We start from the raw sequence: 54,952 nt of genomic DNA, 5'->3' as shown, positions 1-54,952 counted from the left end.
CATGTCCTCGTAGAGCACGGTCGCCAGGCCCTGGAGCAGGCCGCCGGTGACCTGCCCGCGGATGAGTTCCGGGTTCAGGGCCTTGCCCACGTCGGCGGCGATGACCGCCTTGCGCACGTGGACCTTGCCGGTCCGCTTGTCGACCTCGAGGATGACGCCTCCGGCGCCCACGGTGTAGTGGACGTTGGGGTGCCCGCCCTGGCTGGTCTCCGGGTCGCTGATGGCCGAGGCGAACTCCGGCATGAAGACCCCGCGGCCCATGATGGGGCCGCCCTTGAAGGTGTGGTCTTCGGCCTGGATGCCGCCGATGACGAAGTCCTTGAGGGGCAGCGCGAAGTCCGGCTTCATGCGGCAGCGCACCCGCTCGCCTTCGAGGTAGAGCGCGTCCTTCGGCAGGTTGTGGACGCGGCTCACGAGCTCGAGGATCTGCTCGCGCGCGTCGAGCGCCGCCTTCTTCACCGCGTTGCCGCAGCTCCAGGTGACGTGCGAGGCCACGGTCTGCCACTCGTAGGGGTTGCGGTCGGTGTCGGGGGTCTCGACGCGGATCTTCGAGGTCGGGACGGTGAGGACCTCGCTGGCGATCTGCGCCATGACCGTCAGCAGGCCCTGGCCGATCTCCATGCCCGAGACGAGGATGTTCAGCGAGCCGTCCTCGTTGAACTTGAGGAAGGCCGAGGAGGAGGCGTTGGGCGGCATCGCGGGCGCCTTCCAGAAGAGGACCACGCTCTTGCCGACTTCCTTGTCCGGGCCGCTGGGCGCTTCCTTCTCTCCCCAGCGGACGGCCTCGGCGGTCTTCGCGATGGCCAGGCGCAGGCCGTTGGGGTTCATGTGCGCGCCGTAGGAGAGGGTGTCGCCCTCCGAGATGGCGTTCTTCGTGCGGAACTCGACCGGGTCCATCCCGATCTTCCGGGCCAGGCGCGTGACGTGGGACTCGATGCCGAAGCCGAACTCCGAGTAGCCGAAGCCGCGGTAGGGGCCGCCCGGGGGAAGGTTCGTGTAGACGCAGACCGAGTCGATCTTGACGTTGTCGAGCTTGTAGGGGCCCGTGGCCGAGAGTCCGGCCGCGTTGACGACGTTGGCCCCGTACTCGACGTACGCGCCGGCGTCCCAGTAGATGGTGTGCTCGAGCGCGGTGAGCGTGCCGTCCTTCTTGACGCCCATCTTCACCTTGGCGACGACGCCCTGGCGCTGGTAGGTGTTGTAGAACTCCTGGGCGCGCGACCAGATGACCTTCACCGGGTGGCCCTTCACCGTCGTGGCCAGCGCGGCGCCCAGGATCTCCATGGAGATGCCGGCCTTGCCGCCGAAGCCGCCGCCGACGTAGGGGGTGATGACGCGCACGTCCTTGTGCTGCAGCCCCAGCGCGGAGAGCGCCTCGGCGAAGCCGTGGCGCTGGGTGAAGGGGGACTGGGAGGCGGACCAGACCGTCAGTCGTCCGGATTGATCGAAGAGCCCGACGGAGGCGTGGAGCTCGATGGCGCAGTGGGCATAGCGGGGCACCGTGTAGGTGTCCTCGAGGACGACGTCGGCCTCGCGCATGCCCTTCTCCGTGTCGCCCTTGCGGATCTTGCGCCAGTGGGCGACGTTGGTTCCGGGCTTCGGGAAGAACCACGGCACGTGGCCGTAGTCCCCCAGATCGGGGTGCAGGAGGGTCGCGCCCTTCGCCAGCGCGGAGACGGGGTCGAGGATGGGCGGCAGCTCCTCGTAGTCCACCTTCACGAGCGCGGCGGCGCGCTTGGCGGTCTTGGGGTCCCAGGCGATGACGGCGGCGACCTGCTCCCCGACGAAGCGGACGCGGTCCTGCGCGAAGATGTAGCGGTCCTTCATGTAGAGGCCGAACTTGTAGGGGAAGTCCTTGCCGCTGACGACCTTCACGACGCCGGGGACCTTCTCCGCCGCGCGCGCGTCGATGCGCTTGATCTTCGCGTGGGCGTGGGGGCTCTCGACGACGAAGGCGTAGAGCAGGTTGGGGCCGAACTCGATGTCCTCGGCGAACTTGGCGGCGCCGGAGACCTTCTCCCAGCCGTCGATGCGCACGGCCGAATGCCCGACGGAGGTGTACTCCTGCGCGGGCGCGGCGGGGGCGGGGAGCGACTTCTCCCGGGCCGGGGCCTTCGCGGGGGCCTTGAGGGTGGAGCTCATCTCTTCCTCCCGGCGACGGCCTCGATGGCCTCGAGGATCGGGGTGTAGCCGGTGCAGCGGCAGAGGTTGCCGCCGATGGCCTCCTGGATCTCGGGGCGGCTGGGCTTCTGGTTCCTGCGCAGCAGCTCGGTAGCCGAGAGGATCATTCCCGGCGCGCAGAAGCCGCACTGGAAGGAGTTGCGCTGGACGAACTCCTTCTGGAGCTCCGTCGCGCCGTCCTTGGAGAGGCCCTCGAGGGTCTCGATGGAGCACCCGTCGGCCTCGGCGGCGAGCACGAGGCAGGCGCGCACGCTGCGGCCGTCGAGGAGCACGGTGCAGGTGCCGCAGTCGCCGCGGTCGCAGCCCATCTTCGGGCTCTTGATGCCGAAGCGCTCGCGCAGGACCTCGAGCAGCACGTCGTTGGGCTCGACCTCCGCGCGGCGGACGACGCCGTTGACCTTGACCGTGATCGGGATTCGGGAGCTCATTCCAAAACCTCCTTTCGGACTGCAACCGCGGCTTTTGGCCGGTCTCTTCGTTGCTCCTCGCGTACATACTGCGAGCAGTATGCTTGCTCCTCGCGCCTCGAGTCGGCTGCAAAATCCGCGGTTTCGTTTCCGAGGGCGGTTTTGGAATGAGCTCCATTCACAGGAGGCTCTCCCCGGCCGCCGGGCCTCGCCCGGCCTGCCGTTCGGCGGCGGCCTTCAGGCCGCGCTCGAGCATGACGCCCGCCATGTGGAGGCGGTACTCCTTGCTGGAGCGGATGTCCGTGATGGGCGCGATCTCATTGGCGACGAGCCGTCCCGCCTCGCGCAGGAGCTCGGGGGAGAGCTTCTTGCCGGCGAGCAGGGACTCGATGAGGTGCGAGCGCGTCGGCACGGGGCCGACCGCTCCCCAGGCCAGGCGCCACTCTCCCGGGAGCGCCAGCACCGCGAGGCCGACCTGCGCGAGGTCCTCGCCGCGGTAGCGGCCGAGCTTGAGGTAGGCGCCGCCGGCCTTGCCCACCGGAAGGGGAAGGCGAACGGCGACGAGGAGCTCGTCGGGGGCCAAGGCCGTCTTCTTGGGCCCTTTGAAGAACTTCTCGAGCGGAAGCTCCCGGGTCTTCTTCGGCCCCTGGAGCTCCACGACCGCGTCGTAGACGAGCAGGGGCGGGGCGCTGTCCATGCAGGGCACCGCCGAGCAGAGGTTCCCGGCCAGCGTCGCGCGGTTGCGCACCCCGGTGGAGGCCACGGAGCGCGCGGCCTCCCAGAGCACGGGGAACTTCTCCCGGATGAGCGGAGACTCGATGAGCTCGGCGAAGGTCGTCAGGGCGCCGATGCGCACGGCGTCTCCCTTCTTCTGGATCCCGCCCAAGGGGAGGGCCTTGAGGTCCATGACGTGCTCGGGGGAGCGGACGCCTTCCTTGAGCCAGACGATGAGGTCGGTGCCGCCGGCCAGAGGCTGGAGCTTCCCCTTATGCCGGGCGAGCAGGGCGAGCGCCTCCTTGAGCGTCTTCGGCTTGTGGTATTCGAATTCGCAGGCGATCGGCATAGAGTGCTCCCTCCCCCTGGCCCCCTCCCGAAGGAGGGGGAGTTAGGGAACGGTATTCCGACGTGCTCCGAGACGACGACTCTCCCTCCCCCTGCCCCCTCCCGAAGGAGGGGCAATGGGGAAGGGTATTCTGAACGGTCTTAAGGGGCCCAAGCCACCATGCGGCACATGGCGCTCTCCAGCTCGATGCCCTTGAGCGGGAAGCAGCCGATGTAGCAGCGCTTGTTGTTGAGCTTGTCGATCTCGCCGCCCATGTTCTCGGCGTGGACGATCTTCTTCGGGAAGAGCTTCAGGTGCATGACCTGGTAGTAGGTCTCCGGGGGGAAGTACTCGTCCCAGGAGGCGCCGTAGCGGTCCTTGAGCTTCGCCTCGGCCTCGAGGAAGAGCTTGGGATGCCAGTTGCGGATGATGGTGTTCATCGGGTGGTCGGCGCTGCCGCAGTCGACGCCGATCCACTTGAACTTCATGTCGAGGCACCACTCGTGGAACCTCGGGCCGGGGCCGGGGTGCTTGACGAAGTAGCGGACCTCGTCGGACTTCGGCTGGTCCCAGGCGTAGCGGTGGTAGCCGGTGTTGATGACGAGCACGTCGCCCTTCTTGATCTCGACCTTGCTCATCAGCATCTCCGGGGAGTAGAGGTCGTAGTCGTCGACCTCCTTCGAGATGTCCACGACGACGCCGGGCCCTACCCATTCCTTCATGGGGACCTGCCCGATGGAGCGGCCGCTGGCGTGGAAATGGATCTCGCCGTCCATGTGGGTGCCCACGTGGTTGCTCGTGGTCATGACCTGGCCGTTGGCGCCCTGGCCCATGTGCGCGCCGGCGATGCGCTTGAAGTACTGCAGCGAGAGGGGGATGTAGCTCGGCCACGGGGGCGTGTGGATGCTCAGGCGCTGGGTGAGGTCGTACATCTTGAGTCCGTTCATGTACTTGAGGAAGTCGGCGGTCTTCTTGTCGGTCTTCATTTGTCCTCCGAGCGGGTCTTCACGGCCCTCGCTTTCTTCGGCGTCAGCCGACGGGCGAGCCCGGCGGCGGCCTTCTGAAAGGGTTCGGCGGGGGCGCTCAGGATGCCGGCGCCCACCTGCCCGACGCCCGGCTTCTTGTGCGCGACGCCGGTGTCGATGACGGGGAACACGCCCTTCTCCACGACCTTGCGCACGTCGATGCCGGTCGGGGTGCCCCGGAAGTCCAGCGCGGGTATCCCGTAGGCGTTGTTCTCCGCGGCGCAGATCTCGTACATGCGCCGCGTGTGGCGCAGCGCGTCGGAGGCGCTGCCGCCGATGAACTTCACGATGGCCGGAGAGGCGGCGATGGCGAAGCCGCCGAGGCCGTTGGTCTCGGTGATGGCGCTGTCGCCGATGTCGGGGTTCGCGTCGTCCTTCGAGTAGCCGGGGAAGTAGAGCGCGTCGGGGACCGGCGCGGGGCCGGTGAACCACTCCCCGCCCGTGCCGGCGAGTTGGACGCCGAAGTCGGTGCCGTTGCGGGCCATGGCCACGACGACGCTCGAGGCGTCGATGCCGCGCGCGGCGTCGAGCGTGGCCTTCGAGGCCGCCATCGAGAGGTTGAGGAAGAAGTGGTCGTTGCCGTTGATGAACTCCAGCGCCTTGGCGCCGTCCTCCGGCGCGGCCGTGCGGATGACCGCGGGGGCGAGGTGGCGGAAGAGCAGCGAGGTCGCGGCGCGGTTGCGGTTGTGCACCTCGTCGCCCATGTGAAGGGCCTGGGCGATGAGCGACTTGAGGTCCACCGGGCCGAGCTTGGCGAGGGCCTTTTTGAGCACGGGGTAGAGCGTGTTCTCCATCCACTTCAGGCGCTCGGTGATCTCGGGACCGAAGGCGCCGTAGCGCAGGACCTTCCCGAGGCCCTCGTTCATCGTGGAGAAGGCGAGGTTCCCGTGCTCCTCGTTCTTGACGACGAAGACCGGCATCGAGGGGGAGACGATGCCCGCCATCGGCCCCACGGCCTGATGCTCGTGGCAGGGCTCGAAGCGGATCGCTCCGGACGCCGCCAGCTTCTCGGCCTCCTCGGGCGTCCCCGCCCAGCCCTCGTAGAGCGCGGCGCCGATGACGCCGCCGCGCATGGGGCCGCACATGCGCTCCCAGGTCACGGGAGGGCCGGCGTGGAGCAGCATCATCTTCTTGAGGCCGGGCACGGCCTCGGAGGCCTTCTCGAGCCCGACGAGGAAGGGGCGTCCGGAGAGGATGAGCTTCATCGCCTTCGCGTTCGCCTTCTCGACCTCGGCGGCGCCGCCGGCGAGCGCCGCGCGGACGCCGGGCTCGAGGGCGACCGGCGGGCGCCAGTCCACCTGGACCGCCTTCGCGCCGGCGGCCTCGACCGCGTCGGTGAACGAGGAGAGACCGATGTTGACGACCTTGAGCTCCTTGCCGAAGAGGTCGCGCACGCTCATGGCTTCCTCCGGTCGGCGCGCGGGTCGTTCTCCTTTCGCGCCGCACTTGCGCCGCTATGGCCCGGTGCGAGCGGAGCGCTCGGCGCGGGCGTCGGCGCCAGGGCCGCCGCGACGCCGGCGGCGAGCCGGCAGGCCGCGGCGTTCGTCGGCAGGACGAGGGCGCCCGCCTCCTTGAGCCGCTTCTCGACCTTGCTGCGGATCTGCGGGTCGCCCTCGGTGCCGGTCACGGAGCAGACGACGAGCAGGCGGCGCCGGGCGTCCTCCGCGGTCTTCCGGGCCTCGCGCAGGACGGGGACGAGCTCTCCGGCGGGGTCGAGGTTCGAGCCCCAGCCGAGCACGACGTCGAGGAGGATCACGGCCGTCTCGGGGTCGCGGGCTTCCTGGAGGATGCGCTTGCAGCGCAGGCCGAAGTCGATCATGGGGTGCGGGCGGCCCACGGTGAAGGCGTCGTCGCCGAGGTCGAGGAGGCAGTGCTCGCGGCTCTTCCAAAGGTCCTGGACCGCCGGGTTGGGCGCGAGGGGGACGTTGGAGAAGACGCTGAGGCCGTGCGTGCGGAAGACGACCTGCGCTTCGGTGCAGAAGGTCCCGCCGCTGAAGAGGCCGCGCACGAAGCGGGGGGCGCGGCGCTCCGCGCTCGGAGCTCGGGCGCTCTTGGAGGCGTTGAGGATGCGCGCGGCCTCGGCGGAGGCCGTGACGGCGACGTCCTTGTCCCGCTCGGCGAGCGTTCCGCGCACGCTCTCCGGCCGGCTCCCGCGCGCGAGGGCGGCGGCCATGAAGGCGGCCTCCTCGAGGGTCGCCGCATGGACCATCCCCGCGCCCTCGACGAGCTTCGCCTCGGCGCCGAGGAAGACGGCGACGACCGGCTTCTTGACGCCGCGCACCGCGGCGGCGAGGCGGCGCAGGACGTCCTCGTGCGGGGGCTTGGAGACGAGCACGATGACGCGGGTGGACTCGTCGGCGGCGAGGGCCTTGAAGCCCTCGAGGAGCATGAGGCCCCCGACCTCCTTCTTCACGTCGCGGCCGCCGGTGCCGAGGGCCTGCGAGACGCCCGCGCCCAGATTCGAGAGCGTCGAGCTGACCTCCTGGAGGCCGGTGCCGGCCGCGGCCACGAGGCCGATGTCTCCTCGGCGCACGACGTTGGCGAAAGCGAGGGGTACGCCGTTGATGATCGCCGTCCCGCAGTCGGGGCCCATAACGAGGAGGCCCTTCCCGCGCGCGTACTCCTTGAGGGCGACCTCGGTCTCGAGCGGGACGTTGTCGGAGAAGAGCATGACGTGCAGGCCCGCGCGCAGGGCCTTCATCGCTTCGTCCCCGGCGTAGCGGCCAGCGACGGAGATCAGCGCGAGGTTCGCCCCGGGGAGGACCTTCAGCGCGTCCTCGAGCCCGGAGGGGCGCTCGGCGTCCTCGCCGCCGCCCTTCCCTCCGCGCGAACCCTTGAGGCGCTGCTCGGCCTCTTGGAGGGCGAGGTCCGCCGCGTCGGCGTTCTCGGCCTTCACGGCGACGAGGAGGTCCGCCTCGGAGGCCTTCTCGAACTCGCCGAGCATGAGCCCGGAGGAGCGCAGGAGCGCGAGGTTCTCCTTGGTCCCCATGACGACGGCGGCGTCCGCTACGCCGGGGGCCTTCGAGAGCTCGCGGCCGACGATCATGAGCGCGATGGAATCGTAGTACTCGCCCTTCTTCAGTCTTCCCTTAACGAGCATGGATGGAGTCCTTCCCCATGCGGGCGCGCATGCAGATGAGCAGGCCGGTCGCGAGGTCCGCGCCGGAGCTTGCGCCGTGCTCGAGAAGGGTCCCCGTCGCGTGGCGCGTCCCCGCGGGGGTGCCCGCGAGGAGGGTGCGCACCAGCGTCCGGGCGGGCTCGAAGAAGCGGCCGCGCGCGGCGCAGCCGAGGAGAGCGCCCGAGAGCAGGCCGCGGCCGCGCGCGGCCGTGCGCAGCGCGCGCAGCTCGCGCGTCGGGCGCAGCCGGAGGTTCTTGAGCAGGTGCAGGCCGAGCATCCAGCCGGCGAGGAAGTCGTCGCCCGAGGGGGTCAGCCCGACCCCGAGCCCGCGCAGGGTGCGGGCGCCCGCGGCCCAGTCCCCGGAGGCGAGGAGCACGGCACCCATGCGGCCGCGCTCGATGAGGGCGCGCTCGAAGGGGCGCAGGGGTTCCGCGCTCGGGTCCTCGGAGAGGAGCCCCGCGAGGCCGATCTCCGGCGCGTTGCGCCGCACGTGGAGCTCGCAGGCACGGAGGTTGCGGCGCAGGACGGCCGGGTCCGGACGGTGCTTCGGAAGGGTGGAGTCGTAGCGCGCCGATGCGCCCAGTGCGCGGCCGTCGACGCTCACGGAGTGCGCGTCGACCTCGAGGCGGTGCGCGGCCTCGGGGAGGCGGGCGAGCACGATGTTGAGCGGTCCCGGCCCCACCGCCGGGGTGACGAGTGAGACGAGGCGTCCGTGGGAGGAGAAGTTGACCGCGCGGGCGAAGCGCGAGTGCAGGGCATAACGCCCGGGGTGTACGCAGTCACCGACGAGGATAGGCGTCGACATGTCTCGGCGAGGCGGAGGGGCCGCCCGGACGACTCGCGTAGTATATCTAAGGGGCCGTCTTAAAACCATAGGACCTTCTATCTCTTAATGGGGGGGCCGGAAGAATCGTCCGGAGGGGGTCTAAAGGCGGATGGGCGGAGAGCCGTTCGGGAGTAGAATCATGGCATGAAACGCCTCTCGCTCTTCTCCGTGCTGCTCCTCCCTTCATGCGCCGCCGCCCAGGCGACCCTCGGCGAGGGGGCCGCGGGCGCCGCGACGCTCCTGCGGGACGCGCGCCGCGCGACGCCGGTCGTCTCCTCGGTCGGAGAGCTCCCCTTCCATGACAGCTGGCTCAAGGTGGACGCCTGCTGGGAGCGCTCCGCGGACGCGGACGCGGACGCGCTCGGCCTGCCGAAGCGCTTCTGCCTCCGCCGTCTCGGGCACCGCACGGCGGCCGACTCTCACCCGCTCGGCTGGCGGAGCTCCGCGCTCGTCGAGAGCGACTTCGCCGAAGGGAGCCTCCACGTCAGCGGTGCCCTGCGCGAGAACGACGGCTGGGCGCCGGTCGCGAACCTGTGGGACGACGGCCGGACCGGGGCCGGGACCTGCGGGGCGCTGAGCCGGGCCTTCGCCGCGGTCTACTACCGCATCGACCTCGGAGGGAACATGAAGCCCGGGCCGCTCGAGGTCCGCGGCTTCCTCATGGGTTCCGGAGCGCTCTGCGCGAAGCCCGCGAAGACGCGCGAGTTCCTCTACCAGAAGATCTCAGCGCCGGTCCCCGCAGGGAGTCCTATCGCGCGCTGAGATCTCCCGTCAGATCACGTCCTCGGAAAACCCGCCCTCCGGCGGGTTTTCTGCTGCTTACCGGGTCTTCGCCAGGAACGTGCAGAGGATGCGGTAGGTGATGCCCCAGACGATATGGGGCCCGAGCATGAACGCGTCCACGTGGATCTTGCGGTCGGGGACGCGGACGCGGCAGCGCGAGCCCTCCAGGCGCGCGAGCGGGGCCCAGAGGATGCCCGCCACCTCGCAGCTCGCGCGCACCGGCGGCTTGCGTTCGAGCAGGAAGACATGGGGCCGGATGAGCACCTTCGGGATGCTGCGCGCGCGGGGCCGGAGGTCGTCGAGCGCCTCGACGCAGTCGGAGCGCCGCAGGCGCACGCCCGTCTCCTCGAAGGTCTCGCGCACGGCGGTGTCGAGCAGGTCTCGGTCCCCGTCCTCGCGGTGCCCGCCCGGGAGGGCCATGTGGCCGGACCAGGGGTCGCGGGGGTCCTCGGCGCGGTGGATGAGCAGCACCTCCCGGCCGCGGGGGCCGGGCGCCAGGACGAGCGCGACCGCGCTCTTGAACCCGCTCATCCGCGGTTCCAGTAGCGGTTGGGGATGAGCTTCGCGCGCGGGTTCACCGCCTTTCCCTTCACGCGGAACTCGAAGTGGACGTGCGGGCCGGTCGAATGGCCCGTCGAGCCCAGCTCGGCGATCGGCTCGCCGGCGGCCACCTGCTGTCCTTTGGCCACGAGCAGGCGGCGGTTGTGGGCGTAGAGCGTCGTCGTCCGCTGGTCGTGGCGCAGGATGACGACGTTGCCGTAGCCGCGCAGGCCGTCGCCGGCGTAGAGCACCGTCCCGCCCGCGGCCGCGCAGACCGGGACTCCTTCGTCGGCCGCGAGGTCGATGCCCTCGTGGCGCTTCTTCCAGCGCCGGCCGTACTCGGAGCTCACGATGCCCGCGTGCAGGGGCCAGCGGAAGAGCCCGTTGTAGACGCGGACCTTGAAGGGGCGGAATCCCCGGGCGCCCAGCGAGGTCTCGAAGAGCCCGTCGGCCTTGAGGAGCTCCATGACCGGCTTCTCGTCGAGCGGCTCCTTCTCGTGCCAGGCGCTGAGCTCCTTGGCGCGCTTTTTGTATCGGGCGAATTCGGCGCGCGAGTCGTTCTCCTTTCGCGCCGTCCCTGCGGCGCTAGGGCCCGCGGCAGGGACCGCGCGCGAGTCGTTCTCCTTTCGCGCCGTCCCTGCGGACTCTTTTCCGTGAGCGCCGCCCGCGCCGAAGAAGGGGAGGAGGCAAAGCAGGAGGAGCGCTGCGCGCAGGGAGCGGGGCACGGGGAGATTATAGGAAAAGGGGACGGGCGGCTATTGCCCTGACCCGGATAAACAATATAATCGTAAAATAGCGGTTCGCGCCGTACGGCGTCGGTCGGAGGGATTCGAGATGACCATGTCCAGAAGCGTCCCGGGCGATTCTCCTCTCGAACACCGTTATGAAGACCTTTTCAACGGGATCGGCGACGCCGTCCTGGTCGCGGACATGCAGGGACGCTTCATGGACGTCAATGAGACCGCGTGCAGTTCGCTTGGGTACTCGCGCGAGGAACTCCTTCGGCTGTCCATCGCGGACATCGATGCCCCCGAAGCCGCGCGACTCGTCGAGGAGCGCATGCGCGAGCTTCGTGAGACGGGCAAAGGGTTCTTCGAGAGCGTGCATCGCCGAAAGGACGGCGTCTGTTTCCCCGTCGAGATCCACTGCCGCCTGACCGAGTTCGAGGGACGGCCCGCGGTGCTCGCCATCGCGCGCGATATTTCCAAGCGAAAGAAGGTCGAGGACGCTCTTTCCGAGAGCGAGACGCGTTTGGTGCTCGCTGCGGAGGGGACGGGGATGGGGATATGGCAGTGGGACATCCCCCGGGACCGGCGGGCCTTCGACGAACAGGTCTGCCGTCTGCTGGGAATCGACCATTCATCGTTCGCGGGCACCGCCGAGGAGTTCTTCCGGGCGCTGCATCCGGAGGACCGCCCGAAGGTCCAGGCGGCGCTCAAGCGGACGGTCGAGAGCGGAGCGCCCTACGAAGTCCAGTACCGCGCGGTCTGGTCGGACGGGACGACCCATCACGTCATGGCCCGCGGCACGCTGACGCACGACGAGAAGGGGCAGCCCCTGCGTCTCCTCGGCCTCGCCTGGGACGTCACCGAGCGGGTGCTCGCGAGCGAGGCCCTGCGCCGCGCGAAGGAGTACGCCGAACAGCTCGTGGAGACGGCCAACGCGATGGTCGTCGGTCTCGACGTCGAAGGGAACATCATGATGTTCAACGAGGCCGCCGAGCGCATCACCGGCTATAAGCGGGAGGAGCTGTCCGGGCGGAACTGGTTCGAGGTCCTCGTGCCGCGCGAGCGCTACCCCGAGGTCTGGACGGTGTTCGAGAAGCTGCCGACCGGGAAGCTTCCCGAGAACTTCGAGAACCCCATCCTGACCAAGGCTGGACGGGAACGCATCATCTCCTGGCGCAACGGCATCCTGCGCGAGGGGGACAGGATCCTCGGGAGCGTCTCCTACGGCATCGACATCACCGAACAGCGCGCGGCGATGCTCGCGCTGAGCCGGAGCGAGCGGGTGCTCAGCGCCACGCAGCGGGTGGCGCACATCGGCTCGTGGGAATACGATGTCGTCGGGAAGAGCAGCATCTTGTCGAAGGAGATGTACCGCCTGCTCGGACTCGACCCCTCCGCTCCCGCCCCCAGCCGGGAGGAGCAGCTCGGCTTCGTCCACCCCGAGGACCGGCCGCGCCTGGCCGAGGCGCGGCGACGGGCGGCGGAGGAGGGCCGCGACTACGAGGAACAGGTCCGGCTCCTTCGGCCGAGCGGCGAGACCGGCTGGCTCCGCACCACCGGACACGCGGAAAAAGGGCCGGACGGCCGCGTCGTGCGCGTCTACGGGACCGCGCAGGACGTCACCGCCCAGGTCCTCGTCCAGGAATCGCTGCGCTCGAGCGAGGCGCGCTATCGGAAGCTCGCCGAGGCCCTGTCCGACTACGCGTACTCCTGCCTGAGCCGGGAGAACGGACCGTACCGCATCGACTGGGTGGGCGGCTCCTTCCAGAGGGTGGCGGAACGCCCGGAGTCCGAGCTCCTGAGGCAGGGCTGCTGGCTGCCGTGGGTGCATCCCGACGACCGCGCGCGCGTGGCCGCCGTGCTGGCGAGGCTGCGCGTGGGCGAGACCGCCGACTGCGAATACCGGCTCCTGCGCGCCGACGGCGCCGAGCGCCTGCTGCACGACCGCATGCTCTGCGTCGCCGAATCGGGGGACGAGACGGCGCTGCGCCTCTACGGGGCCGTCCGGGACGTCACCGAGACCCGCAAGCTGGAGAAGGAAGTGCTCGGACTCCAGAAGATCGAGTCCCTCGGCACCCTCGCCGGCGGCATCGCGCACGATTTCAACAACATGCTCACCGGGATCATGGGCAACATCGCCTTCGCGATGGCCGAGCTCCCGAAGGGCGAGATCCGCGAGATGCTCGCGGAGGCGGAATCCTCCGCGCGCAGCGCGCAGTCGCTGACCCAGCAGCTCCTCACCTTCGCCAGGGGCGGCAAGCCCGTGCGCAAGCCCTTCGCGCTGAAGCCGATGCTCATCGAGGCCGCGAACTTCGCCGTGCGAGGATCGAACTGCGTCTGCTCTTACGAGCTCGCCCCCGAAGTATGGGCGGTCGACGGCGATCAGGGCCAGCTCCGGCAGGCCGTGCACAACCTCATCCTCAACGCCGTGCAGGCCAGCCCGCGGGGCGGGGAGATCGTCGTGAGCGCGGGGAACGCGGAGATCGGCGGGAGTTCCGGCCTCCCGCTGGAGGCCGGACGCTACGTGCGCGTCAAGGTCCGCGACGCCGGCACGGGCATCCCGCCTGAGCACCTGGAGCGGATCTTCGACCCCTACTTCTCGACGAAGGAGCAGGGGCGCGGGCTGGGCCTGAGCATGGTCATCTCGGTCGTGCGCAACCACGGGGGGCACGTGAGCGTCGCCTCGCAGCTCGGCTCGGGGACCGAGTTCACGCTCCATCTGCCCGCCGCAGCCGCCCCGCTCGATGAGGAAGGGAGCGCCGCCGAGCTGCCCAGGGGCTACGGCCGCGTCCTCGTGATGGAGGACGACCTCGCGGTGGGGCGGGTGGCTTCGCGGATGCTCATCCGCCTGGGCTACGAGCCGGCCCTCTCTCTTCACGGGGAGGAGGCCCTGGCCGCGCTGGAGACGGCGCGGGCGACGAACCGGCCGTTCCGGGCGGTCGTCATGGACCTCGTCATCCCCGGGAAGATGGGGGGGAAGGAAGCCATCGCGCGCCTGCGCGCGGTGGACAGGGACATCAAGGTCGTCGTGGCGAGCGGCTACTCCGGCGACGCCGTCCTCGCGGACTACAAGGACTACGGCTTCGACGCGGCGTTGTCCAAGCCCTTCAAGATCGAGACCCTGGCGGCCATCCTTCAGAAACTCCTGGGCCCATTAGGATGATGTCTTTCCTTACCGCCTCCTCCCAGCGGGAGGGGGCAGGGGGAGGGGGAATCTTCCTTTCCCATACGGACTCTGCCTGTGGGGAGGGTGAACAGACGTGTTCCCCCTACCCCTGCACCCCCTCGCCGGCACCCCGACCTATAGTGCCGGGATCGCACGCGGTGAGGAAGCTGATAGTGCGAACTCGCAGGAAGGGGAGTGAAGGAAGAGAATCCCTCAATCAGGACGGTTCGGTAAGAAGTTCTCTCAGAGCCTGCTCGAGGTCGCGCTTCTGGGGGACGGTGGCGGCTTCGAGCTCGGCGTTCGCGGCGACGCCGGGGACGGCCTTGGCGGCGAGCAGGCGCGGGCGCACCTGGAGACGGTAGAAGAACTCGTCGACGACCCGGCGCAGGAGGTGCTCGGCGAAGTTCACGAGCTCGGTCTCCTCGTTGACGAAGAGGACCCGGCCGGTCTTCCGCACCGAGGCGCTCAGGAGCGTCCAGTCGTAGGGGACGAGCGTGCGCAGGTCGAGGACCTCCGCCTCCCCGAGGCCGGCCGCCGCCAGGGCGTCGGCGGCCTCGACGGCCATGGGGACGTAGCGGCCCCAGGTCACGACGGTGGCGTCACGGCCGGGCCGCGCCACCCGGCCTTTCCCGAGCGGCACGAGGTACTCCTTCACTTTCGGCCAGCGCGGCTTCCAGCTCGAGCGGTCCCCGATGGGGGCGTCGATGAGGGCGGCGAGCTCCTCCTTCTCGGCGGGCTCCCCGGGGATGAGCTCCGTCCCGCGCACGCGCAGCAGAGCCTTCGTCACGAGGAAGAGGACCGGCGCGTCGTCCTGGATGGAGGAGAGCATGAGCCCGTAGGCGTCGAGCGGAGTGGACGGGCAGACGACCTTGAGTCCGTGGATCTTGGCCGCCATGGCGTCGAAGGAGTGGGAGTGGTAGAGCGCGCCGTGGATGCCGGCGCCGCAGGGGGCCATGACCACCATCGGGCAGGCGAAGCGTCCGGCCGAGGTCCAGTGGCAGTTGGCGGCGAGCTTCAGATGGTCGATGGCGTTGAAGATGTAGTCGACGAACTGGATCTCGCAGACGGGGCGCGCGCCGGCCCAGGCCAGGCCGATGGCGGCGCCGACGATGCCGCGCTCGTCGAGGGGGGAGTTCCAGGCGTTCTTGAGGCCCTGCGTGACGGTGAAGACTCCTCCCAGCGGGGCGCCGACGTCCTCTCCGAAGATCTCCCGGACTCCCAGGTTCTCCTCGCCGTAATGCAGCGCGAGCCGAAGCGCCTGGGCCATCGTGGCCATCAGCTCCCTCCCTTGCGCGGGTAGGAGTCGGGCAGGCCGCCGGGGAAGACGTCCTCCCAGATGCTCTCGGGCTTCGGAGAGGGCTCCAGGCGCGCCTTCCGATGGGCCTCGTCGACGGCCGCGGCCTCCTCGTCGCGGACCTTCTTCAGAGCGTCCTTCTTCGCGAGGCCGGCGGCGGCAAGGCGCTCCTCGAAGTCGGAGATGGGGTCCGGTTCGTCGACGAGGTTCGCGCCGGAGGCGGAGGAGTGTCCGAAGAGGCGGCTCGTGACGGCCTCGAGGAGGTAGGGCTTGCGCTCCCGGCGGCAGTACTCCATCGCCTCCCGGATGGCCAGCCAGCTCTCCACCGGGTCGTTCCCGTTGATCGTCCGGCTCGGCATGTTGAAAGGATGCGCGAAGTCCGCGATCCGCTCCTCTCCGTGCTGCTCGTGGGAGGCCGTGGAGATGCCGAACTCGTTGTTGATGACGAGGCAGAGCACCGGCAGGGGGCGGACCGGTCGGGCCGCCCAGACGAGGCAGGTGTGGAAGTCCCCTTCCGCCGTGCCGGCGTCTCCGCCCGTGACGAGGGTGATGCCCGTCCCTCCGTGCCGCTGCTGGGCGAGGGCCGTGCCGACGGCCTGCGAGTACTGGGTCTCGATGGTCGGGGAGACGGGGGCCACGTTCCATTCGGGGATGGCGAAATGGTTGATGAAGTGTCGTCCCTTCGAGTAGGGGTCGGACGCGGAGGCGCGCATCTGGCGCAGAAGGTCGATGGGTTCGGCGCCCATCGCGAGCACGACGCCGCCGGAGCGGTAGTGCAGGTGGAGCCAGTCGTGCTCGAGACCGCGTCCCTTCTTCACGAGCAGCCCGAGCGGGATGTTGAAGCCCTCCTCGCCGGGGCCGCCGATCCAGAAGAAGCCCTCGCCGCTCTTGCTCATCTTGATGAGCCGTTCCTCGAGGACGCGGTTGCGCGTCATGAGGCGGTGCATCCGGAGGAGGAGCGCCTTGTCCATCCCGAGGATGGGGTCCCCGGGGCCGGTGAAGACGCCGCGCTTCTTGCGGGAGGCCATCGCGGGGAGTCTAAATCACTTGGGGGCGGAGGGGCAAGGACGCGCGCTCACGCCAGGGGCCGGCCTCGTCCGAAGGCCTCATCGGTCTCCTTGCGCGTGTACGCGTATCCGATGAGGTTCGCCGCGATGAAGGCCGCGATGCCGAACATGGAGGGGGCGAAGAGCCAGCTGCCCGCCACGAGGGCCGCGCCCAGCAGGTGCAGCACGAGCGCGCTCATCGCGTAGGGGCCGACGCGTCCTTCTCGTCGGTCGGCCCGCTGCTTCCAGAGTCCGCGCGCGGCTCCCGCGAAGGCCAGAAGGTTGAGCAGGAGGAAGCCGAGCTGCGCGGGGAGGGCCCAGGGGGCTGCGACCAGCTTCACGGAGAGCGCCGCGGCGACCAGCAGTCCGTTGTGCACGGAGTGCTGGACCATGGCGGCGAAGAGCCCCTCCCGCTTGTAGACCCAGGAGAGCAGGAGAGCGTCCGCGATCCGGAAGGCGATGAGGAGGGGGTCGGAGGTCTCGTGCAGGAGCGCGAAGGCCGTCGAGACGAGGACGGCCGACGCGACGGCCGCTCCGCGGCGGGAGACCCGTGAGAGCAGCCATTCCACGCTGTGGAGAAGACCGGCGCGGAAGATGATCTCCTCCGCCACGGGGGCGAAGAAGGCGACGAGGTAGGCCATCTGCGCGGGGGGGAGCGCGGGCGCGGAATAGTTCGGGTGCGGGGTATAGCCGAACGCCGCCGCGGCCGCCTGGACGGCGACGAAGACGACGAGGCCGAGGACGGCGCTGACGTAGCCGTACTTCGCCGCGCGCGAGATGCTCCCTCGGGGCGCGGGCGGCGCGAGGTCGCTCTTCGGCGCGCTCGCATCGGAGGCGGCGGAGAGGAGGGCGCGGCGCTTCCCCTGAGGCGGAGCCGCGACCGCCGAGGGGTCCCCTGCGCGAGTCCGTCCGCCGTGGAAGAGGCGCGCGAGCAGGAAGGCGCCGCGTTCGGCCGGCGTCTCCGGTCGGGCGGTTTCGCGTGCCGTTTCCGCTGAGAGGTCGAGTTCCAGGCGGGGCGACGCCTCCGGCTGTTCCGCGGAGACGGTCCGCGCGACGGTGCCGCGGCTATGGACGGCCGAGGCCGATCCCCCCTTGCGCGCGAGGGCCGCCGTGACGGGGGGCGCCGTCTCGATGACGACGCTGGAACGCGGAGTCGGGAGGGGAGATAGAGAGGGCAGCGCGCAGAGCCCCGGCGCGGCGAGGGGTCGGAGGCCCAGCCCGGCATGGCTGGGCGCCGCGAGGGAGACCGACGGCGGGAGGACGGCCGTTGGAACGGCGGTTCCGGCCGCGGCACGGGCGGCCACGGTCTGAGCCGCGGCTTCGAAGAACGCCGGGCCGAGCGCGCAATGGAGGAGCGCGGCGGCGAGGGCCGAGGCGACGATGCGGCGCAGGCGCGGGAGCACGTCGTCACTCTACCGCATGTCTGCAGCTTCCCGGAGGGCCTTTCGGACCGGATCCGTCGGGCATTGGGCCCAGCGTCGGTAAAAACAAAAGGCCCCCCTTGCGGGGGGCCTTGTTTCTACCCCCGAGGGGGCAGAGGCCGGCTTATTTCGCCGGGGCCGGAGCGGGGGCCGGGGCCGGAGCGGCCTTCTCAGCCTTCTTCGCGGCCTTCTTGGCGGCCTTCTTCGCGGGCTTCTTCGCCTTCTTCTCCGCCTTCGGAGCGGCCGGAGCGGCCGGGGCGGCCGGCTGCTGCGGAGCCGGCGCCGGGGCCTGCGCGAAAACGAGGGCCGGGGCGATCGCGAGGGCGAGGAGGGCAACGAGCATCTTCTTCATGTTAGTGTTCTCTCCATTTCTACGGCTTGCCCGCCTTCCGGCGAGCGGTTTTCGTCTACCACCTCTCATACGGACGGGGGCTCGAAAAGTTCGCGGGGGGGCTAGAAACCGCCGCCCATCCCACAGCCGCCCATGCCGCAGCCGTCGCTTGCGCAGGGGGAGGAGGCGTCCCCGCAGGCCGGCTTGTCGCCCGATTTCGAGGCGACCGAGGGGACCTTCGAGGAGACCTTCACGACTTTCCCGAGCTTCGGGTCGAAGCGGTAGGTGCCGGTGGCGCCGTCGGCCGGCTTGTTCGGGGTGCGGGAGGCGGAGCGCTTGCGCGTCTTCATCGTCATGGGGCCTCAGTCGATGGTGATGTCTTCGGGCAGGTAGGCCTCGAAGGCCTGGGCGAGCTCGTCGAGGCGCTTGGAGCGGGGGGAGAGCGCGCCGACGGAGATCTCCGCGAAGCAGTTGAGGTGCACGACGGCGTTGACGTGCACGTCCTTGATGCAGGTCCCGTAGAGGCGCTCGCAGAACTTCCGGTTGACGACGCAGACGGCGTCGATCATCTCCTTGAAGCGCTCGAGCTTCCAGTCGGGCTTCCCTCCGCGGCGCTCCTGGAGGAACTGCGCGAGCAGGTACATCGCGAAGGTGCGGAAGAGGGTCTCCTCGGCCGTGGCGAAGGGGAGGTGCTGGAGCACGTTGGGGCGGAGCTTGTCGAGGTGCGGGCAGCCGCTCGTCGTCATGTAGATGCCGATGAGGGAGGAGAGTCCCTCGGCGAGCGTGGAGTGGCGGGAGGTCGTGCGCGTCTCCGAGACGATCTCGATGAGGGCCTTCTCCGTGGAGGTGAAGTCCTTGAACTCCTCGACGATGTCGGTGAGGTTCGCCGCGACGGGACAGCGCGGGTGCGAGCCTTCCTCCAGCGGGCAGTTGGGGCACTGCATGAAGGAGAGCTTCGTCCAGTCGGGCCAGCGCTCGCGCGGGTGCGCGAGCAGGCGCAGGCTCGCGCGGTCGAGGCGGACCTGGAAGTCGCGCTTCTTCCCGTCCGAGAGGGTGAAGCGGTAGAGGATGTCGAGGGTGCTCGACGGCATATGTCTAGGATACTAGAGCGAGGGGAGGGCGCGCAACCGGCCGCGGGGAGCGGCGCGGGGGCCGTATCTTGATACAATGGGGCGGCATGAGCGACTTCTCCCGGGAGTTCGCGCGCCGCATCCGACGCGCCGGCGTCGTCGGGGCGGGCGGAGCGGGCTTCCCCTCCTACGTGAAGGCCTCCGGCGCGGCCGACACCGCGGTGGTCAACGGCGCCGAGTGCGAGCCCCTGCTCCAGAAGGACCAGGAGCTCCTCGCTCGGCACGGCGACGAGGTCCTCACGGGCCTCGAGCTCCTCATGCGCGCGGTCGGCGCGAAGGCGGGGATCGTCGCCGTCAAGGAGAAGCACGCCGCGCTCGTCGCGAAGCTCGAGGCCGCCGTGAAGGGGCGTCCCGGGATCTCGGTGAAGCGGCTCGGGGACTTCTACCCCGCCGGCGACGAGTTCACGCTCGTGCACGAGGCGACCGGCCGGCTCATCCCGCCCGGCGGTCTGCCCGGCCAGGTCGGCGTCGTGGTGAACAACGTCGAGACCCTCTACAACATGGCCCGGGCGGACCGGTCGCCGGTCACGGACACCTTCCTCACCGTCACGGGCGCCGTGAAGAAGCCCTGCACGCTGCGCCTGCCCGTGGGCACGGCGATGTCCGAGGCGCTCGCTCTGGCCGGCGGGCCGACGGTCAGGGACCCCGCCGTCCTCGACGGCGGCGCGATGATGGGCCGCGTCGAGACCGACTTCTCGAAGCCGCTGACGAAGACGAGCGCCGGGCTCATCGTCTTGCCCGCCGCGCATCCGCTCGTGCGGCGCAAGGGCGCGCCCCGCTCGACCGACGATCGCGTCGGCAAGTCGGCCTGCGACCAGTGCTCGCTCTGCACCGAGCTCTGCCCCCGCTACCTGCTCGGCTACGACGTCCAGCCCCACAGGGTCATGCGCGGCCTGCTCTTCTCCCGCGGCGACCGGAAGACCTGGAACCCGTGGGCGCTGCTCTGCTGCGAGTGCCAGCTCTGCACGCTCTACTCCTGCCCCGAGGGCCTCGCGCCCGGGAAGGTCTGCGGCTCGGCCAAGCGCGACCTCGCCGAGCAGAAGGTCGCCTGGAAGGGCTCGGCGCTCGACGCCGGCCGTCCGGTCCGGCGCCACTCGATGTACGCCTTCCGCAAGACCCCCGTGTCGCAGCTCATGAAGCGCCTCGGCCTCTGCGACTACAAGGCCGACGCGCCGCTGCTCGAGACGCCCTTCGAGCCCGCGAGCGTGCGCATCCTCCTCAAGCAGCACGTCGGGGTCCCCGCGGTCCCGACGGTCAAGGTCGGCGACCGCGTCGAGCGCGGCGCCGTGATCGGCGAGGTCCCGGAGGAGAAGCTCGGCGTCCCCGTCCACGCGAGCGTCTCCGGCGTCGTCGGCGTCGTGGGCGACTATGTGGAGATCCGGAGGAGCGCATGAAGAACGCCGTCGGCGGCGTCGAGCTGAGCAGCATGGCCAAGGGCTTCCAGTGCACCGACGCCATGCTCAAGGCGGCGGCGGTCGAGGTCGTCCTCGCGCGCACCGTCTGTCCGGGCAAATACGTCGTCCTCGTGGCCGGAGACGTCGGCGACGTCCGGGCGAGCGTCGAGGCGGGCGTCGCGGCCGCTCAGGAAGCCCACGTCGACCATTTTCTCATCCCCAACGTCCATCCCGAGGTCTTCCCCGCGATGACGGGCGCCGTCCCCGTCGGGAAGCTCGAGGCCCTCGGCATCGTCGAGACCTTCTCCGTCGCCTCCTGTGTCGAGGCGGCCGACGCCGCCGTGAAGTCCGCGGGCGTGAAGCTCATCGAGGTGCGCCTGGCGATGGCGCTCGGCGGCAAGGCCTTCGTGACCTTCACCGGCAGCGTCGCCGACGTCGAGACGGCCGCGATGGTCGCCGCGACGAGCGCCGGAGAGAAGGGCCTGCTCGCGCAGAAGGTCGTCATCCCCCAGCCGCGTCCCGAGCTCCTCGCGGAGATCGTCTGATCGTGACGGGAGAGGCCCGAGGCGGCCTCCGGCCGGCCGTGGCGACGCGCCTGCGCAGGGGCGGCTTCACGCTCATCGAGCTCATGATCGTGGTCGCCATCATCGGGATCCTCGCCGCCGTCGCCATACCGAAGTTCGCCGAGCTCATCCGCAAATCCCGAGAGGGCGCGACGAAGGGAAACCTCGGAGCCCTGCGCAGCGCGCTGAGCATCTATTACGGCGACATGGAGGGCCAGTATCCCGACTATCTCCATGCCCTGACCGAGAACGGGAAGTATCTCGGGGCCCTCCCTCCCGCCTATTCCCCCGGCTACCATCCTTCCACTACGAGCGAACAGATCTACCGCGTCAGCTCGCTGGTCAGCGACTTCGGCAATTGGATCTTCGACGACGTGGCGAGCGACGCCAACTACGGGAAGGTCTACCTCAACTGCACCCACACCGACACGAAGGGCGGCGTCTGGACCACGTACTGAAGTCCCGCGGGTCCGACGAGTCGTCTCTTGAGGGGCTGCGTCAGCGCTTGAGGGCGGCGGCGCGTTCGCGGGCGTAGAGGTCGGCGAGTCCTTCCGGCCGTGCGAAGCCGACCGTGAAGCCGCCCAGGGGGCTGGGCGTCACCTGCAGAGTCATCGGCGGCGCGTCGATCCCCCGCAGCTTCATCGCCAGGACCGCGTCGCCCTCTGCGCGGGGGGAGAGCTCCAGCGAGGAGCGGCGGGCCCGCTGCAGCAGCATCCAGGGCCGGATCAATCGTCGAAGAGCGTCGGGAAGCCAGCGGCCCTCCGTCACTTCGACGCTCATCTCGGGAGTCGCGCAGTCGGCCAGGGAGCGGCAGGCGGAGCCCGGCAGGGCTCGCATGCCGGGCAGACCCTCGAGGAAGGCCGCGCGCTCCTCTCCGGACGCGTCGGCCGGAGGCTGTTCGACGACCTCGGGACGGCCCTCCGCGAGCGCGTCGCGCAGGTCGGAGGAGCGCAGCTCCTCGGTCATCGCCTGGGAACGCGCGGACGCGTCGGCGAGACGGGCCTGGACGGCCGGGTCGGAACCGATGAAGCGGCGCAGGGACTCTTCGGCCTTGGCGCCGCCCTTGAGTTCGAACGCGGCGGGCGGCTCCGCCCGCGCGGACAAGGCGAGGAGGGCGAGGAGGAGCGGCAGCGCGGATCTCATCCTCCCGATTATACCGCAGGAGCGGCCGGTCGGCATGGGCCTTTTGGCCGGAGGGGTGCGTTCCCGGGAACGGATGGTTCCCAAAGGAGTTCATGCCGGAACCTTTCCGCTTAGTGCTTAAGATCCGCGTGGAGTGCCCCCATGAATCATGCGGGAAGCGGAAGCCTCTGGCATCATCTGAAGCAGGCGGACGGGATCCGCCGGGATGAAGATCGCGGAGGGTGAGTTCATCGTGACGAGGATTCTCGCGGCGTTCCTGCTGCTCGCCTCCTGCTGGCCTCCGGCGGCTGCAGCCGTCGTCGTCGCCGCAGGGGCGTCCGCGCAGGCGTCCGTGCTGCCTCCCTCCGTCGTCCTGACCGCGGGCGCCCTTTCCGTCGTCGGCCCGCAGGGTGTCCCGCCCGGCATCGGCGTCCTGGACGTTTCTCCGGGGGGGATGCTCGTCGCGCTCCCGACGCCGAAGCCGGCTCCCGGCGCGGCTGTTCTCCCGATGGCCTTCCGACCCGGGACGCCGGCCGCGGCGGAGAGTGCCCTCCCGGTCGCCCGCAAGGCGGCGGCGGTCGTCCGCGTTCCCGCGGCCGTTCTTCCTGGGCCGGTCTCCCCGGACAAGGAGCCCTCCGTCTTCTCCGCGGCGAGCGGCGTGTATGCGGAGTTGTCCAAGGTCCACGCGGGCGTTTCCCGAGGCGGGGGGGGAGCCGACGCGTCCTCCTCCGAGCAGGTCGATGCGCTGCGCCGGCTTTTCGACGGCGCCGCCCGGCTGGGGGTCGTCGAGGACCCGGTCTCCGCGGCCGTTCCGGCGGGAACCGTCGAGCTCCTGCGACTGGACGGGTCGGAGGGGCCGGCGGCGCCCCGCCGGCCGCTCCCGCCGCCGGCGGCCCGGCCCGAAGCGCTGCGCAAAGCCATGCTCGGCACGGCGTTCTACAAGTTCGGGATGGAGTCGCTGAGCATCGCCATGCCGCTCATCATCCTGAACTTCTTCGGCGGCGCGACGCTGATGGTGACGGCGGCCGCGGTCTGGACGCTCAGCATGACCGCGACGACCATGGGCTCCGGCGGCCTCATCGATCGCGCGCCCGTGCAGAAAGTCATGGGCGGGGCCCTGCTCGCCGAGGCGGCCGCGGTCTCGGGCATCATCGCGCTGCTGACCCTCGGCACCCCGCACTTGGGGGTCCTCCTTCCTCTGTACGCCCTCGCCGGCGCGGCGCAGGGGGTCGCGGTCACGGCCTTGGACACCTTCCCGGTCCTCCTGATGGGTCCGGACCAGGACGGACTGGAACGCTTCAACGCCAACGTCTACCTGAGCTATCAGGGCGCGGGGATCCTCGCGCCGGCCCTGGTCGGTCTGCTCATCGGGCTGTTCGGGGTCGTCGCCGGCCTCGCGGTCACCCCGCCGGCATTCCTCCTGTCGGCATGGGCGTTCTCGCGGCTGAAGATCGATCCCGCCGCCGAGGAGGAGCTGCCGGAGAGCCCGTCCTTCCGGACCCTGGTCCGGGAGGGCCTCGCCGAGCTCAAGGAAGGCGCCCGCATCATGATGGACGACCGGGAGCGGCGCTGGCTGGGCGTCATGCTCGTCGGACCCATGCTGCTCCACCGCATCGTCAAGCTGATGATGGCCCCGATCTTCGCGAAGAGCGTGCTGCATGCGTCGGCGTATTCGGCCTGGATCTCAGGGCTCTCGAACCTGGGGGAGCTCGCGGGCGCGACGCTGCTTCTGAGTCCGAAGCTGTCGGCGGCGATCGCCAAGAACGCGAATTCGCTCGTCTGGATCCGCACCATGGCCCTGACCGCCCTGGGAATCTGGGCCTTCGCCGCCGGGACGCTCTGGTCGGTCCTGCCGGCGATCTTCCTCATGGGGCTGAGCTACGCGACCAACAAGATCAGCGTGACGTCCCACCTTCAGTCGCGCCTGCCCGACGCCTCCGCGGGCAAAGCCATCGCCTTCCTCGACGCGGTGGGACTCGGGGTCCTCATGGTCGCGGGCGCTCTCTTCGGCGTCCTCTTCGACCTCCTTCCGCCCGTCCGGGGACTCGTCGTCGCCGCCGCCGTCCTATCCGTGCTGTCCGTCGTGTTCTACGCGGCCTATCTCCGCCTGCGTCTTCATCGGGCGGGCGGACGCCTCAAGGGCCCTCAGGGCTGAGGCGGCTCGGGGAGCGTCGGACTCTTCGGACTAACCGAGGCGGACGAAGCGGACGGGGTCTCCCACCAGGGCGGTGGGATACTCCTCGTCCTCGACGCGGAAGGGGACCCGGCGCTTCTCGCACCACTCGGCCACCCAGACCAGCTCCTCCACCGAGGTCGTCACCAGCGCGGGCAGGAACAGCTTGCGCAGGAGCGCGTCCGCCAGCGCGCGGGTCTCTCGGCGCTCGGCCGCGAAGCGCCCCGGCGAGAAGAGGACGGGGTTGGCCCTCCCGTAGGACAGCGCCGAGAGTTCGGGGACCTGCTCCGGGTCGTTGAGCACGCTGACGAGCCAGAGATGGTCGAAGCGCCCGCGCGCGCGGCGGGCATCCTCGGCCCGGAAGGAGAAGGGCAGCGAGCGGCAGGCACGCGCGAGGAAGCGGACTTCGGCGCGGCGCAGGTTGAAGGGCTCCACCTCCCGCTCCAGTTCCAGGGCCTCCATCGCCAGAGGCGCGATCTCGGCGACGCCGGCCCCGGCGTAGAGGCTGCGGCCGCCGGGGCGCAGGCGCGCGCGCAGCGCCGCGGCGAGCCGCTCGCTCATGCGGCGGCAGGGCGCCCGGAGGGCGCGCCAGAAGGCCGCCCCTCCCTCGTCGCAGTAGACCGGCCCCATCGCGCGGGAATCGAGGGACCGGAAGGCGGCGGCGACCTCCCGCTGTGTGGGGGCGGCGAGGGAGGAGGGGGCGCGGCGGCGATGGCGTTTTTGTTTCATGAAGGCTGGTAATCCGTCCAACGAATGGTATCATACCCGAAATCCAACACAAGGACCGTCACAAGGACGGTCGTAAAGGAGTGTATCGCATCATGAATCCGCAAATCGCAAGAAGCACCCAGGGCGCCGAAGGCGCGCTGGTGGACTCCGTCCTCCTCATCGACGGAGACAACGATCCGCATCTGCCGCCGGACTTCCCGCTGACCCCGAGCACCGTGGTCCGCGTGTTCCTGCGCCCCGAGGCCTCCATGCCCCGCGGCCTGGAGAAAGTCGTCGGCGCGCTGCCGTTGTGCGTCGGGGTGACCTCGCCGAAGGGCGGGAAGAACGCCGCCGACTTCGTCATGTCCCTGCACGCAGGCCTGCTGCACGCCTCCCTGCCGCTGCACGTACCCTTCACCCTCGTCACCCACGACAAGAGCCTCGCCGCGATGGCGCAGGAGCTCCAGCGCATCGGCCGTCAGACGCTGCTGTGGACCTCGCATCCCGAACGGGGAGAGCGGGGCCGCCGCAAGACGGCCGCCGCGCCGCGCGCCGCTTCGTCTTCGCGACGCTCGGGCGGACGCGGACGGCGCGGCGCATCGCGCGCCAAGCCCGCCGCGGCTCCGGCCGCGCCCGCGGCTCCGGCGTCCTCCGCCTCCGGGCGGAGCCTCGCCGAGGTCGCCGCGACCTACGCCCGGCGCCTGGCGAGCGTGAAGGACCCGCCCGGCCGGCTCAAGACGCTGCTCAACGACATCAAGAACCGCGCCTCCTCGGCCCACACGCCCGAGGCCGTGCTCGAGGAGCTCAAGCGCCTCGGCGCCTTGAGCGTCGACGAGAACGGGCGCGTGAAGGTCTACGCTCCCGCGAAGTAGTCTTCGCTGAGAAAGAGAAAGGGAGGGCCGGGAACCCGGCCCTCCCTTCTCATTTCGAGGGGAGGTCAGCGCACGCGGTGGCCGGAGTCGGATTCCGGGATGGAGATCTTGTAGCGGTTGGGGTCGACCGGGTCCTGGGGGAGGTCCGGCGGAGGGAGGGTCGGGGACGGCGTGTCCTCCGAGGCCTGCTGCGACGACCCCCCGCTCTTCGCTCCCGACGAGGCGCCGGTCGCGCCGGTCCCTCCGGTCGCTCCCGTGAAGCCGCCCGCCGCGCCGGTGTAGCCCGAGGCCGCTCCCGCCCCGCCGGTCGCCCCCGAGAACCCTCCGGCCGCGCCCGTCGCTCCCGCGCTCGCGCCGCCGGACGCTCCCGGGACCTTCTTGAGGCATTCGGACTTCTCGACGAGGGAGGCGATCTTCAGGCACGCGGACGCGTCGGCCGCGGCGCTCAGAGCCGGGGCGGCGGCGGCGGGAGGCGAGAACTGCGCGCCCGCGGCGGCGGGAGCCTTCCGTGCGGCCGGGACGACCTCGCCGGGGAGGTCGTTGGCTCCGATGGGCCCTTCGTAGGTGCTGGAAAGCCGGCGCTTGCGGCTCGCGGGCTTGGCTGGAGCGTCGCTCGCGGACGGGCCCCCTTTGAGGCAGGAACTCCGTGCGGCGCCCGTGAGCTTCCCACAGGCGCCGCTGCGGGGGTCCGTGCGCGAGGCGCCGGCGGCGTGCGCGGAGGATGCTCCGAGAAGGAGGATAAGAGCGGCGGCGAGCGTCTTCATGAGGCCTCCGGGTGCGGCGGGGCGGACGCGGGGAGCGGGAGGAGGACGCGAAAGGTCGTTCCCTTCCCGGCCTGGCTCGAGACCCCGATCTCTCCTCCGTGGGCCTCGACGATGCGGCGCGTGATGGCCAGCCCGAGGCCGAGGCCCTGGACCTTCCGGGTCAGGTAGTTCGCGATCTGATAGAAGCTGTCGAAGAGGTGCTTGAACTCGGACTCGGGGATGCCCTCCCCGGTGTCGCTCACGGTCACCTCCAGGGAGCCCGGGTGCGTCCGGCCGCACACGTCCACGCGGCCTCCTTCGCGGTTGAAGACCATCGCGTTGTGGAGGAGGTGCATGAAGGCGGTGCGGAGCATCGTCGGATCGCCTTCGACGGTCCCGGTCCCGGGAGGGAAGCCGATGCGCACCTCGAGGCGCAGGGGCTCCCACACCGGACGCAGATGCTCCGCGGCGTCCCGGCAGAGCGCGGCGAGGTCCACCGGCTCGTGCGCCGCGAGGGTCATCCCCTGCTGGAGGTCCACGAACGCCAGCAGCTCGGCGAGCGTCCGGTCCAGCCGCGCGGCGCCCTTCTTCGAGAGGTCGATGGAGCTGCGCAGGCGCTCTCCCTCCGCTCCGGCGGACGCGGCGGCGGCCTCCTCCGCCGACTTCAGGGCCAGTCCCAGCTGGTGGAGCGGCGTGCGGATCTCGTGGCTGATGCGCGAGAGGAAGCCCGCCTTGAGCTCCTCGACCTTCTGGAGTTCGCGGTAGGTCGTCTCGAGCTCGCGGCGCATCTCCTGTTCGCTGTTGAGGTCATGGCGCAGGCGGCGGTGGTCGAGGCAGCGGCGCAGGGTGGCCTTCATCCCCTCGATGTGCAGGGGTTTGGTGATGTAGTCGTAGGCGCCGTCCTTGAGGGTGTCGATGGCCGTGCGCAGGGTCGGCACGCCGGTCATCACGATGACCTCGGTGGAGGGATAGCGCGTCTTCACCGCCAGGACGACGCCGTGGCCGTCGGTCTTGCCCGGCATCGAGAGGTCGGTGACGACGAGGTCGAAGGCCCGCTTCGCGAGGAGCTCGAGCGCGGCGTCGCCGTGGGGGGCGAGGACGATCTCATAACCCTCGTCGCGCAGGGCGAGGTCGCAGAGTTCGAGGAGACTCTCGTCGTCGTCGACGAAGAGGATGCTGGATGGGGCGGCGGCCATGGTCCGTGCTCCGTGCTCCGTGCTCTTGCTGCGAATAGGATAGCCGAAAAGGCCCGGGGGCGGTAGGGGTCCGCGGCGAATGGTATCATGAAGCGCCCGCCCCATGAAGGACCTCACCGAAGGCGACGAAGCGAAGCTCATCTGGAACTTCACGGTCCCGATGCTCATCGGGAACGTCTTCCAGCAGTCCTACAACGTCATCGACAGCGTCATCGTCGGCCGCTTCGTGGGCAAAGCGGCGCTGGCCGCGGTGGGCGCGAGCTTCCCGGTGCTCTTCCTCCTCGTCGCGCTGACCATCGGCGTGACGATGGGCTTCTCCATCCTCATCGCGCAGTACTACGGGGCCAAGGACATGGTCCGGGTCCGGCGCGCCATCGACACGAGCTACGTCTTCCTCTTCTTCGCCTCGCTGGCCATCACCGCCGTCGGGCTCGCCGTGACCGAGCCCGTCCTGCGCCTGCTGCGGACCCCCGCCGACGTCCTGGCCCCGGCCGTGCTGTTCCTGCGCATCACCTTCGCGGGGATGATCTTTCTCTTCGGCTACAGCTCGGTGAGCGCCATCCTGCGCGGGCTCGGAGACTCGAAGACGCCCCTCTACTTCCTGATCTTCTCGTCGATCCTCAACGCGATCCTCGCGCTGGTCTTCGTCGCGGTCTTCGGCTGGGGCGTCGCCGGCTCGGCCTGGGCCTCGGTGCTCGCGCAGGCCGCGGCCTTCCTGCTCTGCGTCGCCTACCTCAACCGCACGCACGCGGTGCTGCGCTTCCGCCTGCGCGGGCTGATCTTCGACCGGGAGATCTTCCGGAAGAGCCTCCTCATCGGGATACCCACCGGCTTCCAGCAGGTGGCCGTGGCGACGGGCATGATGGCGCTGACCCGCATCGTCAACGGCTTCGGCACCGACGCCATCGCGGCCTTCACCGCCGCCGGCCGGCTCGACGCCTTCGCCTCCATGCCGGCGATGAACCTCTCGGCGGCGGTCTCGACCTTCGTCGGGCAGAACCTCGGGGCGGGCAAGCCCGAGCGCGTGCGCCAGGGACTCTTCGCCGCGCTTCGCATCGCCGCGGTGATCTCGCTGACGACGACGCTCATCGTGGTCCTCTTCGCCCCGCGCCTCATCGCCCTCTTCAACGCCGACCCCGGCGTGGTCGCCATCGGCGTCCGCTACCTGCACATCGTGGGGTGCTTCTACGTCGTCTTCGCGGGGATGTTCGTGGTCAACGGCGTTCTCCGCGGCGCCGGAGACACCTTCATCCCGATGATCATCACGGTGCTCGCGCTCTGGCTCATCCGCGTCCCGCTCTCCGAGTTCCTCTCGCGGCGCATGGGGACCGACGGGATCTGGTGGGGGGTGCCCGTCGCCTGGGGCGCCGGGCTGCTCCTCTCCTCGCTGTACTGCGCGACGGGGCGCTGGAAGCGGAAGGTCGTCGCACGCCCCGTCGTCGTCTCCGCGCCCGAAGCGGACGAGGCGGAGTGGAACACCGCGAACTTCTGAGGGGGCGTCCCTGAGAAAAGAGAAGGCCCGCCTTTCGGCGGGCCTTCTCGCTTAGAAACACGAAACCCGCCTTTCGGCGGGCCGGTCCTGCCATTTCTCGTCGCAGGTTCGAAACTGCTGAATCTTAGGAAATAATAGCAAAGACTCCGCGTCTTGTCAAGCATTATTTTTAAGAAAGTTTCCCCTTGAAATCCCCGGGACGTGGGGACACACTAGGGAAGCAGTTTATATCGGAGAAACCGGATGCCCCTCCCGGCGTTCTGCCGAGCCGCCCTCGTCGTCCTCCTCGCCGCCCTCCCCGCCCTCGCGGGGCCGGTCAGCGAGGTCCCTCCGCTCAACCCGTCCGTCAATCCCGCCGGTACCGGTGCCGTCGGAGTGGTCGGCCCCGCGGGCGCCGGCTCCTCCCTTCTTCTCCCCGCCCCCGGCGCCGGGCTGACCCTGACGCCGTCCCTCCTCGCGGCTCCCGCCCCGGCCCCGAAGGCCGCGGCGTCCTCGGCGCAGGCCGCCGCCGTCATCCCTGCCGCCTCCCTCGAGACGCCGCCCGTCCTCCGGGGCGGGAAGCCCGCCGCCGCGAAGGTCCTCCCGGGTGTGAAGGCGGAGCCGTCCTCTCCTGCCCCCGTCACGGTCCGCGAGCAGCTCGAGGACGTCTCGAGGAAGACGGGCGCGGCCGTCGAGTCCCTCGGCGAGCCGGGCGGCGGCTCGGACGCCGACGCCGAGAAGGCCGGGGCGCAGGCGGGAGTCCTCTTCGACGCGGGCAAGACGGCGGAACCTCTCGACGAGATCTCCGCCGGCAACTCGGCCGTCTTCTCCTCCCTCGCCGAGACCTATGCGCGGGACTTTCATCGAACCGTGCAGCTGCAGTCGCCGCCGGCGGGCTACAACGAAGACCTGAGGGCGCGGGGGGGCTACCGCGTGCTCCTCAAGGGGCCGCTGAGCTTCACGGGATCCACCGGGCCGGTGATGCGGGGGGAGTTGCGCGTCCGAGGGGCGGACGGGAAGACCCGCTCCGCCGAAGTCGCGGTCAAGGTCTTCCACCAGCCCCGGCAGCATCAGACCTGGGAGGCCCGTCTCCGCCTGGTGCGCGAGGAGGTCGTCGCCGGCCGGGCGATGTCCGCGGCCCTGCCCAAGGGCTGGGCTCCGCGCTTCATCGGGGAGGTCGACGTCGACGGGAATCCGGCCATCGCGATGGAGCTCGTGCGCGGGAAGGAGCCCTCCGAGCTGACTCCGTCGCAGCTGCTCGAACTCCTCACGCCGCGGGCGGTGGAACAGGCGGCGGCCGGCATCGAACTCCTGCGGCGGGCGGGCTGGGGAGGCAAGGATTCTCCACAGGTCATGCTGCTCACCGAGGACCAGGTCCTCAACGGCGTCCAGCGCCGCCGCGGCGACGTCGTGTTCATGGACGCCGGGATGCTCACCCGCGACGCGGATGAGTGGAGGACGCCGAAGCAGAAGGCCGAAGACCTTCTGTTCATGTACATGTACGCGCGGGAGCTCAAGGCCCGGGGGCTCGACAAACCCATCGACGACGTCGCCACTCCCCTCACCCGGCAGGAGACGGAAGCCCTCCTCACGCGCGCCCAGGCCGCCGCCGCGCGCTACGAGCACCCCGACCTCGCGGCGCTCGGGTTCGCGCCGACCCTTCCCGCCCAGGCGCCCGCCTCCCCGATGGACATCCTGGGGACGCTGGACCCCGCGAAGAGCGCTCAGCCGGGCGCCTTCCGGACGCTCGCGGAACGCCTGCTCCCGCTCGTCGCGAAGCCTTCCGGCAACGCGCTCCGAGGGAAGGAGGCGTACGCGCACGGCCGCACCGATGAGATCGTCCATCTCCAGAAGGCCTTCAAGGACGGCCTGCTCGCCGGCGCCCGCGCCCAGCTGAAGCTCCAGGGCCTCAAGGAGTCGGAGGTCGTCTCGCATGGGACGACGCTCAAGGGCTTTCTCGGAATGCTCCTCAGCGGCCGCATCGAGGCGACGAGCTCGTATCGAGGCATGAGCGGCGAGAGCGCTCATGTCTGGGGGGCGTACGGCGCCGAGACGGGCGCGAGCTACGGCGGCACCCGCGGTGTCTCGCAAGGCCAGCCCGGCGTCGTGGTGCTCATCCATAGCGCGAAGGATCCCGTCCGGGTCGTCCACGGCGACACGCTGACACGGGCCCCGACGCCGGCGGAGGACTTCGTCGCCGTCGTCATCAGCGACGGGGAGCGGACCGTCGTCCTCGACCGGGAGGCGGTGCGCGCGCTGGCCGCCTCGGCCGAGGAATGGAAGACGAGTTCCGTGGCCGCCGCGCATAAAGGGAACGCGCGGCCCTTCTTCGAGTGGGAGAAGATGAGGGACCGCCTCGAGCCGGACTACTTCAAGGGACCCTGACTTTCCGTTCTTCATGTCTTGACTTCCCGCCCTCCCGGGGTTACATATAAGGAGGGGGGGAGTCCCAACGAATATCCGAGAGCCGGCGGCCGCCGGGAAGTTCTATCCCGGCGAGCCGGGGCGTTTGTCGGCGGAGATCGACCATCTCCTCGCGCGCGCGCCCGTGCCGGGCGCCGAGGGGGAGGTGGTCGCTCTGCTTTCGCCCCACGCCGGCTACGAGTACTCCGGCGCGGCCGCGGCCAGCGCCTTCAAGGCCGTCGTCGGCGCGTCCTTCGACGTCGTCGCGGTGGTCGGCAGCGCGCACTATGCCTCCGAGGCCGGACTCTTCCTCCCCTCCCCCGCGGCCTTCCGCACACCGCTCGGGACGGTCCCTCCGGCCGAGGACTGCGTCCGACGCCTGAAGGACTCCCGCGCCGCCTCCGTCCGGGACGAGGCGCACGCCGAGGAGCACTCCCTCGAAGTGCAGCTTCCGTTCCTCCAGAAGGCGCTCGGGCGCTTCGAGCTTCTTCCGCTCGTCGCCTCCGCACGGACGCTCGAGGACGCGGAGCGCCATGGGGAGGCCCTCGCGGGCGCCCTCGAAGGGAAGCGGGCGCTGCTCGTCGCTTCCAGCGACCTCTCCCATTACCCCACGCTTGCGACCGCGCGGAAAGTGGACCCGGCCTCGCTGGAGGCCTTCCTCTCCCTCGACCCCGGCTACCTCTGGAGTTCGGAGCGGATGATCATGGAGCGCGCCGAGAACGGCCTGCGCTGCGCCTGGTGCGGGCTCGCCGCCGCCGTTGCCGTTCTCTCCGCGGCTAAGCGGATGGGCGCGTCGCGGGCCTGCGCGACGGCCTGCGCGAACTCGGCGGAGGCGAGCGGCGACGAGCGGCGCACGGTCGGTTACGGCGCCGCCCTGCTCCTGCGGGGGGAGGCGGAGGAGGGCTGGCCGCTGGGCCGCCTCAGCGAGGAGGAGGGCCGCGCGCTCGCCTCGCTCGCGCGGGAGAGCCTCGAGCGGCATCTGCGCGGAGAGCCCCCGCGGGGGGCGGCGCTCCACGAGCGCCCGCGCTTCAACCTCCCCGCCGCGGTCTTCGTGACCTGGGAGCAGGGGCGCGAGCGCCTCCTGCGCGGCTGCATCGGGACGATGGAGCCCCAGGGGACGCTGGCCGACGCCGTGCGCCGCTTCGCCGTGGCCGCGGCCGAGCAGGATCCGCGCTTCCCCGGCGTGCGGGCCGACGAGCTGGGCTCGCTGCGTGCGGAGGTCTCGGTGCTCTCTCCGATGCGGAGCATCCGTCCCGAGGAGGTCCGCCCGGGGCTCGGCGTCGAGGTCTCGCGCGGCGGCCGCGGCGGCGTGTTCCTCCCCCAGGTCTGGGAGAAGCTGCCGGAGCGCGAGGAGTTCATGGGGACGCTCTGTCGGCAGAAGGCGGGCCTTCGCGAGGGGGCCTGGAAGGAGCCGGGCACGGAGCTGCGGGCGTTCAGCGTGCGGCACTTCCGCGAGCCATGAGATGAAGGGATTGAGCCGACCCGCCGAGCTCTGCGAGCCGCTCGAGGACGGCGCGGTGCGCTGTCGCGCGTGCGCGCACGAGTGCCGGATCCCCGAGGGAGGCTCCGGGATCTGCCGCGTGCGCTGCAACCGCGGAGGCCGGCTGTTCGCTCCCTCGGGCTACGTGGCCGGCCTGCAGATCGACCCCATCGAGAAGAAGCCCTTCTTCCATGTCCTGCCCGGGAGCTCCGCGTTCTCCTTCGGGATGCTCGGCTGCAACTTCTCCTGCCGCTTCTGTCAGAACTGGCGCACGAGCCAGGTCCTCAAGGACCCGCTCGCCGGCTCGCCGGTGCTCGAGTGCGAGGCGGGCGACCTGGCCGTGCAGGCGCGCGAGCGCGGCTGCCCGGTCGTCGTCTCGACCTACAACGAGCCGCTCATCAGCGCGGAGTGGGCGGCCGAGGTCTTCCGGCGCGCGAAGGCCGAGGGCCTGCGCTGCGCCTTCGTCTCCAACGGGCACGCGACGCACCCGTCGCTCGAGTATCTGCGGCCCCTCATCGATTTCTACAAAGTGGACCTCAAGTGCTTCGACGAGGACCACTACCGCGAGGTCCTGGGGGGGAAGCTCTCCGCGGTGCTGCGCACCATCGAGGACCTGCTCTCCTTCGGCGTCTGGGTCGAGGTCGTCACGCTGGTGGTCCCCGGCTTCAACGACAGCGACGTCGAGCTGAGGATGATCGCCCGCTTCCTCTCGCGTCTGAGTCGCGACCTCCCCTGGCACGTCACGGCGTTCCACAAGGACTACCGCGAGACGAGAGCGGGGGAGACCTCGGCGAGGACGCTCGTGCGGGCCGCCGAGATCGGCGCCGAGGAGGGGCTGCGATTCGTTTACGCCGGGAACCGGCCCGGGGAGGTCGGCGCCCTCGAGAACACCCTCTGTCCCTCCTGCCGGGCCGTGCTCATCGAGCGCGAAGGCTATCTCGTGCGCGCCAATCGCCTGAAGCACGGCGCCTGCCCCAAGTGCGCCGCCCCCGTCGCCGGCGTCTGGGTCTAAGAGTGTTGTTTTTCCTCATAGCTCCCTCTCCCATCGGGAGAGGGGCAGGGAGAGGGAGAATCGCCGTCACGGCAGATCTCCCCCCGGGACTCCCCCCGAAGGGGGGAGACAGTGTGGAACTGTCACAAGCGTGATCCCCATAGGTCTTGACAAATCAAGATACCGGGGCTAAGTTAGTAGTGGGACAACCCGCACGGCGGGACTCCCAAAAAAGTCTCCGCGCCCGCCTTCGGGCGGCCGGACAGAGAAAATCCCCTTCACAGGGGATTTTCTCATTCCAGCCGGGAATCCTGAGCGGGGATTTCCGGTGCCGTTTATTGGAAGCTCGATGTCGGGAATGACTTCTCGTAAACCCGGTGTTTCCGCCTTGTTTCGGCGGAAACACCCCTGATATTGCGTTCGTGCGGTTCTTCATCTATACTCAGCCCGTACTCCTAATGGGAGGGAGCCGATGAAGAACCTGCCTCTGCATCTCGCCGCTTTCATCCTCGCCGCCGGCGCCGTCACCGCCGGCGCCAAGGCGAACCAGGCCGTGGTCAATCCCGACGGCCCGTCGGAGACGGCTTCCCCGGCAGCCGATTCTTCCTCCGCGTCGGGAGCCGAGGCGCCGCGGCCCAGGCGCCGACCGCGCCACACGAAGCCCCAGATCCCGGGCGAGAGCGCTCCCGCCTCCGACATGTCCCGCACGGTCACGATGCCCGCCGACAGCCCCGCGCCGAAGCCCGCGTCGGAGCCCATGCTCGCGCCCATCTCGACGCCTCCCGGGGGAGAGACCCCGGCTCCGCGCAAGCGGCGCCGCCGCAAGGCCGTCCCGGCCGGGGAGCAGACGCAGATCGGCGAGGCGCCCGCGCCCTCCGCCGAGGGGACTCCTCCGCTGCCGGGGACCGAGCCCGAGGCCGCCGCCGCGTCCCGGGAGACGCCCGAGGCCGCCCGCGAGACCCCGTCGCTCGAGAGCGCCGAGGGGCGGATGGTGAAGGCCTACGTCGAGAACCGGGTCGTCGAGCTCAAGCGCTCGGCCGCCGAGCAGGACGCCTACGGACGGAAGCTCGGGGACGACTGGGCCGCCTTCTGGGCGAAGATGAACAGGGAGCGGCGGCAGTTCGAGCTCAGCATCGCCCGCCAGCGCCTGAACCTCTTCGAGACGCTCGCGACGCTCGAGCCTTCCTCCTACGCGCAGACCCTGGCGAAGTACGAGAGCTATCAGTCCCAGCAGATCTTCGCCTTCGACAAGGCCCAGAAGCAGGCGCTCGAGACCTTCTTCTCCGGGATGCATGCCGACCTGCGGCAGTTCGGCTCGGACCAGCAGAAGCAGCACGAGCTCGCCATCAAGGGACTCAAGAGCTCCTGGGAGACGATGAAGAAGGGCGGTCCGCCTCCGAGCGCCGCCCCCAGGGACGAGCCCCGGTCCGAGAAGAAGACCGAGGTCGGGGAGGAGCGAAAGGAGGAGGCCCTCCCGGATGCTCCCGAACCGAAGAAGAAGAAGGGCTTCTTCTTCGATTAAGGATCAAGCAGGAATTCCCATAGGGAATCCCTGCCGTTCCGGATAAGCAGGTTATCGTGAAACCCGCGCCTTCAGGGCGCGGGTTTCACGCTTTGTAGAGGCGGAGGTAGAACGGGAGCTTGGAGAGTCGGTAGGCGCGGTAGCGTCGGTAGCGTCGGAGGACGTTCTGCTGATGGCGGATGCTCACGAAGACCTTCTCGATGCAGGCCTTCGCGCTCTCGCGGTTGTGCTCCAGCGCGCAGAACTCGGAGACGTCCACCGGCTTGCCGTAGGAGATGAGCACGGTCCGGAAGATCCGGGGAAGGAAGGCGCCCACCGGGAGCATCTCGTCCATGCCGTCCATGCAGATGGGGATGGCCCGGGGGTTCGTCTTGAGCATCACGTAGCCGATGCCGCTTCGCGGGGGGAGGAGGCGGCCGTCGCGCGAGCGCGTCCCCTCCGGGAAGACGGTCATGATGCCGCTGCGCAGGGCGCGCTCCATGCGCTTCATCGCGCCGAAGTCCTTGCGGCCGGCACGCACCGGGATGCATTTCCAGTTGTCGGAGAGCCAGGCGGTGACGGGGTTGCCGAAGAAGTTCTCCTGGGCGGCGGGGTGCCAGGGGAGGAGCTTGGGCTTGATGAGCGATTTGGGGAAGAACGCCGCGAAGCCGATGAGGAAGCCGTCGATCATCGACTGGTGGTTGGAGAGCAGGACCGTGTTGTCCTCCTCCCCGACGTTCTCCACCCCGAAGGCGATGGTCCGGTTGAGGACCTTGAAGACGATCCAGCCGAAGGCCACGGTGATGTTGGTGATGATGTAGCTCGTGAAGGGGAGAAAAAAGATGAAGAAGCGGCTGCGGTGCGGGATGAGGTTGGGATTCACGCCGCAATTATAGATAATCAGGGCACCGGAGGTCCTGATGAAAACCCCCCTGCACGCGCTCGTCCTCTCCCTGCTCCTCGCCGTCCCCTCGGCCGCCGGCGAAGGCCTGCCCTGGCTCCCGGATTGGGACGCCGCGAGCAAGGCCGCCGCCGCGGCGGGGCGGCCGGTCCTCGTCGACTTCCAGGCCGTCTGGTGCTACGCCTGCTACTACATGGACCGCAACGTGTTCGCCAAGCCGGAGTTCGCCGCCGCTTCGAAGGGCTTCGTCCTCCTGCGCGTGGACGCGGACACCGCCGAGGGCCGCGCGCTCAAGGAGCGCTTCGGCGTGCGCTTCCTCCCGACCGTCGTGGTCGCCGACGCGAAGGGCCGGGAGCTCGGGCGCATCGTCGGCGAGGAGGAGGCTCCGGCCTTCCTCTCCCGCCTCTCGCGCATCGCGGGCGGGGCTCCCGCCGAGGACCTCTCGCGCCTGACGGCCTACGTGGACGCCGGCGAGGCGGAGAAGGCGCGCGGCGAGCGCGACCGCCTGCTCAAGACCGCGGCGGCCAGGGACCCCGTCTTCCAGCGCTTCTCCCTGCGCACGGACCTGACCCTCGCCAAGGAGGCGAAGAAGCCGGAGGAGGCCGCGAAGGCCTTCGACGGGCTCCTCGCGGTCGAGGACGACTGCCGCCTGGCTTCGGACGCCGAGGAGGCGTTCGACGCGACCGAGGGGCTCGACGCGGCGAAGCGCCGGCCCTTGCTCGAGAAGGCCGTCGCCCGGCTCGCCGCGATCGCCGAGCGCCGAGTCTTCGTCGAACGCGCGCGCCGCTGCGCCGGTCTGCGCAGCATGGTCTACATGATGAGCGCGCTCCAGGAGGAGCTCGGCGGCAAGGAGAAGGGCGCCGCGGTGTTCGTGCGGGCCGCGGGGCTCCTGCGCGCCGACGCCGATAAGGCGGGCTACGGCTCCGACCGCAACCTCGAGGACAACCTGCGCTTCTTCCTCGAGAACGCGAAGCGCGACGCCGAGCTCGACGACCTCTACCCCCGCCTCATCGCCGCCTACCCCTCCGATTACGTCTATCCCTTCCGCTACGGGAAGAACCTCCTCGGGCGCAAGGAGTACGCGCGCGCCCTGCCTTTCGCCGAGAAGGGCTACGCGCTGAGCTACGGAGCCAACCGCATCCCGGCCGCGGAATCGAAGGCGCGGGTCCTCGCCGGCCTGGGACGCAAGACCGAGGCCCTCGCTCTCCTCGAGTCCGAGCTCAAGGTCGTCCGCGCCCGCTTCCCGTCCAAGGCCGCCGACTTCGAGAAGGTCCTCAAGGAGCTGCGCTGACGGCCGTCCCAAATGGGGTAGAATGAGTCTATGAGCACGAACGAGAAGCTCCAGGTCAGCGTCGTCATCCCCGCCTACAACGAGGAGACCGGCATCGCCGGGGTCGTCGAGGGCCTGCGCGCGGCGCTCGAGGGTGCCGGGCTGCGCCGGGACTCCGATTTCGAACTTCTCGTCGTCGACGACGGCTCCACCGACGGGACCGCGGCGGCCGCCGAGGGCGCCGGCGCGCGGGTGCTGCGCCATCCCCTCAACCGCGGCTACGGCCGCTCGCTGCTCACCGGCTTCGCCGCCGCCCGCTTCCCCTGGGCGCTGATGATCGACGCCGACGGCTCCTATCCGCCCGCGGACGCCGCCCGACTTCTGGCGGCCGCCCCCGGCTTCGACATGGTGATCGGGGCCCGGCAGGGCTCGCTCTTCTGGGGGAGCCCGCTGCGCGCGTTCATGCGCTGGGTGTACCTGCGCCTGGCCTCCTTCGTCGCCGGCGAGAGCGTCCCCGACGCGAACAGCGGCCTGCGCCTCATCCGGCGCGAGGCGCTCGACCGTTCGATGCCGGTCCTCTGCTACGGCTACTCGCTCTCCACGACGATGACCCTCTCGTTCCTGCAGGGCGGGCGCTTCGTCCGCTTCGTGCCCGTCGACTACGTCGCGCGCAAGGGCCGCTCCAAGGTCCGGGGGCTGCGCGACATCCCGCGCACGCTGCAGATCATGACCCAGGTCATCCTCTATTACAACCCGCTCAAGTTCGCCGTCTTCCTCTGCGTCGTCCCGGGACTCTTCGGCCTCTTCTTCCTCCTCCGGTTTCTCATGTTCCCGAACCTCGCGGACCTTGCGCTCCTGATGTTCTGCGCCTTCGCGAAGCTCGGCGTGTTCCTCTGCGGCTGCATCCTCGATTCGCTGCGCTTCGGGCGCACCCGGCCCAGCCTGCTGCCGTGAGGGCCGCGCCGCCCCGCCCTCCGGCATGGCGCTGAAGATCCTCTTCCAGGAGCCCCTCGTCCCCCGTGCGGTCAGCTACGGCCGCTTCGCGGCGGGAGCCGGCAACAACACCTTCCCCGTGGGCCTCGCGTCCATCTGCTCCTACATCGCCCCTCGGGGCTGGGACCCCCGCTACCTCGAGCCGAGCATCGAGGGGCTCGACGCGGAGGGCTATGCGGCCTTCCTGCGCGAGGGCGCCTACGACCTCGTCGGGGTCGGCTCGACGACGAACCAGATCGACTACGCGTTCGACACCTTCCGTGCGGTCAAGCGCGTCTCGCCGAAGGCCGTCACCGTGCTCGGGGGCATCCACGGCACGCTGCTGCCGCGCGAGACCCTCGCGGCCTGCCCGGAGATCGACTTCCTCGTCGCCGGGGAGGGGGAGAAGCCCTTCCTCCGGCTGCTCGAAGCGCTCGAGGCGGGCGCCCCTGCGCCGGGCCAGAGCGGCGCAGGGACGGCGCGAGAGGAGAACGTCCTGCGCGCCGACCCCTCCCGTTTCCCGGGGATCCCCGGCTTGGGCTGGCGCGAGGGCGGGGAGATCCGATTCAATCCGCCGGCGCCCGACGACATGCTCAAGGCCGAGGACATCCCCCTTCCCGCCTACGAGCGCTTTCCGATGGACAAGTACGTCGCCCAGATCACCTTCGCCAAGACCTTCCCATCCTACTCGGTGCTCGCGACGCGGGGCTGCCCCTACCGCTGCGCCTTCTGCAACGCCTGCGACGTCATGGGGCGCAAGGTGCGCTTCAAGCCGGTGTCGCGCATCCTCTCGGAGATCCGCATCCTCAAAGAGCGCTACGGCGCCCGCGGTCTGATGTTCATGGACTCCACCTTCACCATCAACAAGCGCTGGCTCCTGGACTTCTGCGCCGAGTACCGGCGCTCCGGTCTCGACCTGCCCTGGGCCTGCAACAGCCGCGCCGACACCGTCGACCGCGAGACGATGCGCGCGATGAAGGACGCCGGCTGCTGGGAGATCGTCTTCGGCATCGAGTCGGCCAACCAGAAGTCCCTCGACCTCATCCGCAAGGGGACGACGGTGGAGCAGAACGCGGAGGCCGTCGCGGGGGCGCTCGCGCTCGGACTCTACGTCTACACCTGCTACATCCTCTGCCTGCCCGGCGAGACCGAGGAGGACGCGCTGAACACCGTCCGCTTCGCGCGTGCGCAGGGGAATCAGATGGCGCTCTTCTACCTCCCCGTCCCCTTCCCGAAGACCGAGCTCTGGGAGCTCTGCCGCGCGGACGGGGGCCTGCGCGCCGACGCCCGCTGGGCCGACTACAACGCCTGGGACTACGCCCGCCCGGTCTATGTGAACCCGCGCATCGGCCGCGAGCGGATGCGCGCGGTCTATCGCCGCGCCTACCTCGATTTCTATTCGAACCCCGTCGTCCTCGCGCGCAACCTCAAGGAGCTCGTCCTGCTGCGCCAGCATCCGCGGAAGTTCTGGCTCGGTCTCCGAGGCTTCATGGGCATGCTGCGGGGAGGCGACGGGGAGCTCTGCGGAGGCTCCGATGCGTGAGAAGCCCTTCCGGGTCCTGCTCGCCGTGCTCGACGCCGCGCTCCTGCTCGCCCTCCTGCGCGGCCCCCGCTTCTTCCCCGACTCGGCCTCCTATCTCGACGGCTCGCTCCTCCGCCCTCCGGCGTATCCGCTCCTGCTCGGACTTCTGCGGACCCTCTCGCATGCGCACGGGCTGCAGGCGCTCTGCCTTCTCCAGACCGCCGCCGTGCTCGCCGCCTGCGCGTGGCTCACCCTCGAGCTGCGCCGCCGCCTGAGCCTCGGGGCGCCCTCGAGCCTCGTCCTCCATCTCGTCCTCGCGAGCCCCCTGCTGCCGCTTCCGGTTCTGACGGGGAGCGTCGGGTGCGCGGTGCTCACGGAGGCCTTCTCCTACGCGGGCGTCCTCTGCGTCGCCGCGCTGCTGCTGCGCGCGCTGGCGGGCGGCTCGGCGCGCGACGAGCGCGGCTTCATCGCGCTCGCCGCCTTCCTGCCCCTGCTGCGCCCGCAGTTCCTCTTCCTCGTCCCCGTGGTCGCGGCCTACGTCCTCCTCTCCCTGCGCGGCGCCGACGCGCGCCGCCGGGTCGTCCTCCCGCTCTTCGCGCTGGCCCTCTTTCTCGCCGGCGACCTCAGCGGACGCCTCTACCACGCCGCGCGCCACCGCGTGAGCGCCGCGCCGAGCCTCCTGGGCGCCTACCTCGTGACCGACTCTCTCTACATGGACGAGGGCGCCCCGCCCGCGGCGGCCCTTCCGGCCCAGGCGGAGGTCCTCGTCCGGGAGGCGCGCGAGCAGGTGGCCGCCCGCCGGCTCGGAGCGAGCGTTCGCGGGGCCGCCAACGCCTCGCTCGCCTCCTACTTCGAGCAGAACTACAACCTCATCTACTGGGGAGTCGTCATGCCTCTCTTCCAGCGGCCCTTCGCCCATCTGCCCGAGAACGAGCGCCTCGTCGAGGCCGACCGCCTGCTCGGCGAGACCGGCCGGGGCCTGCTCCGCGCGGGCTGGCTCCGCCAGCTGCGACTGAGCGCGGCCGCCGTCGGAGCGCGCCTGCCGGTCTACGCCGCGCTGCTCCTCCTCGCGGTCCTCGTCCTTGCGGGTCGCCGCGCACTCGAAGGGGACGCGCTCTGCGCCTGGATCGCGCTCGTGACCCTTGCCAACCTCTGCAACCATCTCCTCGTCGGGGGGCTCCAGCCGGTCCTGCACCGCTACGTCTTCCACACCGAGATCCTGCAGTGGACGGCGCTCGCCCTGCTCCTGCGCGACGCCTTCGGCCGCGCGCGCGCCGGGAGCGAGTCGCGATGAACGCGGGACAGGAGCTGCACCCGGGCTGGGTCGAGCAGTGGTCGCGCTTCAAGGACGACTCGCTCTTCCTGTTCAAGGAGTGGCTCTTCCCCAACACGCTCGAGGACCTGCGCGGGAAGCGGGTGCTCGACGCGGGCGCGGGGCACGGGCACCACATGCGGATGACCGCCCCGTACGCGCGCGAGGTCGTGGGCGTCGACCTCAACACCCCCGAGATCGCGCGCTCCGAGACCGCCGACCTGCCCAACTGCCGGGTCGTGCAGGGGGACCTGGCGCGCGTCTCCTTCCCGGAGCCCTTCGACGTCGTCTACTGCATCGGGGTCATCCACCACACCGACGACCCGGACCGCACTTTCGCCAACCTCAAGACCCTGACGAAGGCCGGCGGCCGGCTCATCGTCTGGTGCTACTCGCGCGAGGGCAACTGGCTCAACCGGGTCCCGCTCGAGACGCTCAAGCGCTGGGTGCTGCTGCGGCTGCCGGCCGGCGTGCTCGTCGCGCTGGCCTGGGTCCTGACCCTGCTGCTCTATCCCGTCGTATGGACCGTCTATCTGCTTCCGCTGCGCTTTCTGCCCTACTACGAATACTTCGGGAACTTCCGCATCCTGCCCCTGCGCAAGAACGTGCAGAACGCCTTCGACAAGCTCATCGCCCCCCAGACCTTCTTCATCCCCCGGGAGCAGGTCGAGCGCTGGTTCTCGTCCGGGGAGTTCGCGGACGTGCACGTCTCCCCCTACAAAGGGGTCAGCTGGCGCTGTTCCGGCACGAAGAAGTAATCAGACGGCGAAGGAGGCGAGGACCGCCTCGAAGTCGGCGCCCGGCGGGCAGTCGAGGCGCAGGCGCCGTCCGTCCGGGTGGGAGAACTCCAGCTTGAAGGCGTGCAGCATGAGGCGCGGCGCGCCGCCCACCGGCCGCTCCTTCCCGTAGAGCGGGTCCCCGAGCAGGGGGTGCCCGAGGTGGAAGAGGTGGGCGCGGATCTGATGGCGCCTTCCGGTATGCGGCTCCACCTCGAGCAGGGTCGCGCCGCGCAGCCTCTTCACCACGCGGAAGACCGTGTGCGCGGCCTTCCCCGCGGGGGAGACGCCGATGCGGCCGGAGCCGAACTCCTTGAGCGGCTCCCGGATCTCGCCGTCCGCGGCGACCCCCCCGAGAGCGAGGGCGCGGTAGAGCTTGCGGACCTCGCGCCGTGCGAACTGCCCGCAGAGCTCCCGGTGGGCCTCGGCGTCCTTGGCGAAGAGGACGAGACCGCTCGACTCCCGGTCGATGCGGTGCACGACGAAGACCTTCGCGCCGGCGTGCGCCTGCGCGAGCGCGCAGAGCGGCTCCCCGACCTCTCCGCGGCCGGGCACGACGACGGTCCCCGCCGGCTTGTCGACGGCGAGGAGGCGGGCGTCCTCGAAGAGGATGCCCAGGCTCAAGGGCCGGTCACCGGTTCCGTGGGCATGAAGGACGCGTCGCGCAGGGCGATCTGCCCCTGGCGGGCCAGGTCCATCGCGCGGCCGAGGAGGCGGGCGGCCTCCTGCGGAGCGTGGAAGCCCGAGGAGTTCTCGGCGGAGACGAAGTCCACGAGGAAACCGGCCTTGCGCTGGAGGTCGAGCGCGGCGCGCATCCCGGGGTCCTTGCGGCCCTGCGCCTTCGCCTTCTTCAGGTCGCCGATGAGGGCGACGACGGCGTCGAGGGCCTCCGAGCGCAGACCCTCGTTCTTGACCTGGATGGCGTCCACGCGGGCCTTGAGCTCCGCTTCGGAGAACTTGTGGCAGGTCTGGCAGGCGCGGTTGATGTTGAGCAGAGGACTCTGCACATGGTGGTCGCTGACCTTCATCGCGCCCTCGCGCTTGTAGGGCATGTGGCAGTCGGCGCAGGCCACGCCGGCGCGGGCGTGGACGCCCTGGCTCCACAGCTCGAACTCGGGGTGGCGCGCCTTGAGGGCGTTGGCGCCGGTGTCGGCGTGCACCCAGTCTTTCGCCCGGTCGGCGTCGAGGTGGGCGAGCGCGTCCTCCGCGCTCAGGCCCTTCGACCACGGGTAGGCCAGGCGCTTCTCCGGGCCGTGGAAGTAATAGTTGACGTGGCACTGGCCGCAGACGAAGGTCCGCATCTCCTGGCGGGTCGCCATCGTGTTGGGGTCGTAGCCCTTCACTCCGAGGGAGGCCTTGTAGGCCTTGAGCCCCTCGAGGAAGGCCGGGCGCGTGACGCGCAGGGCCATGGTCTTCGGGTCATGGCAGTCGATGCAGGCGATGGGATGCTGCACGAGCGCGCGCGCCTCGGCGTAGTGCTTCCCGTCGAGCCGCTCGAAGCCCTTGCGGAGGTCGCCGTTCCCGAGCTTGCGGAAGGGGACGACGATGGAGGCGTGGCAGTTGATGCAGTGTGCCGGCGGATCCGCTTTCTGCCGCCCCGTGTACATCTGGTCCTCGAGCATGTACGCATGGCCGCGGCGCTCGCGGAAGTCCTTCGCGAAGGAGTAGCCGGCCCAGAGCGTCTTGAGCCGGATATCCGCCTCGATCTTGGAGCGGGAGACGGCCTTGCGGGGGTCCTCGGAGGTCGGGGCGTGCGGGATCGCCTCGCTGCCGCCGAAGCGGGTGGAGCGCATCTGCGAAGTCCGCAGGTAGCCGTCGTACTGGAAGGGGAAGTCCTTGCCCCAGATGGACGGATCCTGCGTCTGCTCATCGAGCTCGACGACCCGGAAGAAGGGGTTGCGCGCCTCCTGCTTGCGCTCGAAGATGTTGACGAGCAGGGCGGTCACGGCGGCGGCGCCGGCGGCGGCGGCGACGGCGACCCACAGGGCGGCCTTCACGCGGTCCTTGATCCTGTTGAAGTCCATCAGTGTCCCACCTCGGAGTGGCAGCGCAGGCAGTCGAGCTGCTGCGCTTCGGGATAGCGGCCGTCGACGGCGTGGACGACGTCCTCGTGGCAGCGTCGACAGTTGGCCTGGGCGATGGCGCGGTTGCGGCCCTTGATCCGGATGTTGTCCGGGTACGCGCCGGTGGTGAAGTAGAAGGAGTGCCAGAAGCCGTTGAGGCCCTTGGTCTCGTATTTGCCGACGAGATCGTGCGGGGTGTGACAGTCGTTGCAGACGGCGGCCGCGCGGTGGGTGGACTTCACCCAGCCGTCGAACTCCTTGTTCATGATGTGGCAGTTGGCGCAGACCTTCGGATCGTTGGAGATGTAGGAATAGCCCTTCGCGTAGACGAAGGTATAGGTCCCGACGCCGAGTCCTATGCCGAGCGCCGCCGCCAGGATGCCGTAGGCCGTCTTTTCGGAGATCATCTCGCCTCGCGATTCTACTTTATAAGTCCGCATCGGGCTTTCCCTTGACCTGAGTCAAGGCCGCGCCGGAGGCGCGGCCTCCGCACCCCGCGCTCGGAGTGAGGGGGGCTGAATCCTTTTCAGCCCCCCGGCATCTAACAGGAGGAGGACGAAATGAACCTGAAGAACGCCGCCGTCGGAGTCGTCGTGGGAGCCCTCGGAGGCTTCCTCTGGCAGCGCCTCGTCGGCTGCCGGACGGGGGCCTGCCCGTTGACGGCGAACCCCTGGCTCAGTACCTTGTATGGGGCCCTGCTGGGGCTGATGGTCTCGACGTCCCGTTAGGAGGGAGCATGCATCCTTTCCCGCATCACTACGAAGCCGACCTGGAGTGGAAGGGCGAGCGCACGGGCGTCCTGAGCGCGCCGCCGCGTCCGGACATCCTGGGCGGACCGCCGCCGCAGTTCGACGGGAGCGACCGTGTCTGGAGCCCCGAGCACCTGCTCCTGAACGCGCTCAATCTCTGCCAGATGAACACTTTCTTCGCCCTCGCCTCCAAGGCCGGGCTGACGGTCGAGACCTACCGCAGCAAGGTCTCGGGCACGCTCGAAAAGGGGGCCGAGGGCATCGGCTTCACCGCGTTCGCGCTCCGGGTCGCGGTGCGGGTGGCGGACGCGGATAAGGAGAAGGCGGAACAACTCCTCCATACGGCGAAGAAGTACTGTCTCGTCTCCAACGCGCTGAAGCTCAAGGCGACGCTCGAGACGGCGGTCAACGCCTAATGCCGCTCATCGCCCTGATAGCGCTGTTCGTCTCCCTCCCGCTCTCCGCACAGCCCCTCGACCTCGAGACGGGCGTGCGCGCCGCGCTCGAGCGCAGCCCCGAGCTGCGCGGGGCCCGGGCCCAGGGCGCCGGAGCCCGGGCGGGGATGCTCGAGGCCTCCCTGCTCCGCCTCCCGCGGCTCTCCGCGCGCGGATCCTGGACGCGCAGCGACGACCCGCTCTTCGCATTCGGCGCCCTGCTCCAGCAGCGCTCGGTGACCTCTCCGGACTTCGATCCGGCGCGGGTGAACCGTCCCGGCTACCGGACCGACATCCTCGGGTCCCTCGAAGCGGGGATGCCGCTCTTCACCGGCTTCGAGCTGAGCGACGCGCGCCGGCTCGGCGAGCTCGGAGTGCGGCAGGCCGAGGCGGGGGGGGACGGGCTCGCGCAGAAGCTGCGCTACGACGCGGCCGAGGCCTGGCTCAAGGTCCTTCTCGAGCGCCGGACGCTCGAGGCCGTGCGCTCGCACGCGGAGTCGGCGGCCAAGGAACTGGAGAACGCCGATCGTCTTCGCCAGAAGGGGCTCGTGCTCGGCGCCGACTACTACGCCGCCGCGGGCGTCCTTGAAGGTCTGCGCGCCTGGGTGACGCGGCTGGAGGCCGAGCTCGAGGGCGCCCGCGCGCGCCTGCGGACCCTCACGGGCCTCTCCGAGGACCCGCCGGCATCCGCCCGCCTGAGCGAGGCCGCCTATCCCCTTCCGGCCGCCGAGGAGCTGGCCGCTTCCGCCGTGGAACGGCGCGGCGACCTCAAGGCCGCGGCGCTGCAGGAGCGCTCCGCCGAGGTCGGCCGGCGCATGGCCGACTTCTCGACGCTGCCGCGCGTGGACGCCTTCGCCGCGCTGCAGCTCCATTCAAAGGACCTCGCCGCCGCGCCCTCCGACCGCATGGTCGGCGTGCGCATGAACGTGCCCTTCGGCGACGCCTCCTGGCTGGCGCGCCGAGAAGGCGCCCGCGCGCGTCTCGACGAGACCCGCGCCCGCCGCGAGGCTCTCGTCGACGCGGCCCGCCTCGAGGCCCTGCAGGCGCACGCCGCGTACGCGGGGGTCGTCGGAAGCCTTCCCCGGGTGCGCGACATGCTGGAGCGCTCCCGCAAGTCCCTCGAGCTCTTCCGTCCGCTCTATCGCGAAGGGCGGCAGAGCGTGCTCGAGGCCCTGCGCGCCGAGGAGGCGACGGCCCGCGCCGAGGCCGCCCTCGCCGAGACGCTCTACGGCCTGCACGCGGGCTGGGCGGGTGTCCGGCTCGCGGCCGGGACCTTCGACGAGGACGCCGTCCGGACCATCGCCGCCCGTCTCCAGGAGAAGCCATGACGCAGAACGCCCCTTCTCATCACGGCCTCGCGGGGAAGGTCGCCGAGACCTTCATCCGCTCCAAGCTCACCGTCCTCGTCGTCCTGGCGTCCCTCATGCTCGGGGTCTTCGCGACCCTCAAGCTTCCGCGCGAGGAGGAGCCGCAGATCAACGTCCCGATGTTCGACCTCTATGTCCCGTTCCCCGGCGCGAGCGCCCGGGAGGTCGAGCAGCGCGTGGTCAGCGTCGGCGAGCGCAAGCTCTGGGAGATCCCCGGAGTCGAGTACATCTACTCGATCTCGGAGCCGGGCTTCGGCTTCTTCATCGTCCGCTTCAGAGTCGGCACCGACCCTGAGCAGGCGATGACGCTTCTGCATTCGAAGGCCTCGGCCAACCTCGACCTCATGGCGTCCGGGGCGGGGCATCCGCTCATCAAGCCGCGCTCCATCGACGATGTGCCCATCCTCGCGCTGACCCTCTGGAGCGGTAAGCCCGGCGTCGACGCGTACGCCCTGCGCCGCGCCGCCGCCGCTCTGCGCGAGGAGATCTCCGGCGTGGAGGACGTCTCGGAGATCGAGATCATCGGAGGCCATCGCCGGACGCTCCTCGTGCACTTCGACCCTGCGAAGCTCTCCGCCCGTCGCCTGGGGCCGCTGGACATCGCCGGCATCCTCCAGAGCTCCAATCGCAAGCTTCCGGCCGGGCATTACAGCCGTGACGGCGGGGCGGTCCAGGTCGAGACGGACGCCTTCATCCGCTCCGCCGACGACCTCCGCCGCACCGTCGTGGGCGTCAGCAACGGCAGCCCCGTGACGCTCGCCGACGTCGCGACCGTCACCGACGGCCCCGACGACGCCGAGCGCGAGGTCTTCCTCTGGCCCAAGCGCGATGCGGTCCCCGCGGCGGGCCCTAGCGCCGCGGGGACGGCGCGAGAGGAGGCCCCTTCCGCTTCCCGGAGCGCGGAAGGGGCGATGCGAGCGGAGAACGACATGCGCATCGACGGCCCGCGCGCCGCGGTCACGCTCGCGGTCTCGAAGCGGCGCGGCGCGAACGCCACCGCCGTCTCCCGCGAAGTCCTCGCGCGCGTCGAGAGCGCCCGCGGGCGCCTCCTGCCCGAGGGCGTGGAGACGACCGTCGTGCGCGACTACGGGCGCACCGCGAAGGCGAAGTCCGACGAACTGCTCTGGCACATGCTGCTGGCGACGCTCTCGGTGACCGCCCTCATCGCCCTGACGCTCGGTCTGCGCGAAGCGGCCGTGGTCCTCGTGGCCATCCCGGTCACCCTGTCGCTGACCCTGCTCATCTACTTCCTCTTCGGCTACACCCTCAATCGCATCACGCTCTTCGCGCTCATCTTCTCCATCGGCATCCTCGTCGACGACGCCATCGTGGTCGTCGAGAACATCCACCGCCACTACATGCTGCGCGACGGCCGCGACCTCTGGCGACTTTCCGTGGACGCGGTGAGCGAGGTCGGCAACCCGACGATCCTCGCGACCTGGGCCGTCATCGCCGCCATCCTGCCCATGGCCTTCGTGCGCGGGCTCATGGGACCCTACATGCGTCCCATCCCGGTCGGCGCCTCTTTCGCGATGCTCTTCTCGCTGGCCATCGCCTTCATCATCAGCCCCTGGGCCTTCGCCCACCTGCTCGAGCGCTGGAAGCCCGCCGACGGCGGCGGGCACGGCGTCCCTTCGGCGGGCCAGAGCGCCGAAGGGACGGCGCGAGAGGAGAAGGGCCGGCGCGCCGAAGAATCCTCGCTCGACCGGCTCTATCGCCGGTTCATGGGCAGACTCCTCGACGATTCCAAGGCCAGGAACCTCTATCTGGCTTCGATGGCCGCACTCCTGCTGGGCGCCGTCTCGCTGGTGGGCTTCAAGCTCGTGACGGTCAAGATGCTCCCGTTCGACAACAAGGACGAGTTCGAGGTCCTCGTGAACATGCCGGAGGGCTCGGCGCTCGAGCGCACCCGCGCGGCCGTCTCCGAGATGTCCGCGCGCCTGCGCGAGGTCCCCGAGGTCGAGGTCGTCAGCGGCTACGTCGGCGCCGCCGCTCCCTACAACTTCAACGGCCTGGTGCGGCACTACTATCTTCGGAACCGGCCGCACCAAGGGGGACTGCTGGTCAACCTCAAGGACCGCCATGAGCGCCGGCGCCAGAGCCACGCGATCGCGAGCGGCGTGCGCGCGGCCGTCCAGGAGATCGGACGCCGCTACGGCGCGCGCGTCCAGGTCGCCGAGGTCCCGCCGGGGCCGCCGGTGCTCGCGACGCTCGTCCTCGAGCTCTACGGGCCCGACGACGCGAAGCGCGACGCGCTCGCGCGCAAGGTCAAGGCCCTGCTCGAGCGCACCGAGGGCATCGTGGACGTGGACACCTATGTCCCCGACGCGCAGCCCCTCGACCGACTCGTCGTCGACCGGCCGAGGGCCACGCTCAACGCCATCCCCTCCGAGCGCATCGCCCAGACGGTCGCCCTCGCGCTCGACGGGCAGGATGTGGACCTCGCGCACATGGACGGTGAGAACGAGCCCGTGGACATACGCCTGCGCCTCGCGCCCGCCGACCGCCGGGGGCTCGACGCGGTCCGGCGCATCACCCTGCTCTCCCGCGTCGGCACCCCCATCCCGGTCGGCGAGCTCACGCGCGTCGAGCGCCGCGAGCAGGACCCGCCCATCCACCGCAAGAACCTGCGCAAGGTGAGCTACGTCGTCGCCGACGTCTCCGGCCGCCAGGAGAGCCCGGTCTACGGCATCCTGGCGCTGCGGCCGGAGCTCCGCAAGCTCCTCGACGCCGAGGGGGTCGGGGCGAAGGAGTACTTCACGACGCAGCCCAAGAGCGCGCTCGAGACCGCGGTGAAGTGGGACGGGGAGTGGCAGATCACCTACGAGGTCTTCCGCGACATGGGCATCGCCTTCGCTCTGGTGCTCGTGCTCATCTACATCCTCGTCGTGGGCTGGTTCAAGTCCTTCACGGTGCCGCTGGTCATCATGGTGCCCATCCCGCTGACGCTGGTGGGCATCCTGCCCGCGCACTGGGCGCTGGGGGCCTTCTTCACCGCCACCTCGATGATCGGCTTCATCGCCGGCGCCGGCATCGTCGTGCGCAACTCGATCATCCTGGTGGACTTCATCCAGCTGCGCCTCCGGGAAGGGATGAGCCTGCGCGACGCCGTCATCGACGCCGGGGCCGTGCGCTTCCGGCCCATGCTCTTGACGGCGGCCGCCGTCGTCGTCGGCGCGGGGGTCATCCTCTTCGACCCCATCTTCCAGGGGCTCGCGGTCGCGCTCATGGCCGGCGAAGTGGCCTCGACGCTGCTCTCGCGCATGGCCGTTCCCATCCTGTACTACCTGCTCGCCCGTTCGGAGGGATCACGATGAAAAAGGAATGTCTCATCCGCGCCTTCGCCGGCATGATGATCCTCGGCAGTCTCGCGCTCGCGCAGGTCTACGGCCGCGGGTGGCTGCTCCTCACGGCCTTCGTGGGCTTGAATCTGCTCCAGTCGGCCTTCACGCGCTGGTGCCTGCTCGAGGACATCCTCGGACGGCTCGGCTTCGAGGGGCACTGCTCGGACCGGGGATGAAGAAGCGCCGCAAGACGCTCTGCGTCCTCGCCGAAGAGAAAGGGGGGAAGAAGCTCCGGCGCTATGTCCGCGGCGCGCGCTTCATCTGCAGGCGCTGCGGCCGCGCCGCGGCCGACGAAGACCGTCTCTGCCGTCCGACGGACCTCTGATTCAGCGGGAGTCCCGCAGCAGCCGGGGCGCGTCGCCCTTCACTCCCGCGGCATCTCCCGGCTCTTCTTCGGCCGGAGCGCTCGCGGGCTGGGCGGCGCTCGGGGCAGCGGGCGCCTTCTTCCCCGCGGGCTTGCGCGGCTTCTTCTTGAGCGGCGGAAAGCCCTTCTTCATGGACTCCTGGACGGCTTCGGCCACCCCGTCTCCCATGCGGAAGGGTCGCTCGACGACGCGCGAGGGGTCCGACTTCCTCCAGCAGCGCCGAACGCCCATGACGGGGTTCCCGAGCGACTGGACGATCTGCTCCTTCATGTCGCCCTGCGCGGCCGTCGGATGGACGACGCCCTTCTCGCAGACCCACTCGTCCTCGGGCTCCTGGACCGCGACGGGCGTCCCCGTCCCCTGGGCGGGCGGCGTCGTCTTCTTCCATTCGTAGGGGGTGAGCTTGCCCCGCGTCCCGTCGTCCTTGGCGGCCGCATCCTGTGCGCGGGCCGGCGCGAGCGCGGCGGCGACGAGCATGGCCGTCAGGAAAAGTGAGCTCTGCATGGGGCCTCCGGCGTCGCCACCCATGATACCAAAGCGGGCAAGGGAGGACGCTCTTGCGCTCCGTCGATTGCTACAATGAATCCCGCATGACCGACCGTCCTTCCCGGGAGCTCCAGACGCTGCGGCGCGGCATCGACGCTCTCGACCGGCGCATCGCGCCGCTCCTGGCGCGCCGCTTCGCGCTCGCCGTCCGGACGGCGGCCTTCAAGCGCGCCCTCCGCGACGCCGCGCGCGAGCGCGCCGTGCTGCGCGGCGTCCTGAGTTCCTCCCGCGCGCGGGGCGCGAGCGCTCGCGCCCTCGCCGCCGTCTATCGCGAGCTCTTCCGCCGGTCCCTGCTCCTCCAGCGCTCCGCGCGGAGGGAGCGGTGCTGATCCGCGCGGGCAGGGCTTCCCGGGCCGCCGTCGAGGCGGCCGTGCGCCGTCTCTACCCCGGCTCCGAGCTCGCGCGCGTCCCGGAAGGGCTGCGTGTGCGCGTCCTGCGCGGAGCGCCCGCCGCCCAGCGCTCGCGCCTCGAGGCGCTCCCCGGCGTCGAGGGCGTCGAGCTGAGCTCCGAGGAGGCCTGTCCGCTCGCCTGCGCGCGGGGGAACCTGCGCGAGGGCCTTGCTCCGCGGGGCGGCTTCACGGTGATCGCCGGACCCTGCGCGGTCGAGGACGAGGAGTCCTTCGTCCGGACGGCCCGCGCCCTCAAGCGCCTGGGCGCGAGCATGCTGCGCGGAGCCCTGTTCAAGCCGCGCACCTATCCCTACACTTTCGAAGGCATCGGTCTGCGGGGGCTGCGCGCGCTCGAGAAAGCGAAGCGCGCGAGCGGCCTGCCGGTGCTCACCGAGATCACCGACCCGCGCCAGATCGGCGCGGTGCTCCGGGTCTCCGACGCGCTGCAGTGCGGCGCCCGCAACATGCGCAACTACGAGCTGCTCAAGGAACTCGGCCGCAGCGGGACGACCGTCCTCCTCAAGCGCGCGCCCGACGCCTCCGTTCGGGAATGGCTGCTCTCCGCCGAGTACCTGCTCTCCGCCGGCGACTGCCGGGTCCTGCTCTGCGAGCGCGGGAACTCCTTCGGGCGCGGCGCCGGGGCGGGGCTCGACCTGAAGAAGGCCCTGAGCGCGCTGCGCGAGTCGCGTCTGCCGGTGCTGGCCGACCCCAGCCACGCCCTCGGCGAGCGAGGCCTCGTTCCGCGGGCGGCGCTCGCGGCCGCCGCGGCCGGGCTCGACGGCCTCATGGTCGAAGTCCATCCTCGGCCCGAGCACGCGCTCGTCGACGGCCGTCAGACCCTCGGGCTCTCCGAGTTCGGCGCGCTCATGCGCCGGCTCCGCGCACTCCTCGCGTCGGGCTTCAGCGACGCGAGGACGGCGCGAAAGGAGAACGACCAGCGCGCCGGAAACCATGCCTCCCGGCGCTCCTGAACCTGCCCATCCGCTCCTCCTCGGCCTCGTCGGCCGCCCGGTCGCCCATTCCCTCTCTCCCCGCGTCATCGCCGAGCTCGCGCGCCGTTCCAAGGTCTCCGCGCGCTACGAGCTCGTCGACTCCGACGCCGTGGGGCTGCCCGGCTTCCTGAAGCGCGTCCGCTCCGAGGGCTGGGGCGGCTTCAACGTGACCTATCCGCTCAAGGAGGCCGTCGCGGGGCAGCTCGACGCCTTCGACGAGAACGCCGCCGCGCTCCTCGCCGTCAACGTCGTCCGCCGCGAGGGCTCTCTCTGGAAGGGCTACAACACGGACATGGACGGCTTCCGCCTGGCGCTGGCCTCCGTCGGCACGGACCTCAAAGGCCGGCGCGTGGTCGTCTGGGGCTCGGGCGGCGCCGCGCGCGCCGCCGTCCTCGCGTCGGCCCGCGCGGGCGCGCAATGGGTGACGGTCTTCTCCCGCGACCCGGCGCGGGCCCGTCCGCTCATCGACGGGCTGCTCTCCCGCGTGCCGGGCGCGCGCCTCAAGGTGCAGCGCACCGGAGAGCCCCCGCCCGAGGACGCGGACGTCTGGGTGAACGCGACCACGGTCGGCATGCCCGGCGTGCCGGTCCCTTCGGCGGTCTGGGACCTCCCGGCGCGGCCGCGCGGGGTCGCCTGCGATTTCGTCTACGGCGGAGGGGAGACGCCGTTCCTCGCCTGCTGCCGGAGCGCGGGCCTGGCCGTCGTGCCCGGGACCATGGTCCTCGTCGGGCAGGCCCTGCGCGCCTGGGAGCTCTGGACGCGCCGTCCGCTGCACGACGTCGAGACGCAGCTTCGGGAGATCGCGGCGCTGGTCGCCGGGGAAGCTCCGCGGGGGGATGCATGAGGTTCTTGACCGCCGGAGAGTCGCACGGGGAGGCGCTCGTCGGCATCCTCGAGGGGTTCCCGGCCGGGGTCGCCGTCTCGGGCGACGAGATCTCCGGCCGCCTGCGCCTGCGCCGCGCCGTCGCCGGACGGAGCACGCGGCAGAAGGCGGAACGCGACGAGGTCCGCGTCCTCGGCGGCCTGCACCGGGGCATCACGACCGGCGCCCCCATCGCGCTCGTGCTGCCCAACGCGGGCCGCGCGGCGGCGGCTCCCGACGCCGTGCCGCGCCCCGGGCACGCCGACTACGCGGGCGCGCTCAAATACGGCCTGCGGGACGCCGCGCTCGTGCGCGAGCGGGCGAGCGCGCGCGAGACGGCCATGCGCGTCGCCCTCGGCGCCTTCCCTCTCCGTCTGCTCGGCTCCCTGGGCGTCGTCGTGGCCGGACGCGTCGTGCGCATCGGAGAGGAGAGCGACGACCGCGGCTTCTCGGCGTCCCTGCGCTCCGCGCGGGCCGTCCTCGACGCCTCGCCGCTGCGCTGTCTCGACGCCGCCGCCGGGCGCCGCATGGCCTCCGCGCTCGAGGCCGCCCGCGCCGCCGGCGACACGCTGGGCGGGGTCTTCGAGGTCTGCGCCGAGGGCGTGCCGCCCGGCCTCGGCAGCCACGTCCACTGGGACCGGCGCCTCGACGCCCGCGTCGGCGCCGCGTTCCTCGGCCTCAACGCGGTCCGCGGAGTGGAGCTCGGCACCGGCTTCGCGCTCGCGAGCCTTCCCGGCACGCGCGCCGGCGACGCCTTCAAGCCCGGGACTCCGCCGCGCCGCGCCTCGAACCACGCCGGCGGGATCGAGGGAGGGATGAGCAACGGCCAGCTCATCGTCGTGCGGGCGGCGATGAAGCCCGTCCCGGCGTCGAACCTCTCCGTCCCGTCGATCGACCTTCGGACGGGCCGGTCCGCGAAGGCGCGCTCCGAACGCTCCGACGTCTGCGCCGTCCCGGCCGCGGCGCTCATCGGGGAGGCCCTGCTCGGTTTCGTGCTCGCGGAGGCCTTCCTGGAGAAGTTCGGGGGGGATTCTCTCGCCGAGCTCGAGCCGCGCGTGCGGGACTGGAGGGAGCGTTGCCGATCCATCGGCCGCGGCTGATCCTCCTGCGCGGCTTCATGTGCGCGGGCAAGACCCGGGTCGGGCGCTCACTCGCGCGGCGCCTGGGCTGGCGCTTCGCCGACAGCGACGCCGAGGTCCGCCGACGCAGCGGGCTGAGCGCCGCCGCGTTCATCCGCCGCAGGGGCTTGAGGTCCTTCCGCGCCGAGGAGCGGCGCGTCCTGCGCTCCCTCCTGGGCCGCACCGAGACCGTCGTGGCGCTGGGCGGCGGGACGCCGCTTCCGTCCGCGCGCCCGGGCGCGTACTCGGTCTACCTTTCCGTCCCGGAGGAGGAACTCTCCCGGCGCATCGGGAAGGTCTGGCGGCGCCTGCCGC

52 protein-coding genes (2 of these 52 running past the window's edge) are annotated in these 54,952 nt (G+C 70.5%); 28 read left to right on the top strand and 24 right to left on the bottom strand.

Annotated elements, in window-relative coordinates; genetic code table 11:
- From WC969_01680 to WC969_01650, 7 genes are all read right to left on the bottom strand, one after another.
- A protein-coding gene (locus WC969_01680; GenBank protein ID MFA6028542.1) for a xanthine dehydrogenase family protein molybdopterin-binding subunit crosses the window boundary here: on the bottom strand, positions 1 to 2,142 show its 5' portion. 273 nt of this gene lie to the left of the window's left edge; only the first 2,142 of its 2,415 coding nucleotides appear in the window; the start codon lies at positions 2,140 to 2,142; the stop codon falls past the left edge of the window.
- On the bottom strand, positions 2,139 to 2,609 hold the full coding sequence (locus tag WC969_01675; GenBank protein ID MFA6028541.1) for a (2Fe-2S)-binding protein: 471 nt from the start codon (positions 2,607 to 2,609) through the stop codon (positions 2,139 to 2,141). Before WC969_01675 ends, WC969_01680 begins: the two co-directional genes overlap by 4 nt.
- 157 nt (positions 2,610 to 2,766) lie before the next feature.
- The gene (locus WC969_01670) at positions 2,767 to 3,651 is read right to left on the bottom strand and encodes a xanthine dehydrogenase family protein subunit M (protein ID MFA6028540.1); all 885 of its coding nucleotides are present in this window, start codon (positions 3,649 to 3,651) and stop codon (positions 2,767 to 2,769) included.
- A gap of 140 nt (positions 3,652 to 3,791) precedes the next feature.
- Positions 3,792 to 4,616, bottom strand: a complete 825-nt coding sequence (locus tag WC969_01665) for a cyclase family protein (GenBank protein MFA6028539.1) — start codon at positions 4,614 to 4,616, stop codon at positions 3,792 to 3,794.
- Positions 4,613 to 6,055: a DUF1116 domain-containing protein gene (locus tag WC969_01660; protein MFA6028538.1), complete on the bottom strand. Its 1,443-nt coding sequence runs from the start codon at positions 6,053 to 6,055 to the stop codon at positions 4,613 to 4,615. The genes WC969_01665 and WC969_01660 overlap by 4 nt, the downstream gene beginning before the upstream one ends.
- The gene (gene fdrA, locus WC969_01655; GenBank protein ID MFA6028537.1) at positions 6,052 to 7,755 is read right to left on the bottom strand and encodes an acyl-CoA synthetase FdrA; all 1,704 of its coding nucleotides are present in this window, start codon (positions 7,753 to 7,755) and stop codon (positions 6,052 to 6,054) included. The genes WC969_01660 and fdrA overlap by 4 nt, the downstream gene beginning before the upstream one ends.
- On the bottom strand, positions 7,745 to 8,578 hold the full coding sequence (locus tag WC969_01650) for a DUF2877 domain-containing protein (protein ID MFA6028536.1): 834 nt from the start codon (positions 8,576 to 8,578) through the stop codon (positions 7,745 to 7,747). The genes fdrA and WC969_01650 overlap by 11 nt, the downstream gene beginning before the upstream one ends.
- 165 nt (positions 8,579 to 8,743) lie before the next feature.
- Between WC969_01650 and WC969_01645 the strand changes: the two genes are divergently transcribed.
- Entirely contained in the window at positions 8,744 to 9,361 is a 618-nt protein-coding gene (locus WC969_01645) for a hypothetical protein (GenBank protein MFA6028535.1), read from the top strand.
- Between the two features lie 57 nt (positions 9,362 to 9,418).
- Here WC969_01645 and WC969_01640 read toward each other — a convergent pair whose 3' ends face one another.
- Together WC969_01640 and WC969_01635 are read right to left on the bottom strand one after the other, a co-directional pair.
- Positions 9,419 to 9,913 carry a CoA pyrophosphatase gene (locus WC969_01640; GenBank protein ID MFA6028534.1) on the bottom strand — a complete coding sequence of 165 codons (495 nt, stop codon included), beginning with the start codon at positions 9,911 to 9,913 and terminating at the stop codon, positions 9,419 to 9,421.
- Positions 9,910 to 10,647 carry a M23 family metallopeptidase gene (locus WC969_01635; protein MFA6028533.1) on the bottom strand — a complete coding sequence of 246 codons (738 nt, stop codon included), beginning with the start codon at positions 10,645 to 10,647 and terminating at the stop codon, positions 9,910 to 9,912. The genes WC969_01640 and WC969_01635 overlap by 4 nt, the downstream gene beginning before the upstream one ends.
- Before the next feature lie 109 nt (positions 10,648 to 10,756).
- Between WC969_01635 and WC969_01630 the strand changes: the two genes are divergently transcribed.
- Positions 10,757 to 13,813 carry a PAS domain S-box protein gene (locus tag WC969_01630; protein MFA6028532.1) on the top strand — a complete coding sequence of 1,019 codons (3,057 nt, stop codon included), beginning with the start codon at positions 10,757 to 10,759 and terminating at the stop codon, positions 13,811 to 13,813.
- 220 nt (positions 13,814 to 14,033) lie between these two features.
- Here the strand turns inward: WC969_01630 and WC969_01625 are convergent, their stop codons facing one another.
- The 6 genes from WC969_01625 to WC969_01600 form a co-directional block, all read right to left on the bottom strand.
- Complete coding sequence (locus WC969_01625) at positions 14,034 to 15,092, bottom strand: transketolase C-terminal domain-containing protein (GenBank protein MFA6028531.1); 1,059 nt, start codon at positions 15,090 to 15,092, stop codon at positions 14,034 to 14,036.
- On the bottom strand, positions 15,092 to 16,138 hold the full coding sequence (locus WC969_01620; protein ID MFA6028530.1) for a thiamine pyrophosphate-dependent dehydrogenase E1 component subunit alpha: 1,047 nt from the start codon (positions 16,136 to 16,138) through the stop codon (positions 15,092 to 15,094). The genes WC969_01625 and WC969_01620 overlap by 1 nt, the downstream gene beginning before the upstream one ends.
- A gap of 47 nt (positions 16,139 to 16,185) precedes the next feature.
- Positions 16,186 to 17,559: a CPBP family intramembrane glutamic endopeptidase gene (locus tag WC969_01615; protein ID MFA6028529.1), complete on the bottom strand. Its 1,374-nt coding sequence runs from the start codon at positions 17,557 to 17,559 to the stop codon at positions 16,186 to 16,188.
- A 142-nt stretch (positions 17,560 to 17,701) separates the two neighbouring features.
- Complete coding sequence (locus tag WC969_01610; protein MFA6028528.1) at positions 17,702 to 17,929, bottom strand: hypothetical protein; 228 nt, start codon at positions 17,927 to 17,929, stop codon at positions 17,702 to 17,704.
- 101 nt (positions 17,930 to 18,030) lie between these two features.
- Complete coding sequence (locus WC969_01605; protein ID MFA6028527.1) at positions 18,031 to 18,264, bottom strand: hypothetical protein; 234 nt, start codon at positions 18,262 to 18,264, stop codon at positions 18,031 to 18,033.
- Positions 18,265 to 18,270: 6 nt separating this feature from the next.
- Positions 18,271 to 18,999 (bottom strand): hypothetical protein, encoded by a 729-nt coding sequence (locus WC969_01600; GenBank protein MFA6028526.1) that lies wholly within the window; start codon positions 18,997 to 18,999, stop codon positions 18,271 to 18,273.
- A gap of 86 nt (positions 19,000 to 19,085) precedes the next feature.
- On the opposite strand from WC969_01600, the gene WC969_01595 reads away from it, so the two are divergent.
- From WC969_01595 to WC969_01585, 3 genes are read left to right on the top strand one after another with little or no spacing between them, the layout of a single operon-like run.
- Positions 19,086 to 20,432 (top strand): 4Fe-4S dicluster domain-containing protein, encoded by a 1,347-nt coding sequence (locus WC969_01595; protein ID MFA6028525.1) that lies wholly within the window; start codon positions 19,086 to 19,088, stop codon positions 20,430 to 20,432.
- Positions 20,429 to 20,977, top strand: coding sequence for a BMC domain-containing protein (locus WC969_01590; protein ID MFA6028524.1), 549 nt, complete (start codon positions 20,429 to 20,431; stop codon positions 20,975 to 20,977). Before WC969_01595 ends, WC969_01590 begins: the two co-directional genes overlap by 4 nt.
- A 2-nt stretch (positions 20,978 to 20,979) precedes the next feature.
- Positions 20,980 to 21,453 (top strand): type II secretion system protein, encoded by a 474-nt coding sequence (locus WC969_01585; GenBank protein ID MFA6028523.1) that lies wholly within the window; start codon positions 20,980 to 20,982, stop codon positions 21,451 to 21,453.
- A 40-nt stretch (positions 21,454 to 21,493) separates the two neighbouring features.
- Here the strand turns inward: WC969_01585 and WC969_01580 are convergent, their stop codons facing one another.
- Complete coding sequence (locus WC969_01580) at positions 21,494 to 22,138, bottom strand: hypothetical protein (GenBank protein MFA6028522.1); 645 nt, start codon at positions 22,136 to 22,138, stop codon at positions 21,494 to 21,496.
- A 205-nt stretch (positions 22,139 to 22,343) separates the two neighbouring features.
- Here WC969_01580 and WC969_01575 point away from each other — a divergent pair, with 205 nt between their 5' ends.
- The gene (locus tag WC969_01575) at positions 22,344 to 24,272 is read left to right on the top strand and encodes an MFS transporter (GenBank protein MFA6028521.1); all 1,929 of its coding nucleotides are present in this window, start codon (positions 22,344 to 22,346) and stop codon (positions 24,270 to 24,272) included.
- 30 nt (positions 24,273 to 24,302) lie between these two features.
- On the opposite strand, the gene WC969_01570 is transcribed toward WC969_01575, so the two are convergent.
- Positions 24,303 to 25,019 carry a hypothetical protein gene (locus tag WC969_01570; GenBank protein ID MFA6028520.1) on the bottom strand — a complete coding sequence of 239 codons (717 nt, stop codon included), beginning with the start codon at positions 25,017 to 25,019 and terminating at the stop codon, positions 24,303 to 24,305.
- A gap of 92 nt (positions 25,020 to 25,111) precedes the next feature.
- Between WC969_01570 and WC969_01565 the strand changes: the two genes are divergently transcribed.
- The gene (locus WC969_01565; protein ID MFA6028519.1) at positions 25,112 to 25,870 is read left to right on the top strand and encodes a hypothetical protein; all 759 of its coding nucleotides are present in this window, start codon (positions 25,112 to 25,114) and stop codon (positions 25,868 to 25,870) included.
- 65 nt (positions 25,871 to 25,935) lie between these two features.
- Here WC969_01565 and WC969_01560 read toward each other — a convergent pair whose 3' ends face one another.
- Positions 25,936 to 26,634 carry a hypothetical protein gene (locus tag WC969_01560; protein MFA6028518.1) on the bottom strand — a complete coding sequence of 233 codons (699 nt, stop codon included), beginning with the start codon at positions 26,632 to 26,634 and terminating at the stop codon, positions 25,936 to 25,938.
- The gene (locus WC969_01555; GenBank protein ID MFA6028517.1) at positions 26,631 to 27,809 is read right to left on the bottom strand and encodes an ATP-binding protein; all 1,179 of its coding nucleotides are present in this window, start codon (positions 27,807 to 27,809) and stop codon (positions 26,631 to 26,633) included. Before WC969_01555 ends, WC969_01560 begins: the two co-directional genes overlap by 4 nt.
- A 103-nt stretch (positions 27,810 to 27,912) precedes the next feature.
- On the opposite strand from WC969_01555, the gene WC969_01550 reads away from it, so the two are divergent.
- From WC969_01550 to WC969_01530, 5 genes are all read left to right on the top strand, one after another.
- On the top strand, positions 27,913 to 29,301 hold the full coding sequence (locus WC969_01550) for an MATE family efflux transporter (protein ID MFA6028516.1): 1,389 nt from the start codon (positions 27,913 to 27,915) through the stop codon (positions 29,299 to 29,301).
- A gap of 243 nt (positions 29,302 to 29,544) precedes the next feature.
- Positions 29,545 to 31,665, top strand: coding sequence for a hypothetical protein (locus WC969_01545; GenBank protein MFA6028515.1), 2,121 nt, complete (start codon positions 29,545 to 29,547; stop codon positions 31,663 to 31,665).
- A gap of 46 nt (positions 31,666 to 31,711) precedes the next feature.
- Positions 31,712 to 33,145: an AmmeMemoRadiSam system protein B gene (gene amrB, locus WC969_01540; protein MFA6028514.1), complete on the top strand. Its 1,434-nt coding sequence runs from the start codon at positions 31,712 to 31,714 to the stop codon at positions 33,143 to 33,145.
- Between the two features lie 10 nt (positions 33,146 to 33,155).
- Positions 33,156 to 34,175, top strand: a complete 1,020-nt coding sequence (gene amrS / locus WC969_01535; protein ID MFA6028513.1) for an AmmeMemoRadiSam system radical SAM enzyme — start codon at positions 33,156 to 33,158, stop codon at positions 34,173 to 34,175.
- A gap of 451 nt (positions 34,176 to 34,626) precedes the next feature.
- Positions 34,627 to 35,676 (top strand): hypothetical protein, encoded by a 1,050-nt coding sequence (locus WC969_01530; protein MFA6028512.1) that lies wholly within the window; start codon positions 34,627 to 34,629, stop codon positions 35,674 to 35,676.
- Positions 35,677 to 35,761: 85 nt separating this feature from the next.
- On the opposite strand, the gene WC969_01525 is transcribed toward WC969_01530, so the two are convergent.
- Entirely contained in the window at positions 35,762 to 36,538 is a 777-nt protein-coding gene (locus WC969_01525; GenBank protein MFA6028511.1) for a lysophospholipid acyltransferase family protein, read from the bottom strand.
- Positions 36,539 to 36,575: 37 nt separating this feature from the next.
- Here WC969_01525 and WC969_01520 point away from each other — a divergent pair, with 37 nt between their 5' ends.
- From WC969_01520 to WC969_01500, 5 genes are read left to right on the top strand one after another with little or no spacing between them, the layout of a single operon-like run.
- Positions 36,576 to 37,847 carry a thioredoxin family protein gene (locus tag WC969_01520; protein MFA6028510.1) on the top strand — a complete coding sequence of 424 codons (1,272 nt, stop codon included), beginning with the start codon at positions 36,576 to 36,578 and terminating at the stop codon, positions 37,845 to 37,847.
- 30 nt (positions 37,848 to 37,877) lie between these two features.
- Positions 37,878 to 38,780 carry a glycosyltransferase family 2 protein gene (locus WC969_01515; protein MFA6028509.1) on the top strand — a complete coding sequence of 301 codons (903 nt, stop codon included), beginning with the start codon at positions 37,878 to 37,880 and terminating at the stop codon, positions 38,778 to 38,780.
- A 25-nt stretch (positions 38,781 to 38,805) separates the two neighbouring features.
- On the top strand, positions 38,806 to 40,341 hold the full coding sequence (locus WC969_01510; GenBank protein ID MFA6028508.1) for a radical SAM protein: 1,536 nt from the start codon (positions 38,806 to 38,808) through the stop codon (positions 40,339 to 40,341).
- Entirely contained in the window at positions 40,334 to 41,614 is a 1,281-nt protein-coding gene (locus WC969_01505; protein ID MFA6028507.1) for a hypothetical protein, read from the top strand. The genes WC969_01510 and WC969_01505 overlap by 8 nt, the downstream gene beginning before the upstream one ends.
- Complete coding sequence (locus WC969_01500) at positions 41,611 to 42,390, top strand: class I SAM-dependent methyltransferase (GenBank protein MFA6028506.1); 780 nt, start codon at positions 41,611 to 41,613, stop codon at positions 42,388 to 42,390. The genes WC969_01505 and WC969_01500 overlap by 4 nt, the downstream gene beginning before the upstream one ends.
- Here the strand turns inward: WC969_01500 and WC969_01495 are convergent, their stop codons facing one another.
- The 3 genes from WC969_01495 to nrfH are packed head-to-tail and all read right to left on the bottom strand — an operon-like array spanning position 42,391 to position 44,878.
- Positions 42,391 to 43,032 carry an RluA family pseudouridine synthase gene (locus tag WC969_01495; GenBank protein MFA6028505.1) on the bottom strand — a complete coding sequence of 214 codons (642 nt, stop codon included), beginning with the start codon at positions 43,030 to 43,032 and terminating at the stop codon, positions 42,391 to 42,393.
- Entirely contained in the window at positions 43,029 to 44,432 is a 1,404-nt protein-coding gene (locus tag WC969_01490; GenBank protein MFA6028504.1) for an ammonia-forming cytochrome c nitrite reductase subunit c552, read from the bottom strand. The genes WC969_01495 and WC969_01490 overlap by 4 nt, the downstream gene beginning before the upstream one ends.
- Complete coding sequence (nrfH, locus tag WC969_01485) at positions 44,432 to 44,878, bottom strand: cytochrome c nitrite reductase small subunit (GenBank protein ID MFA6028503.1); 447 nt, start codon at positions 44,876 to 44,878, stop codon at positions 44,432 to 44,434. Before nrfH ends, WC969_01490 begins: the two co-directional genes overlap by 1 nt.
- 153 nt (positions 44,879 to 45,031) lie before the next feature.
- On the opposite strand from nrfH, the gene WC969_01480 reads away from it, so the two are divergent.
- From WC969_01480 to WC969_01455, 6 genes are read left to right on the top strand one after another with little or no spacing between them, the layout of a single operon-like run.
- Positions 45,032 to 45,199 (top strand): DUF6132 family protein, encoded by a 168-nt coding sequence (locus WC969_01480; GenBank protein MFA6028502.1) that lies wholly within the window; start codon positions 45,032 to 45,034, stop codon positions 45,197 to 45,199.
- Between the two features lie 8 nt (positions 45,200 to 45,207).
- Positions 45,208 to 45,636: an OsmC family protein gene (locus WC969_01475; GenBank protein MFA6028501.1), complete on the top strand. Its 429-nt coding sequence runs from the start codon at positions 45,208 to 45,210 to the stop codon at positions 45,634 to 45,636.
- Positions 45,636 to 46,982, top strand: a complete 1,347-nt coding sequence (locus tag WC969_01470) for a TolC family protein (protein ID MFA6028500.1) — start codon at positions 45,636 to 45,638, stop codon at positions 46,980 to 46,982. The genes WC969_01475 and WC969_01470 overlap by 1 nt, the downstream gene beginning before the upstream one ends.
- Complete coding sequence (locus tag WC969_01465) at positions 46,979 to 50,338, top strand: efflux RND transporter permease subunit (GenBank protein MFA6028499.1); 3,360 nt, start codon at positions 46,979 to 46,981, stop codon at positions 50,336 to 50,338. Before WC969_01470 ends, WC969_01465 begins: the two co-directional genes overlap by 4 nt.
- Positions 50,335 to 50,541 (top strand): DUF2892 domain-containing protein, encoded by a 207-nt coding sequence (locus WC969_01460; GenBank protein ID MFA6028498.1) that lies wholly within the window; start codon positions 50,335 to 50,337, stop codon positions 50,539 to 50,541. The genes WC969_01465 and WC969_01460 overlap by 4 nt, the downstream gene beginning before the upstream one ends.
- Entirely contained in the window at positions 50,538 to 50,690 is a 153-nt protein-coding gene (locus tag WC969_01455; GenBank protein MFA6028497.1) for a hypothetical protein, read from the top strand. Before WC969_01460 ends, WC969_01455 begins: the two co-directional genes overlap by 4 nt.
- A gap of 1 nt (position 50,691) precedes the next feature.
- Here WC969_01455 and WC969_01450 read toward each other — a convergent pair whose 3' ends face one another.
- Positions 50,692 to 51,234, bottom strand: coding sequence for a hypothetical protein (locus WC969_01450; protein ID MFA6028496.1), 543 nt, complete (start codon positions 51,232 to 51,234; stop codon positions 50,692 to 50,694).
- An 86-nt stretch (positions 51,235 to 51,320) separates the two neighbouring features.
- Between WC969_01450 and WC969_01445 the strand changes: the two genes are divergently transcribed.
- The 5 genes in view from WC969_01445 to WC969_01425 are tightly spaced (each overlapping or abutting the next) and all read left to right on the top strand, a layout consistent with a single transcriptional unit that may run on beyond the window.
- Positions 51,321 to 51,605 carry a chorismate mutase gene (locus tag WC969_01445; GenBank protein MFA6028495.1) on the top strand — a complete coding sequence of 95 codons (285 nt, stop codon included), beginning with the start codon at positions 51,321 to 51,323 and terminating at the stop codon, positions 51,603 to 51,605.
- Positions 51,599 to 52,636, top strand: a complete 1,038-nt coding sequence (locus WC969_01440) for a 3-deoxy-7-phosphoheptulonate synthase (GenBank protein MFA6028494.1) — start codon at positions 51,599 to 51,601, stop codon at positions 52,634 to 52,636. Before WC969_01445 ends, WC969_01440 begins: the two co-directional genes overlap by 7 nt.
- Positions 52,617 to 53,501 (top strand): shikimate dehydrogenase, encoded by an 885-nt coding sequence (locus WC969_01435; GenBank protein MFA6028493.1) that lies wholly within the window; start codon positions 52,617 to 52,619, stop codon positions 53,499 to 53,501. Before WC969_01440 ends, WC969_01435 begins: the two co-directional genes overlap by 20 nt.
- Complete coding sequence (gene aroC / locus WC969_01430) at positions 53,498 to 54,619, top strand: chorismate synthase (protein MFA6028492.1); 1,122 nt, start codon at positions 53,498 to 53,500, stop codon at positions 54,617 to 54,619. Before WC969_01435 ends, aroC begins: the two co-directional genes overlap by 4 nt.
- On the top strand, positions 54,595 to 54,952 hold the 5' portion of the coding sequence (locus WC969_01425; protein ID MFA6028491.1) for a shikimate kinase. It continues 167 nt past the right edge of the window; the window shows 358 of its 525 coding nt (coding positions 1-358); it begins with the start codon at positions 54,595 to 54,597; the stop codon falls past the right edge of the window. Before aroC ends, WC969_01425 begins: the two co-directional genes overlap by 25 nt.

This window comes from Elusimicrobiota bacterium, assembly GCA_041660925.1.
Lineage (GTDB): Bacteria > Elusimicrobiota > Elusimicrobia > UBA1565 > UBA1565 > JBAZUV01.
The sequence above is the reverse complement of the archived record's forward strand: the minus strand, read 5'-3'. Positions and strand labels throughout refer to the sequence as shown.

Excerpts from the sequence above, each read along its gene's own strand:
- WC969_01625 (MFA6028531.1), bottom strand. The coding sequence starts at position 15,092 with ATGGCCACGATGGCCCAGGCGCTTCGGCTCGCGCTGCATTACGGCGAG.
- WC969_01560 (MFA6028518.1), bottom strand. The coding sequence starts at position 26,634 with ATGAAGACGCTCGCCGCCGCTCTTATCCTCCTTCTCGGAGCATCCTCC.
- WC969_01650 (MFA6028536.1), bottom strand. The coding sequence starts at position 8,578 with ATGTCGACGCCTATCCTCGTCGGTGACTGCGTACACCCCGGGCGTTAT.
- WC969_01550 (MFA6028516.1), top strand. The coding sequence starts at position 27,913 with ATGAAGGACCTCACCGAAGGCGACGAAGCGAAGCTCATCTGGAACTTC.
- WC969_01460 (MFA6028498.1), top strand. The coding sequence starts at position 50,335 with ATGAAAAAGGAATGTCTCATCCGCGCCTTCGCCGGCATGATGATCCTC.
- WC969_01505 (MFA6028507.1), top strand. The coding sequence starts at position 40,334 with ATGCGTGAGAAGCCCTTCCGGGTCCTGCTCGCCGTGCTCGACGCCGCG.
- WC969_01605 (MFA6028527.1), bottom strand. The coding sequence starts at position 18,264 with ATGACGATGAAGACGCGCAAGCGCTCCGCCTCCCGCACCCCGAACAAG.
- WC969_01630 (MFA6028532.1), top strand. The coding sequence starts at position 10,757 with ATGACCATGTCCAGAAGCGTCCCGGGCGATTCTCCTCTCGAACACCGT.
- WC969_01590 (MFA6028524.1), top strand. The coding sequence starts at position 20,429 with ATGAAGAACGCCGTCGGCGGCGTCGAGCTGAGCAGCATGGCCAAGGGC.
- WC969_01670 (MFA6028540.1), bottom strand. The coding sequence starts at position 3,651 with ATGCCGATCGCCTGCGAATTCGAATACCACAAGCCGAAGACGCTCAAG.
- WC969_01565 (MFA6028519.1), top strand. The coding sequence starts at position 25,112 with ATGAATCCGCAAATCGCAAGAAGCACCCAGGGCGCCGAAGGCGCGCTG.
- WC969_01475 (MFA6028501.1), top strand. The coding sequence starts at position 45,208 with ATGCATCCTTTCCCGCATCACTACGAAGCCGACCTGGAGTGGAAGGGC.
- WC969_01480 (MFA6028502.1), top strand. The coding sequence starts at position 45,032 with ATGAACCTGAAGAACGCCGCCGTCGGAGTCGTCGTGGGAGCCCTCGGA.
- WC969_01510 (MFA6028508.1), top strand. The coding sequence starts at position 38,806 with ATGGCGCTGAAGATCCTCTTCCAGGAGCCCCTCGTCCCCCGTGCGGTC.
- WC969_01610 (MFA6028528.1), bottom strand. The coding sequence starts at position 17,929 with ATGAAGAAGATGCTCGTTGCCCTCCTCGCCCTCGCGATCGCCCCGGCC.
- WC969_01665 (MFA6028539.1), bottom strand. The coding sequence starts at position 4,616 with ATGAAGACCGACAAGAAGACCGCCGACTTCCTCAAGTACATGAACGGA.
- WC969_01455 (MFA6028497.1), top strand. The coding sequence starts at position 50,538 with ATGAAGAAGCGCCGCAAGACGCTCTGCGTCCTCGCCGAAGAGAAAGGG.
- WC969_01640 (MFA6028534.1), bottom strand. The coding sequence starts at position 9,913 with ATGAGCGGGTTCAAGAGCGCGGTCGCGCTCGTCCTGGCGCCCGGCCCC.
- WC969_01595 (MFA6028525.1), top strand. The coding sequence starts at position 19,086 with ATGAGCGACTTCTCCCGGGAGTTCGCGCGCCGCATCCGACGCGCCGGC.
- WC969_01490 (MFA6028504.1), bottom strand. The coding sequence starts at position 44,432 with ATGGACTTCAACAGGATCAAGGACCGCGTGAAGGCCGCCCTGTGGGTC.
- WC969_01435 (MFA6028493.1), top strand. The coding sequence starts at position 52,617 with ATGCCTCCCGGCGCTCCTGAACCTGCCCATCCGCTCCTCCTCGGCCTC.
- WC969_01660 (MFA6028538.1), bottom strand. The coding sequence starts at position 6,055 with ATGAGCGTGCGCGACCTCTTCGGCAAGGAGCTCAAGGTCGTCAACATC.
- WC969_01580 (MFA6028522.1), bottom strand. The coding sequence starts at position 22,138 with ATGAGATCCGCGCTGCCGCTCCTCCTCGCCCTCCTCGCCTTGTCCGCG.
- WC969_01520 (MFA6028510.1), top strand. The coding sequence starts at position 36,576 with ATGAAAACCCCCCTGCACGCGCTCGTCCTCTCCCTGCTCCTCGCCGTC.
- WC969_01515 (MFA6028509.1), top strand. The coding sequence starts at position 37,878 with ATGAGCACGAACGAGAAGCTCCAGGTCAGCGTCGTCATCCCCGCCTAC.
- WC969_01675 (MFA6028541.1), bottom strand. The coding sequence starts at position 2,609 with ATGAGCTCCCGAATCCCGATCACGGTCAAGGTCAACGGCGTCGTCCGC.
- WC969_01555 (MFA6028517.1), bottom strand. The coding sequence starts at position 27,809 with ATGGCCGCCGCCCCATCCAGCATCCTCTTCGTCGACGACGACGAGAGT.
- WC969_01620 (MFA6028530.1), bottom strand. The coding sequence starts at position 16,138 with ATGGCCTCCCGCAAGAAGCGCGGCGTCTTCACCGGCCCCGGGGACCCC.
- WC969_01465 (MFA6028499.1), top strand. The coding sequence starts at position 46,979 with ATGACGCAGAACGCCCCTTCTCATCACGGCCTCGCGGGGAAGGTCGCC.
- nrfH (MFA6028503.1), bottom strand. The coding sequence starts at position 44,878 with ATGATCTCCGAAAAGACGGCCTACGGCATCCTGGCGGCGGCGCTCGGC.
- WC969_01570 (MFA6028520.1), bottom strand. The coding sequence starts at position 25,019 with ATGAAACAAAAACGCCATCGCCGCCGCGCCCCCTCCTCCCTCGCCGCC.
- WC969_01500 (MFA6028506.1), top strand. The coding sequence starts at position 41,611 with ATGAACGCGGGACAGGAGCTGCACCCGGGCTGGGTCGAGCAGTGGTCG.
- WC969_01645 (MFA6028535.1), top strand. The coding sequence starts at position 8,744 with ATGAAACGCCTCTCGCTCTTCTCCGTGCTGCTCCTCCCTTCATGCGCC.
- WC969_01600 (MFA6028526.1), bottom strand. The coding sequence starts at position 18,999 with ATGCCGTCGAGCACCCTCGACATCCTCTACCGCTTCACCCTCTCGGAC.
- WC969_01545 (MFA6028515.1), top strand. The coding sequence starts at position 29,545 with ATGCCCCTCCCGGCGTTCTGCCGAGCCGCCCTCGTCGTCCTCCTCGCC.
- fdrA (MFA6028537.1), bottom strand. The coding sequence starts at position 7,755 with ATGCTCGTTAAGGGAAGACTGAAGAAGGGCGAGTACTACGATTCCATC.
- WC969_01445 (MFA6028495.1), top strand. The coding sequence starts at position 51,321 with ATGACCGACCGTCCTTCCCGGGAGCTCCAGACGCTGCGGCGCGGCATC.
- WC969_01470 (MFA6028500.1), top strand. The coding sequence starts at position 45,636 with ATGCCGCTCATCGCCCTGATAGCGCTGTTCGTCTCCCTCCCGCTCTCC.
- WC969_01575 (MFA6028521.1), top strand. The coding sequence starts at position 22,344 with ATGAAGATCGCGGAGGGTGAGTTCATCGTGACGAGGATTCTCGCGGCG.
- aroC (MFA6028492.1), top strand. The coding sequence starts at position 53,498 with ATGAGGTTCTTGACCGCCGGAGAGTCGCACGGGGAGGCGCTCGTCGGC.
- WC969_01450 (MFA6028496.1), bottom strand. The coding sequence starts at position 51,234 with ATGCAGAGCTCACTTTTCCTGACGGCCATGCTCGTCGCCGCCGCGCTC.
- WC969_01530 (MFA6028512.1), top strand. The coding sequence starts at position 34,627 with ATGAAGAACCTGCCTCTGCATCTCGCCGCTTTCATCCTCGCCGCCGGC.